This is a genomic window from Microbacterium sp. (assembly GCF_052099035.1).
Classification (GTDB): domain Bacteria; phylum Actinomycetota; class Actinomycetes; order Actinomycetales; family Microbacteriaceae; genus Microbacterium.
The window spans coordinates 1-57,472 of sequence record NZ_JBQDSX010000009.1; the positions used below are offsets into that span (position 1 = coordinate 1).

51 protein-coding genes and 1 pseudogene (1 of these 52 cut by a window edge) are annotated in these 57,472 nt (G+C 67.5%); 25 read left to right on the forward strand and 27 right to left on the reverse strand.

The window, feature by feature from the left end; all coding sequences use genetic code 11:
* From ACTIAO_RS04435 to metX, 3 genes are all read left to right on the forward strand, one after another.
* Positions 1-1,187, forward strand: a 1,187-nt coding sequence (locus ACTIAO_RS04435; protein ID WP_441905058.1) for a bifunctional o-acetylhomoserine/o-acetylserine sulfhydrylase, incomplete at its 5' end; no start/stop codon positions are given.
* A gap of 219 nt (positions 1,188-1,406) precedes the next feature.
* Positions 1,407-2,390: a hypothetical protein gene (locus ACTIAO_RS04440; protein ID WP_441905059.1), complete on the forward strand. Its 984-nt coding sequence runs from the start codon at positions 1,407-1,409 to the stop codon at positions 2,388-2,390.
* A 192-nt stretch (positions 2,391-2,582) separates the two neighbouring features.
* Positions 2,583-3,791 (forward strand): homoserine O-acetyltransferase MetX, encoded by a 1,209-nt coding sequence (gene metX, locus ACTIAO_RS04445; protein WP_441905060.1) that lies wholly within the window; start codon positions 2,583-2,585, stop codon positions 3,789-3,791.
* A gap of 94 nt (positions 3,792-3,885) precedes the next feature.
* Here metX and ACTIAO_RS04450 read toward each other — a convergent pair whose 3' ends face one another.
* The 4 genes from ACTIAO_RS04450 to ACTIAO_RS04465 are packed head-to-tail and all read right to left on the reverse strand — an operon-like array spanning position 3,886 to position 6,968.
* Complete coding sequence (locus ACTIAO_RS04450) at positions 3,886-4,542, reverse strand: NUDIX domain-containing protein (RefSeq protein ID WP_441905061.1); 657 nt, start codon at positions 4,540-4,542, stop codon at positions 3,886-3,888.
* Positions 4,539-4,865, reverse strand: a complete 327-nt coding sequence (locus ACTIAO_RS04455) for a thiamine-binding protein (protein ID WP_441905062.1) — start codon at positions 4,863-4,865, stop codon at positions 4,539-4,541. Before ACTIAO_RS04455 ends, ACTIAO_RS04450 begins: the two co-directional genes overlap by 4 nt.
* Before the next feature lie 22 nt (positions 4,866-4,887).
* On the reverse strand, positions 4,888-6,117 hold the full coding sequence (locus ACTIAO_RS04460) for a hypothetical protein (protein WP_441905063.1): 1,230 nt from the start codon (positions 6,115-6,117) through the stop codon (positions 4,888-4,890).
* Positions 6,114-6,968: an ADP-dependent NAD(P)H-hydrate dehydratase gene (locus tag ACTIAO_RS04465; RefSeq protein ID WP_441905064.1), complete on the reverse strand. Its 855-nt coding sequence runs from the start codon at positions 6,966-6,968 to the stop codon at positions 6,114-6,116. Before ACTIAO_RS04465 ends, ACTIAO_RS04460 begins: the two co-directional genes overlap by 4 nt.
* A 52-nt stretch (positions 6,969-7,020) precedes the next feature.
* On the opposite strand from ACTIAO_RS04465, the gene ACTIAO_RS04470 reads away from it, so the two are divergent.
* On the forward strand, positions 7,021-8,088 hold the full coding sequence (locus ACTIAO_RS04470; RefSeq protein ID WP_441905065.1) for an NADH:flavin oxidoreductase/NADH oxidase: 1,068 nt from the start codon (positions 7,021-7,023) through the stop codon (positions 8,086-8,088).
* 9 nt (positions 8,089-8,097) lie between these two features.
* Here ACTIAO_RS04470 and ACTIAO_RS04475 read toward each other — a convergent pair whose 3' ends face one another.
* The 4 genes from ACTIAO_RS04475 to ACTIAO_RS04490 all read right to left on the reverse strand — a co-directional run bounded on the left by ACTIAO_RS04475 (position 8,098) and on the right by ACTIAO_RS04490 (position 13,587).
* Positions 8,098-9,159, reverse strand: a complete 1,062-nt coding sequence (locus ACTIAO_RS04475; RefSeq protein WP_441905066.1) for a hemolysin family protein — start codon at positions 9,157-9,159, stop codon at positions 8,098-8,100.
* On the reverse strand, positions 9,156-10,475 hold the full coding sequence (locus ACTIAO_RS04480) for a hemolysin family protein (protein WP_441905067.1): 1,320 nt from the start codon (positions 10,473-10,475) through the stop codon (positions 9,156-9,158). Before ACTIAO_RS04480 ends, ACTIAO_RS04475 begins: the two co-directional genes overlap by 4 nt.
* A 380-nt stretch (positions 10,476-10,855) precedes the next feature.
* Positions 10,856-11,833: a hypothetical protein gene (locus ACTIAO_RS04485; protein ID WP_441905068.1), complete on the reverse strand. Its 978-nt coding sequence runs from the start codon at positions 11,831-11,833 to the stop codon at positions 10,856-10,858.
* Between the two features lie 299 nt (positions 11,834-12,132).
* On the reverse strand, positions 12,133-13,587 hold the full coding sequence (locus ACTIAO_RS04490; RefSeq protein WP_441905069.1) for a GuaB1 family IMP dehydrogenase-related protein: 1,455 nt from the start codon (positions 13,585-13,587) through the stop codon (positions 12,133-12,135).
* 156 nt (positions 13,588-13,743) lie between these two features.
* On the opposite strand from ACTIAO_RS04490, the gene ACTIAO_RS04495 reads away from it, so the two are divergent.
* Positions 13,744-17,430, forward strand: a complete 3,687-nt coding sequence (locus ACTIAO_RS04495; RefSeq protein WP_441905070.1) for a multifunctional oxoglutarate decarboxylase/oxoglutarate dehydrogenase thiamine pyrophosphate-binding subunit/dihydrolipoyllysine-residue succinyltransferase subunit — start codon at positions 13,744-13,746, stop codon at positions 17,428-17,430.
* Between the two features lie 16 nt (positions 17,431-17,446).
* Here the strand turns inward: ACTIAO_RS04495 and ACTIAO_RS04500 are convergent, their stop codons facing one another.
* Genes ACTIAO_RS04500 through ACTIAO_RS04510 form a run of 3 tightly spaced genes read right to left on the reverse strand, consistent with a single transcriptional unit; the run spans position 17,447 to position 19,687 of the window.
* Positions 17,447-18,739, reverse strand: coding sequence for a GNAT family N-acetyltransferase (locus ACTIAO_RS04500; protein WP_441905071.1), 1,293 nt, complete (start codon positions 18,737-18,739; stop codon positions 17,447-17,449).
* Between the two features lie 43 nt (positions 18,740-18,782).
* A complete protein-coding gene (locus tag ACTIAO_RS04505; RefSeq protein ID WP_441905072.1) occupies positions 18,783-19,028 on the reverse strand; it encodes a zf-HC2 domain-containing protein in 246 nt (81 codons plus the stop codon).
* Entirely contained in the window at positions 19,025-19,687 is a 663-nt protein-coding gene (locus tag ACTIAO_RS04510; RefSeq protein ID WP_441905073.1) for a sigma-70 family RNA polymerase sigma factor, read from the reverse strand. The genes ACTIAO_RS04505 and ACTIAO_RS04510 overlap by 4 nt, the downstream gene beginning before the upstream one ends.
* Before the next feature lie 50 nt (positions 19,688-19,737).
* On the opposite strand from ACTIAO_RS04510, the gene aroA reads away from it, so the two are divergent.
* Genes aroA through bcp form a run of 3 tightly spaced genes read left to right on the forward strand, consistent with a single transcriptional unit; the run spans position 19,738 to position 22,631 of the window.
* Positions 19,738-21,078: a 3-phosphoshikimate 1-carboxyvinyltransferase gene (gene aroA / locus ACTIAO_RS04515; protein ID WP_441905074.1), complete on the forward strand. Its 1,341-nt coding sequence runs from the start codon at positions 19,738-19,740 to the stop codon at positions 21,076-21,078.
* Positions 21,075-22,145 (forward strand): ribosome small subunit-dependent GTPase A, encoded by a 1,071-nt coding sequence (gene rsgA, locus ACTIAO_RS04520; protein WP_441905075.1) that lies wholly within the window; start codon positions 21,075-21,077, stop codon positions 22,143-22,145. Before aroA ends, rsgA begins: the two co-directional genes overlap by 4 nt.
* Positions 22,146-22,154: 9 nt before the next feature.
* Entirely contained in the window at positions 22,155-22,631 is a 477-nt protein-coding gene (bcp, locus tag ACTIAO_RS04525) for a thioredoxin-dependent thiol peroxidase (RefSeq protein WP_441905076.1), read from the forward strand.
* On the opposite strand, the gene ACTIAO_RS04530 is transcribed toward bcp, so the two are convergent.
* Positions 22,632-23,063 carry a hypothetical protein gene (locus ACTIAO_RS04530; RefSeq protein WP_441905077.1) on the reverse strand — a complete coding sequence of 144 codons (432 nt, stop codon included), beginning with the start codon at positions 23,061-23,063 and terminating at the stop codon, positions 22,632-22,634.
* Positions 23,064-23,271: 208 nt separating this feature from the next.
* On the opposite strand from ACTIAO_RS04530, the gene ACTIAO_RS04535 reads away from it, so the two are divergent.
* A complete protein-coding gene (locus ACTIAO_RS04535; protein ID WP_017203224.1) occupies positions 23,272-23,520 on the forward strand; it encodes a WhiB family transcriptional regulator in 249 nt (82 codons plus the stop codon).
* 54 nt (positions 23,521-23,574) lie between these two features.
* Here the strand turns inward: ACTIAO_RS04535 and ACTIAO_RS04540 are convergent, their stop codons facing one another.
* Both ACTIAO_RS04540 and ACTIAO_RS04545 read right to left on the reverse strand, forming a co-directional pair.
* Positions 23,575-25,059 carry a sensor histidine kinase gene (locus ACTIAO_RS04540; RefSeq protein ID WP_441905078.1) on the reverse strand — a complete coding sequence of 495 codons (1,485 nt, stop codon included), beginning with the start codon at positions 25,057-25,059 and terminating at the stop codon, positions 23,575-23,577.
* Between the two features lie 28 nt (positions 25,060-25,087).
* Positions 25,088-25,474, reverse strand: a complete 387-nt coding sequence (locus tag ACTIAO_RS04545) for an Rv3235 family protein (protein WP_441905079.1) — start codon at positions 25,472-25,474, stop codon at positions 25,088-25,090.
* 123 nt (positions 25,475-25,597) lie between these two features.
* On the opposite strand from ACTIAO_RS04545, the gene ACTIAO_RS04550 reads away from it, so the two are divergent.
* Positions 25,598-26,188: a hypothetical protein gene (locus ACTIAO_RS04550; RefSeq protein WP_441905080.1), complete on the forward strand. Its 591-nt coding sequence runs from the start codon at positions 25,598-25,600 to the stop codon at positions 26,186-26,188.
* Between the two features lie 33 nt (positions 26,189-26,221).
* Here the strand turns inward: ACTIAO_RS04550 and ACTIAO_RS04555 are convergent, their stop codons facing one another.
* Positions 26,222-26,494 (reverse strand): helix-turn-helix domain-containing protein, encoded by a 273-nt coding sequence (locus ACTIAO_RS04555; RefSeq protein ID WP_441905081.1) that lies wholly within the window; start codon positions 26,492-26,494, stop codon positions 26,222-26,224.
* 99 nt (positions 26,495-26,593) lie between these two features.
* On the opposite strand from ACTIAO_RS04555, the gene ACTIAO_RS04560 reads away from it, so the two are divergent.
* Both ACTIAO_RS04560 and ACTIAO_RS04565 read left to right on the forward strand, forming a co-directional pair.
* Positions 26,594-27,214 (forward strand): SAF domain-containing protein, encoded by a 621-nt coding sequence (locus ACTIAO_RS04560; protein ID WP_441905082.1) that lies wholly within the window; start codon positions 26,594-26,596, stop codon positions 27,212-27,214.
* Positions 27,211-28,500 carry an AAA family ATPase gene (locus ACTIAO_RS04565; protein ID WP_441905083.1) on the forward strand — a complete coding sequence of 430 codons (1,290 nt, stop codon included), beginning with the start codon at positions 27,211-27,213 and terminating at the stop codon, positions 28,498-28,500. Before ACTIAO_RS04560 ends, ACTIAO_RS04565 begins: the two co-directional genes overlap by 4 nt.
* On the opposite strand, the gene ACTIAO_RS04570 is transcribed toward ACTIAO_RS04565, so the two are convergent.
* The gene (locus tag ACTIAO_RS04570) at positions 28,391-29,617 is read right to left on the reverse strand and encodes a pyridoxal phosphate-dependent aminotransferase (protein WP_441905084.1); all 1,227 of its coding nucleotides are present in this window, start codon (positions 29,615-29,617) and stop codon (positions 28,391-28,393) included. The two genes, ACTIAO_RS04565 and ACTIAO_RS04570, sit on opposite strands and share 110 nt — an antisense overlap.
* 45 nt (positions 29,618-29,662) lie before the next feature.
* Positions 29,663-32,476, reverse strand: coding sequence for a preprotein translocase subunit SecA (gene secA / locus ACTIAO_RS04575; RefSeq protein WP_441905085.1), 2,814 nt, complete (start codon positions 32,474-32,476; stop codon positions 29,663-29,665).
* A gap of 165 nt (positions 32,477-32,641) precedes the next feature.
* On the opposite strand from secA, the gene ACTIAO_RS04580 reads away from it, so the two are divergent.
* Together ACTIAO_RS04580 and ACTIAO_RS04585 are read left to right on the forward strand one after the other, a co-directional pair.
* Positions 32,642-33,208: a PadR family transcriptional regulator gene (locus tag ACTIAO_RS04580; protein ID WP_441905086.1), complete on the forward strand. Its 567-nt coding sequence runs from the start codon at positions 32,642-32,644 to the stop codon at positions 33,206-33,208.
* A 41-nt stretch (positions 33,209-33,249) separates the two neighbouring features.
* Entirely contained in the window at positions 33,250-34,569 is a 1,320-nt protein-coding gene (locus tag ACTIAO_RS04585) for a hypothetical protein (RefSeq protein ID WP_441905087.1), read from the forward strand.
* Between the two features lie 196 nt (positions 34,570-34,765).
* Here ACTIAO_RS04585 and hpf read toward each other — a convergent pair whose 3' ends face one another.
* The 5 genes from hpf to mtrA form a co-directional block, all read right to left on the reverse strand.
* Positions 34,766-35,428, reverse strand: a complete 663-nt coding sequence (hpf, locus tag ACTIAO_RS04590; RefSeq protein WP_441905088.1) for a ribosome hibernation-promoting factor, HPF/YfiA family — start codon at positions 35,426-35,428, stop codon at positions 34,766-34,768.
* A gap of 114 nt (positions 35,429-35,542) precedes the next feature.
* On the reverse strand, positions 35,543-36,184 hold the full coding sequence (locus ACTIAO_RS04595; protein ID WP_441905089.1) for a ComF family protein: 642 nt from the start codon (positions 36,182-36,184) through the stop codon (positions 35,543-35,545).
* A gap of 87 nt (positions 36,185-36,271) precedes the next feature.
* Positions 36,272-37,984: a GerMN domain-containing protein gene (locus ACTIAO_RS04600; RefSeq protein ID WP_441905090.1), complete on the reverse strand. Its 1,713-nt coding sequence runs from the start codon at positions 37,982-37,984 to the stop codon at positions 36,272-36,274.
* Positions 37,981-39,684 carry an MtrAB system histidine kinase MtrB gene (mtrB, locus tag ACTIAO_RS04605; RefSeq protein ID WP_441905091.1) on the reverse strand — a complete coding sequence of 568 codons (1,704 nt, stop codon included), beginning with the start codon at positions 39,682-39,684 and terminating at the stop codon, positions 37,981-37,983. The genes ACTIAO_RS04600 and mtrB overlap by 4 nt, the downstream gene beginning before the upstream one ends.
* 26 nt (positions 39,685-39,710) lie before the next feature.
* Positions 39,711-40,391, reverse strand: a complete 681-nt coding sequence (gene mtrA, locus ACTIAO_RS04610) for an MtrAB system response regulator MtrA (protein ID WP_441905092.1) — start codon at positions 40,389-40,391, stop codon at positions 39,711-39,713.
* A 173-nt stretch (positions 40,392-40,564) separates the two neighbouring features.
* Between mtrA and ACTIAO_RS04615 the strand changes: the two genes are divergently transcribed.
* The 9 genes and pseudogenes from ACTIAO_RS04615 to aqpZ all read left to right on the forward strand — a co-directional run.
* Positions 40,565-41,881 (forward strand): glycerophosphoryl diester phosphodiesterase membrane domain-containing protein, encoded by a 1,317-nt coding sequence (locus ACTIAO_RS04615; protein WP_441905093.1) that lies wholly within the window; start codon positions 40,565-40,567, stop codon positions 41,879-41,881.
* The gene (locus tag ACTIAO_RS04620; protein WP_441905094.1) at positions 41,878-42,525 is read left to right on the forward strand and encodes a DUF4129 domain-containing protein; all 648 of its coding nucleotides are present in this window, start codon (positions 41,878-41,880) and stop codon (positions 42,523-42,525) included. The genes ACTIAO_RS04615 and ACTIAO_RS04620 overlap by 4 nt, the downstream gene beginning before the upstream one ends.
* Entirely contained in the window at positions 42,522-43,685 is a 1,164-nt protein-coding gene (locus ACTIAO_RS04625) for a DUF4350 domain-containing protein (RefSeq protein WP_441905095.1), read from the forward strand. Before ACTIAO_RS04620 ends, ACTIAO_RS04625 begins: the two co-directional genes overlap by 4 nt.
* Positions 43,686-43,768: 83 nt before the next feature.
* The gene (locus tag ACTIAO_RS04630) at positions 43,769-44,692 is read left to right on the forward strand and encodes an AAA family ATPase (protein WP_441905133.1); all 924 of its coding nucleotides are present in this window, start codon (positions 43,769-43,771) and stop codon (positions 44,690-44,692) included.
* A complete protein-coding gene (locus tag ACTIAO_RS04635) occupies positions 44,693-46,000 on the forward strand; it encodes a DUF58 domain-containing protein (protein WP_441905096.1) in 1,308 nt (435 codons plus the stop codon). It abuts the gene before it with no gap.
* A gap of 170 nt (positions 46,001-46,170) precedes the next feature.
* The gene (locus ACTIAO_RS04640) at positions 46,171-47,139 is read left to right on the forward strand and encodes a hypothetical protein (RefSeq protein ID WP_441905097.1); all 969 of its coding nucleotides are present in this window, start codon (positions 46,171-46,173) and stop codon (positions 47,137-47,139) included.
* A 131-nt stretch (positions 47,140-47,270) separates the two neighbouring features.
* Positions 47,271-47,699, forward strand: coding sequence for a Fur family transcriptional regulator (locus ACTIAO_RS04645; RefSeq protein WP_441905098.1), 429 nt, complete (start codon positions 47,271-47,273; stop codon positions 47,697-47,699).
* A 1-nt stretch (position 47,700) separates the two neighbouring features.
* Positions 47,701-49,200, forward strand: a complete 1,500-nt coding sequence (locus ACTIAO_RS04650; protein WP_441905099.1) for a catalase — start codon at positions 47,701-47,703, stop codon at positions 49,198-49,200.
* A 171-nt stretch (positions 49,201-49,371) separates the two neighbouring features.
* A pseudogene (gene aqpZ, locus ACTIAO_RS04655) lies at positions 49,372-50,103 on the forward strand (aquaporin Z); the annotation flags it as partial.
* Between the two features lie 27 nt (positions 50,104-50,130).
* Here the strand turns inward: aqpZ and ACTIAO_RS04660 are convergent.
* Positions 50,131-51,123, reverse strand: coding sequence for a stage II sporulation protein M (locus ACTIAO_RS04660; protein WP_441905134.1), 993 nt, complete (start codon positions 51,121-51,123; stop codon positions 50,131-50,133).
* Between the two features lie 16 nt (positions 51,124-51,139).
* Between ACTIAO_RS04660 and ACTIAO_RS04665 the strand changes: the two genes are divergently transcribed.
* On the forward strand, positions 51,140-51,949 hold the full coding sequence (locus ACTIAO_RS04665) for an RDD family protein (protein WP_441905100.1): 810 nt from the start codon (positions 51,140-51,142) through the stop codon (positions 51,947-51,949).
* Between the two features lie 45 nt (positions 51,950-51,994).
* Here the strand turns inward: ACTIAO_RS04665 and ACTIAO_RS04670 are convergent, their stop codons facing one another.
* The gene (locus tag ACTIAO_RS04670) at positions 51,995-52,201 is read right to left on the reverse strand and encodes a DUF3499 family protein (protein WP_441905101.1); all 207 of its coding nucleotides are present in this window, start codon (positions 52,199-52,201) and stop codon (positions 51,995-51,997) included.
* 67 nt (positions 52,202-52,268) lie between these two features.
* On the opposite strand from ACTIAO_RS04670, the gene ACTIAO_RS04675 reads away from it, so the two are divergent.
* Positions 52,269-52,697 (forward strand): hypothetical protein, encoded by a 429-nt coding sequence (locus ACTIAO_RS04675; RefSeq protein ID WP_441905102.1) that lies wholly within the window; start codon positions 52,269-52,271, stop codon positions 52,695-52,697.
* Here the strand turns inward: ACTIAO_RS04675 and ACTIAO_RS04680 are convergent.
* The 3 genes from ACTIAO_RS04680 to ACTIAO_RS04690 all read right to left on the reverse strand — a co-directional run.
* Positions 52,688-54,061, reverse strand: a complete 1,374-nt coding sequence (locus ACTIAO_RS04680; RefSeq protein ID WP_441905103.1) for a DUF5719 family protein — start codon at positions 54,059-54,061, stop codon at positions 52,688-52,690. The genes ACTIAO_RS04675 and ACTIAO_RS04680 overlap by 10 nt on opposite strands.
* Positions 54,058-57,063 (reverse strand): glycosyltransferase, encoded by a 3,006-nt coding sequence (locus ACTIAO_RS04685; RefSeq protein WP_441905104.1) that lies wholly within the window; start codon positions 57,061-57,063, stop codon positions 54,058-54,060. Before ACTIAO_RS04685 ends, ACTIAO_RS04680 begins: the two co-directional genes overlap by 4 nt.
* Before the next feature lie 101 nt (positions 57,064-57,164).
* Positions 57,165-57,472 carry the 3' portion of a WhiB family transcriptional regulator gene (locus ACTIAO_RS04690; protein WP_441905105.1) on the reverse strand. 13 nt of this gene lie beyond the right edge of the window, so the window shows 308 of its 321 coding nt (coding positions 14-321); the start codon falls outside the window, past its right edge; the stop codon is at positions 57,165-57,167.

The window sequence follows — 57,472 nt, forward strand, 5'->3', positions numbered from 1 at the left end:
CGAATCTGTTCGCGCTGGCCGAGTTCGGCAACATCTACACGCGCATCCAGAACCCGACGCAGGACGTGCTCGAGCAGCGCCTCGCGGCCCTCGAAGGCGGAACGGGCGCACTCGTGCTCGCCAGCGGCCAGGCCGCATCGACCTTCGCCGTGCTGAACATCGCACAGGCCGGCGATCACTTCGTCTCGTCGAGCTCGATCTACGGCGGCACGTACAACCTCTTCAAGTACACCCTCGCCAAGCTCGGCGTCGAGGTCACCTTCGTCGAGAACCAGGACGACATCGAGGAATGGCGCGCTGCCGTCCGCCCGAACACGAAGCTGTTCTTCGCCGAGACCATCGGCAATCCGAAGATCAACGTGCTCGACATCCGCGGCATCGCCGATGTCGCCCATGAGAACGGCATCCCGCTGATCGTCGACAACACGATCGCGACCCCGTACCTGATCCGTCCCTTCGAGCACGGTGCCGACATCATCGTGCACTCGGTCACGAAGTTCCTCGGTGGTCACGGCACCACCATCGGCGGCGCGATCATCGACGGCGGATCCTTCGCCTGGTCGGAGCACTCCGAGAAGTTCCCCGAACTCACAACTCCCGACCCGTCGTACCACGGCGCCGTGTACACCGACGCAGTCGGCGACGCGCTCGCGTACATCATCAAGGCACGTGTGCAGTTGCTGCGCGACCTCGGCTCGGCCATCGCCCCGCAGAGCGCCTGGAACCTCATCCAGGGCATCGAGACGCTGTCGCTGCGCATCGAGCGCCACGTGCAGAACGCTCAGGAGATCGCCGAGTGGCTGGAGAACCACTCCGACGTCGCCTCGGTGAACTACTCGGGACTCCCCTCCTCGCCGTGGTACGCCAAGGCCAACGAGTACGCGCCCAAGGGCGTCGGTGCGGTGCTGTCGTTCGAGCTGAAGGGCGGCGTGGAGGCCGGTCGCGAGTTCGTCAACAGCCTGTCGCTGTTCAGCCACCTCGCCAACATCGGTGACGTGCGCTCGCTCGTGATCCACCCGGCATCCACGACGCACTCGCAGCTCTCCCCTGAAGCGCAGCTGACCGCCGGTGTCACGCCGGGCCTGGTGCGCCTGTCGGTGGGTCTCGAGAATGTGGACGACCTCAAGGCCGACCTCGACGAGGCGCTCATCGCCGCTCGTCGCGTCTCCGAGGCCGCGCGCGCCTGAGCCGCGCGCGCCGCGCTCGCGCACGCGCCACTTTCGCCGAGGCCCCCTCTGGTCATCCGCGCCCCCTCTGAATCACGTATTTCAGCGGGGGCGCGGATGCTACGAGGGGGCCTCGACGTGTGTGCACTCGTCCTCCACAGGTATGGGGATCCCGGGAGTTGTCCACGGGGCGCGTGAATTGCGGAGGCGCGGACAGTGGCGGGACGCCAGACTGCGTGGATGCCGAAGACGATCGATCTCACCGCAGCGCGCCAGCTGCTGCTGACCCGTGACGACCTGACCGCCACAGGTCTCACCGACCGCGACATCACCGCACAGGTCACGGCCGGCACACTCCGTCGCGTGCGACGCGGCAGATACGTCGAATCCCCGCACTGGAAAGACCTCTGGAACGAGGGTCGCCATCTCATCCAAGTACTCGCCGTGCAGAGCAACTCCGCCACCCCAGGTCCCGTGTTCTGGGGGCCGTCGGCGGCTGTACTGCACGACCTGCCGCTGTGCAGGATTGCACCGGCGAATGTCCACACCGTGATTCTGGGTGAGCGGCATGGCCGCTCCCGCGCGAAGGTCGTCTGGCACAACGTCGAGATCTCCGACGCGGACATCGTCGAGATCGACGGCATCCGCTGCACGTCACTGGACCGAACCGTTCTGGACCTTGCCCGTTCCACTTCCCTGGCAACCGGGCTGTCTGCCGCGGATGCTGCGCTGCGACGCGAGGCGGTGCACGGCCACGAGCAGGATCCCGATCTCGCCGCCGAGTGGCACGCCCGGATGGAGCAGCGTGCCAATGGCGTCAGCACCCGCGGCATACGCAAGGCACGCGATCTCCTCGAGTTCGCGGATGGGCGTGCGCAGCTTCCCGGTGAGAGCGTGAGCCGGCTGCATCTGAGGGAACTGGGATTTCGCGATGTCATGCTGCAGACGCACGTGGTGGGACCGGACGGCGAGGACTACTGGCTCGACTTCGGCTTCCCCCGCTCGCGGGTGTTCGGCGAGTTCGACGGCCAGGGGAAATATCTCGATCCGGAGCTTCGCCGCGGCCGTGCGCTCGAAGAGACTCTGCTCGCCGAGAAGCAACGAGAGGATGCCGTCCGCGGTGTGACGGGATGGCGCACGGGCCGGTGGGGCTGGGAGCATCTCCACACGGCCGACACCCTCGCAGCGCGTCTGAGTGCCTTCGGCATCCGCCCGCCCGGGTGAGCCGCCCCGCCCTGGTGCCCCCGTAGGCGCTCCTCCCCAGCATCCGCGCCCCCTCGCAGCATCCATGCCCCCTCGCATTTGCGTATCTGCGGAGGGGCGTCGACGACCAGAGGGGGCCCCGGCGCCAGGTGGAGGGCGCAGCCCGCGCGTAACGTGCGAGCGCGGATGCGCCGGGCGGGTGAGAATGGACACATGGACTGGCAGAGCACCTCCGAAGACACCGTGCCCTCGGCGCGCGTGACCGAGGCGGATGCTCGTCTGCTCCGCGCTCGACCTCCAGCAACCGGCGCGTGGCGTGACGGCGACCCGGCCGGCGACCGCAAGTTCGCCTCGTTCGGAGCCTTCCGCACCGAGACCGGCGCCGAGCTCCCCGGCATCCGCATCGCTTACGAGTCCTGGGGCGAGCTGAACGACGCCCGCGACAACGCGATCCTCGTGCTGCACGCGCTGACCGGCGACAGCCATCTGCGTGGCGACGCCGGTCCCGGACATCCGACCGCCGGCTGGTGGGAGCGCATCGTCGGCCCCGGCGCCGCGCTCGACACCGACCGCTGGTTCGTGATCGCCCCCAACATGCTCGGCGGATGCCAGGGCTCCACCGGCCCGGCCAGCATCGCCCCCGACGGCTATGAGTGGGCGTCGCGCTTCCCGTATCTGACGGTGCGCGACCAGGTCGAAGCGCAGGTGCAGCTCGCCGATGCGCTGGGAATCGTGCGCTGGGCCGGCGTCGTCGGCGGCTCCATGGGCGGAATGCATGCACTGGAGTGGGCCGTCATGCACCCCGAGCGCGTCGAACGGCTCGCCGTGCTGTCCTCCCCCCCGGTGAACACCGCCGACCAGATCGCGCTGAACTCCGTGCAGCTCGAGGCGATCCGCATCGACCCCCGCTTCCAGGGCGGCGAATACTACGATCAGAGCATGGGCGAAGGCCCCCACCGCGGGCTCGCTCTCGCGCGACGCATGGCGCTGTTGAACTATCGGAGTCCGATCGAACTGAACCAGCGCTTCCAGCGTTCCTGGCAGTCCGATGTCTCCCCGCTCGGACACAACGGACGGTTCGCGGTCGAGTCGTACCTCGACTTCCACGGCAACAAGTTCACCCGTAGGTTCGACGCGAACAGCTACCTCACGCTCGTCGAGGCGATGAACTCGCACGACGTGGGACGCGGACGCGGCGGCGTCGAAGAGGCGTTGCACTCCGTCACAGCGAAGACACTCGTGCTCGGCATCGACACCGACCGGCTATTCCCCGTCGACGGGCAGCACCGGATCGCGCGCAGCATCCCGCACACGCTCGACGGGAACGAAGCCGTCGTACTCACGAGCGACTTCGGCCACGACGGCTTCCTCATCGAGACGGATGCTGTCGAGCTGCACCTGCGCCGCCTGCTCGAAGCCTGACGCCCGCGCTCAGCCGCGCACTCCCGCGCCCGCGCCGCGCTCAGTCGCGCGCACCCGCGCGCCCCGCACCCGCGCCGCGCGCGCTCACCCGCGCTCAGCCGCGCGTGTACCGCCACGGGAGCGCGCCGGTCTCCAACCGGTGCTGACCCGACCCGCCATCGGGATGCTCCGCATCACCGGGCCACACGAAGACGCCGCCACCGAGGATGTGCGTGACGTACACCTCAGGAATGGATGCCTCAGGAACGGATGCCTCAGGAACGGATGCCGACCTCAGCGCGTCCGCGACACTCCCACAACCGGCAAGAGCGGTGAGCGTGACCCAGGTCGGCGGGAACAGCATGAGCGCATCGTCGGCGTGGCGCCGCAGCGCCTCGGCGGGCGACAGCCACCGCGTCTCCACCACTTCGTCCGGAGCCGGTCGCAGCTCCCCCTCGGATGCTGCTGCGAGGAAGAACCACGTGCGCACGCGCTTGGGCGCCTCAGCAGGCGGCACCCAGCACGAGAACGCGTGCAGCTCGGCGGGACGAAGCCCCACCTCTTCTTCGCACTCGCGTGCGGCGGCCCGTGCGGCCGTCTGCTGTTCGTTCTCGCCCGCGACGACGTCGGCGTCCTCCACGACGCCGCCGGGAAACACCCATGCGCCGGCGAACGAACCGCGGTCGGGACGGCGAATCATCAGCGTCTCGAGCCCGTCAGGACCGTCGCGCAGCAGCACGACCGTTCCACCCGTGAGCATCGTCTCGGTCATTCTTCCTCGATCGCGCGCTCCAGGCGGTCGATCTTCGCATCCAGCTCACCCGAGTAGCCCGGTCGGATGTCGGCCTTCAGCACGAGGGACACCCGGGACCCGAAGGGCTGCACGGCCTCGACGGCGCGCTTTACGACGCCCATCACGGTGTCCCAGTCCGGGCCTTCGATCTCGGTGAACATGCTGGTGGTGCGGTGCGCCAGTCCGGACTCGCGGACGACTTTGACGGCGGCAGCGACGGCGTCGTGCACGGAGTCGTCGCCGCTTCCGGAGCGGCTCCGGGTGCCGGTTCCGCTGGGGGCGACGGAGAAAGCGATGAGCATGGCATTCCTTACTGTTGGGGGTTCAGGTTCTCTTCCGAGGAGCACGGCGGCCGACCGGTACGCGCACGAGGGCGCGCACTGCGACGATGAGCAGCACGATCACCAGGGCGTTGCGCGCGGTGAGCAGCAGCACAGGGAGCATCTCGGCGCGCAGCAGCCCGTCGTAGGTCAGCGGATACACCAGGCACGTCAGTCCGCCGAGCACCAGGACGATCCCGGCGGGCAGCGCGGAGCGCGTGCGGTCGAAGACGATCCACAGGATCACCGGTGCGATCAACCACGTCTGGAACTGCGGCGATCCCACCTTGTTGGTGACGATGAGAGTCGCCACAAGCGCGAGGGCGAGCGGCGGGAACAGCCGCGCGAAGGATGCTCCGCGACTCGCTTTGATCGCTCCGAGAGCAAGCACGGCGAGGGCAGCGAGCGCCATGATCGGGGTCAGCAGCATCGCGAGCACGTCGACGCCCGGCGCACCGATCTGGAATGTGAGGATCTCGAAGCTGTAATCGATGGATGCTGCGCCCGCCACGGCCATCCACATGAACGGCGTCGCGGCAACCGCCTCGATCTGCAGTCCGCGCCCCGTCTGCTCGGTGAGGAACCCGAACAGGTGCTGGTCGGCACCGAGGAGGAACAGCACCGCCACGATGCCGACACTGACGACGAGGAGCACGAGCAGGATGCGCACGCGGGAGCGCACCGCGACCACGGCGGCGACAAGGAGTGCGCCCGGCCAGATCTTGATCCATGCCGCAACCGTCAGCAGGAGCGCGGCGATCGCTGGCCTCTTCACGAGCCAGCATCCGCCGATCACGGCCAACGGCACGGTGACCGCGTCGATCCGGTACATTGCGATCGGCCCCAGCAACAAGAGCGCGGCCGTCCAGAACCAGCCGGCGCTCCGCCGTGCGGCGGACCCCGTGCGGCCGACCAGCGCCCCGAATCCGACAGCATCCAGCGCGGTGATCAACACGGCCCAGCCGATCAGGTAGGCACCAGTCGTGCCAGCGAGGGCAGTCAGCGGCCAGGCGATCAGCTGGGTGAGCAGCATCGGTAGCAGTGCCGGCTGCGGGTACACCCACGACTCGGTGATCCCCACGATCGCTTCACCGCTGAGTGCCGATGCCGACCACGGCTGGTAGACGAGGACGACATCGCCCATCGGCTGGCTCGGATACACCCAGCCCAGCCATGCGACGAGGACATGCACGGCGAGGAAAGCAGCCCACACGCCGACGCTGCGGAACTTCACGAAAGCAGATCCCCGATGGCGGCCGGAAGCGCCTCGGCCACGTCGAGCGCGACGATCGGATGCCCGGGACGCCCCTCGGTTGCGCCGGAGGCCCGCGTTGCCGCGAAGCCATGGAGCCAGGCACCGGATGCCGCGACTTCAGCCAGCGGAACCTCCGGGTTTGCGGCGATGAGCGCGCCCAGCATCCCGGCGAGAACGTCACCGGCCCCGGCCGTCGCCAGCCATGCGGGCGCGGATTCCACCGTCAGAACGGGTCCTGCGGGAGAGGCGCCCACGGTCGTAGCACCCTTCAGCAGCACGGTGCAGCCGAGCGTGCGGGCAGCCTGGACGGCATCCGCCACACGATCGCCCGTGCCCTCGGCGCTCAGCCCTGCGCTCTCGCGCAACCGTGCAAATTCCCCGGCGTGCGGGGTGAGAATCAGGGGCGCCGCGGCACCGGCCGCGGCACCGGAACCGGCGACAAGATCGAGCGCACCGGCATCGACGACGACCGGGGCTGTTCCGCCGAGAATCTGCCGCAACGCCCGCTCATCGTCTGCGGAGCGATGCGCAGCATCCGTTCCTGAGCCGATCACCCAGGCATCCACGCGGGTGCGCCCGATGTCGGCGGCCGCGACGGTCTCGGGTCTGCGGGCGACCACGGCATCGGCAGCCCGTCCCCCGCCGACGTAACGGACGAACCCGGCGCCCGTCCGCCAGGCCGCCTCGATGCCGAGGACCGCAGCCCCCGGATACGCATCAGATCCGGTGCGCAGGGCGACCACGCCACGGGAGTATTTGTCGTCCGCCGCGGTCGGCACCCGCAGCAGACGCACGGTGTCCGCACGGGACCATTCGCGGACATCGACCATGGGTTCCACGCTAGCGCGCCGCGCCCGCCCACGCCGGTACTACGGTCGAAGAGTGAGTCTTCTCTTCTCCCCGCTCAGCATCCGTTCTGTCACGTTCCCGAACCGCCTGTGGGTCTCGCCCATGTGCATGTACAGCGCCGTCGACGGCGTCGTGCAGGAGTGGCATCACACGCACCTCGCCCAGTTCGCGTCGGGCGGTGCGGGACTCATCGTCGCCGAGGCGAGCAGCGTCGTCCCCGAGGGGCGGATCTCCCCGCGCGACGCCGGCATCTGGAACGATGCGCAGCGGGACGCCTGGACACCGATCGTGCAGGCGATCCACGAGCGCGGTTCGCTCGCCGGCATCCAGCTCGCGCACGCCGGACGCAAGGCATCGACCTGGTGGCCGTGGGCGGATGAGCGGGGTTCTGTGCCGGAGGCGGACGGCGGCTGGCAGACGGTCGCGCCGTCTGCGGTCGCCTTCGAGGGTTTCGAATCGCCGGTGGCGATGGATGCCGCGGGCATCGAGCGCGTCGTCGACGGATTCCGCTCTGCCGCAGGGCGCGCGCTGGATGCCGGCTTCGACGTGCTGGAACTGCACGGTGCGCACGGATATCTGCTGCACCAGTTCCTCTCCCCGCTATCGAATCTGCGCACCGACGAGTACGGCGGCTCGCTCGAGAACCGCGCGCGTCTGCTGCTGCGCGTGATCGATGCGGTGCGCGAGGTCGCGGGCACAAACGTGCCGATCTTCGTGCGGATCTCGGCAACCGACCACGCCGAGGGCGGCTTCGCACCGGCGGACGCGGCCGTGGTCGCCGAGTGGGCGATCGAGCACGGCGCCGACCTGATCGATGTCTCCAGCGGAGGGCTCGTCGCGCATCAGAAGATCGACGTGCACCCGGGGTACCAGGTGCCGCTCGCCGCCGCCGTGCGGCAGAACGGCCGCGTCCCCGTTGCCGCAGTGGGCCTCATCACCGGGGCGGAGCAGGCCGAGCAGGTGCTCGCCGAGGGATCAGCGGATGCCGTCTTCGCGGGCCGCGAATGGTTGCGCGACCCGCACTTCGCGCTGCGCGCAGCGCACGAGCTGGGAGCGGAGACCGCCTGGCCGCCGCAGTACCTGCGCGCACGCTGGCGCTGACCGGCCCCGCTACCGCCCGTGCACGCGCCGGGTGGCGTCTTGCACTTCGCCGACCAGCTCCTCGATGATGTCCTCGAGGAACAGCACGGCGGTGGTCTCGCCGCGGGCATTTCGCACCTTGGCGAGGTGACGCCCGGCACGCCGCATCACGGCGAGCGCATCCTCGAGGTCGGTGTCCTCCTGCACGGGGACCATGTGATGGATGCGCTTGGGCGGGATCGGCTCCACGGTCATCCTGGCGGCATCCGCCCCCTCAGAGGCACGCAGGATGTCCTTGAGGTGCACGTAGCCGACCGGTGCGCCCTCGTCATCGACGATCACGTAGCGGGAGAATCCATAGCGCGCGACCGCACGCTCGATGTCATCGGGGGTGGTCGTCTGCGGCAGCGTCACGAGATCCCCCAGTGCCACCGCGACGGCACGGGCCTTCTTATCCGTGAACTCGACGGCCTTGGCGACGGCGCCCGAGGTGTCCGAGAGCACGCCTTCCCGCCGTGACTGGTCCACGATCGTGGCGACCTCGTCGATCGTGAACGTCGATGCGGCCTCGTTCTTCGGCTCCACGCGGAACAGGCGCAGCACGCTGTTGGCTGCCGCGTTGAGCACCCAGATCACGGGGTGGAACGCCTTCGAGATCACCACCAGAGGAGGCGCGAGGATGAGCACGGCCCGGTCGGGGATCGAGAATGCGAGGTTCTTCGGCACCATTTCGCCGAACACCACGTGCAGGTACGACACCAGCAGCAGCGCGACGACGAAGGCAGTAACGTCGACGACGGCATCCGCCCATCCGAACGCATGCATCGGGATGCCGAGGAGATGGTGGATCGCAGGCTCGGAGACGTTCAGGATCAGCAGCGAGCAGATCGTGATGCCGAGCTGCGAGGTCGCGAGCATGAGCGTCGCGTGCTCCATCGCGTACAGCGCGGTTTTCGCTGCGCGGGAGCCCTTCTCGGCGCGCGGCTCGATCTGCGAGCGTCGTGCCGAGATCACCGCGAATTCGGCGCCGACGAAGAAAGCGTTCGCGATCAGCAGGATCACGAGCCAGACGATTCCCATCCAGTCGTTCATCGCGTCACCTCCTCGGTCGCGGCATCCACCGGGACCGGCGTGTACCGGATGCGATCGACGCGACGGCCGTCCATGCGGACGACGTGGAGGATGCCGGAGTCCAGCGATACTTCGTCGCCGCCCACCGGCACGCGCTCGAGCACGCTCATGATGTAACCGCCCACGGTGTCGTACACGTCGCCTTCCGGCACGCGCACTCCCGTGCGGCTGTGCAGTTCATCGGGGCGCAGCTCGCCCGGGAATGTGATCGAGTCTGGTCCGCGGACGACGCCGGCACGGCTGCGGTCGTGCTCATCGGCCACCTCGCCGACGATTTCTTCGACGAGGTCTTCCAGGGTGACGATTCCTGCTGTGCCGCCGTACTCGTCGACGACGACGGCGAGCTGGTATCCCTTGGCTCGAAGCTCTGAGATCAGCACATCCAGGTGGACGGTCTCTGGCACGCGGAGCGGCTCGGTGGACAGCGCCCCGACCGGGACGTCGCCGCGACGATCGCGTGGGACGGAGACCGCAGCTTTCAGGTGAACGACGCCGGTGATGTCGTCGAGGTCATCGTCGTAGACGGGGAATCTGCTGTGGCCGGTGCGGCGTGCGAGCTGAATGACGTCCTCCGCGGAATCACCGGCGGAGATCGCGTGCATGCTCGGTCGCGGGGTCATCACGTCGTCGGCAGAGAGCCGGGAGAAGGTGAGGGTGCGATCGAGCAGAGATGCGGTATCTGCTTCGAGCACGCCGGCGCTGGCGGAGCGGCGGACGAGGGAGGAGAGCTCCTCCGCGGTGCGGGCGCCGGAGAGCTCTTCCTTCGGCTCGATGCCCACTGCGCGCAGCATCCCGTTGGCACTGCCGTTGAGCGCGAGGACTGCCGGCTTGAACACGGCGGTGAAAGCGACCTGGAACGGGATGACGAGCTTGGCCGTCGCACGCGGCAGCGCGAGGGCGAAGTTCTTGGGAACGAGCTCGCCGAGGATCATCGACAGCACCGTGGCGATGACGATGGCTACGACGGTGGCGATCGGCCGGACGGCTACGTGGGCGATCCCCATGCCCGTGAGTACGGGGCTGAGGAGGTTCGACAGTGCCGGCTCCATCGTGTAACCGGTCAGCAGCGTCGTCAGCGTGATGCCGAGCTGCGCGGAGGACAGATGGGTGGAAGTGTGCTTGAGCGCGCTGATCGTCAGCGCCAGTCGTGACTCTCCGCGGGCCTGACGTGCCTCGAGCTCAGCGCGATCGAGATTGACGAGCGCGAACTCGCTGGCGACGAACAGGCCTGTTCCCACCGTGAGCAGGAGCCCCACGCCCAACATGACGTAATCCATCAGACGCGCCCCTCCTTGAGGTGGCAGCGCGGGCAGTGGGGCGAGGTACTACAACTGGGAGGGTCGTCCATGGTGCATCAATTCTACCGACCCGTTCGGACATGCCTTCTCGATTTCGCTGTGAGTTCGCGCGCGGCGCCGTCGCGCTGTCATTCGCCGCGTCGCGCGGTCGTTCCCGCCGTCGCGCGGTCGTTCCCGCCGTCGCGCTGTCATTCCCGCCGTCGCGCTGTCGTTCCCGCCGTCGCGCTGTCATTCCCGCCGTCGCGCTGTCGTTCCCGCCGTCGCGCGGCTCAAATCTGTCCGCGCTGCAGAAGTTTCAGCCGCGTGGGCAGATAAGAGCAGCGCGACGGGCACGGCGAGTGCGGCGGGTGCGGAGCACGTCACGAAAGCAGACGCGGCGGCGGAAACCTGGACGGCAATCCATCCGCAGTCAGGATGCTGTAGAGCTGAGCGGGGTCGCGATGAGCAGGTGTACGCCACCGTGACAGGCCAGATACCTGTCGGCGCAGCGCGTCCGCGCGATCCTTCTCCTCGAGGAGCGCCTGCTCGGGCGTCCTGCCTTTGAGGATGTCCGGATCGAAGTACTTGCCGATACCGTCGAACTCACCGACGTGATCCTGGTCGGGAAAATAGAAGTCCGTCCGTACCTGCTTCGAGCCGGGGAGCAGGAACTCCTTCTGCAGCACCGGCTGCGGGAATCCGAGCCGATCGAGCAGGACGCGCGCTTCGCTCTCACGCACCGAATCTGCCAGTTCAGAGGCGAATCTCAGCACATCGGGGACACGCGCAAGCCCTCGCCGGTCGTTGTTCTCCATCACGCGGCGCAGGTCATCGCGTACGGCGAGCGGGCCGCCTCCCCGTCGGTTCCACAGCGCCTGGTCGACCGCGACCACTCCGGCTGTGAACGTGCTCTCGGATGCCAGATCGATCGCTGTCTGCGCGGGCGAGGTCACAAAATGCCCGCGCCACTCGATGAGTTCGGTGCCGTCGAATCCCAGTGCACGGCGCTTCACGGCTCCGGACGAGCGTCCTCCGCTCGATCGTTCGATGCGCACTTGCACGAGCTCGGGCCAGGCGCCGATGCGATCGATGCTGACTACCGCCGCAGCTGCGCTGTGCGTGAAGACGATAGGGCACCGAGCTCGATCGGCGACTTCGATGACGCGAACCAGATGCTTCTGCATCGGTCGCAACTGCGCCCACTCCGACTCTCGTACGTAGCTCCCGGCGACGACCCTGCGGAAGATCCCCGCATCGATCGAGCGGCGCATCTGACGATCATTGGCCGGTTCGCCATCACGTTCGCGACGGCGGTGCACGGCGATCGGACTCAGCAACGGCAGCAACATGCCGTCCACGGTCGCACGGCTGCGACAGCATCCGACCGTTTTCCACAGGCCGACGGCGCTTGTCTCACCTGTGGAGGACGAGTCATTCGCACCCGCCTCGCCCCGTTCCGCACCCCACCCCGCCCGTCGCGCTGCTCATATCCGCCGACGCGGCGGAAACTTCTGCAGCGCGGACAGATTTGAGCAGCGCGACACGGAGAACAGCAGCGCGACGCAGGGAACAGCAGCGCGAAGCGCACGGAACAGCAGCGCGGCCCAGAGAACAGCAGCGCGAAGCGCGAGAACAGCAGCGCGAAGCGCGGCGCGCGCTACCAGCTGACTGGGAGCGCCTTGCCCTCCTCGTACCCGGCGGCCGACTGCCGCCCCACGAGCGCGCGATCGTGGAACTCCGGCACAGACGAAGCGCCGGCATAGGTGAACGAGGAGCGCACACCCGAGGTGATCATGTCGAGCAGGTCCTCGAGCCCCGGCCGCAGCGGATCCAGATAGATCTTCGACGAGGAGATACCCTCGGCGAACAGCTCCTTGCGGGCCCGGTCGTACGCGTCGAGGCGTCCGAACCTGGCCTGGACGGCCTTGGTCGAAGCCATCCCCCACGATTCCTTGTACACGCGGCCGTCGGCATCTGCCTGCAGCCGCCCCGGCGCCTCGATCGTGCCGGCGAACCAGGAGCCGATCATGACGGATGCCGCCCCTGCGGCGAGCGCGAGCGCGACATCGCGCGGGTACCGGACTCCCCCATCGGCCCACACGTGCGCTCCGGCAGCGTGCGCGGCCTCGGCAGTCTCGAGGACTGCGGAGAACTGCGGGCGTCCCACCGCCGTCATCATCCGGGTCGTGCACATCGCGCCGGGCCCAACCCCGACCTTCAGGATCGTCGCACCGGCATCGACGAGGTCGTTCACGCCGTCGGCAGTAACGATGTTGCCCGCCACCAACGGGATGCCGAGATCCAGCGCCGCCACGGTCGCGAGAGCACGCAGCATCCCGTCCTGATGCCCGTGCGCGGTGTCGATCACCAGCACGTCCACACCTGCGGATGCCAGAGCGCGAGCCTTCGCCGCCACGTCGCCGTTGATGCCGACCGCAGCCCCCACGGCGAGACGCCCCTGCGCATCGACAGCCGGCGCATAGAGCGTCGAGCGCAGGGCACTGCGGGCGCTCAGCGTGCCGACGAGATCGCCGTGCTCGATGACGGTGACGAGGTCTGCTCCGGTCTCGGTGATGACGTCGAACGCCGCTCGGGCGTCGGTGACGTCCTCCGCGTCGAGCGACGGACTGCCGGAGTGCACGAGATCACCCAGGCGCGCATCCGGCAACGCCGTGGCCAATCGTGCCGCTGGCAGGATGCCGCGAACGGCGGATGCTTCGATCCGTCCGGTCCCCTCGGCGATGACAACACCGTGCCCGCTCACGGGCGGCATCAGCTGCAGCGCGTCTGCGACGGTGGCCCCCGGCGACAGCACAAGTGGCGTGTCCCACATCACCGGCTGCGCCTTGACCTCGCGGATCGCGGCATCCAGATCCTGCAGCGGCATGTCCTGCGGCAGGAAGCCGATCCCGCCGCGCCGGGCCAGCACGGCCGCGAGCCGTGGACCGGTGACGGAGTTCATGTTGGATGCCACCAGCGGAATCGTCGCCGGCGTACCGTCCTGCGGCGCGAGGTCGACCTCGAGGCGGCTCGTGATCGCTGATCGACGCGGAACGAGGAACACGTCCGAATAGGTGAGATCTACGGCGGGCTGCTCACTGACGAACTTCATACCTCCACGGTATCTTTTCGCAGCGTGCGTCGGTGCGCCACCTCACAGATCAGTGTGCTGGGACACGTTAGGCTAGAGGGCAGAGCGCGCAAACCCGGGGAGACCTCTGAGTCCGCGCGCGGACAGTTCTTCAGCGATGAAAGAGGGCGATAACGCGTGGCAGGCCAAGTAGCCGGCGTCGGGGGTTCGGACGACGGGGATTTCGGAGCCAATTCCTGGCTCGTCGACGAGCTGTACGAACAGTTCACGACTGACCGCAACTCCGTCGACAAGGAGTGGTGGCCGATCCTCGAGAAGTACACACCGGATGCGGTATCCGGCGCTCCCGCCTCCCCCACGGCGAGCGCCGCGAATGAGCAGCATCCTGTGACGGCGCCGATTCCGGTGCTCGGCTCGCAGCCGGTGGCGAAGACCACGGCCAAGCCCGCCAAGCAGGCTCCGATTCCGGCGCAGGCGCCGAAGGCTGAGCCCAAGGCGAAGCCCGCCGAGAAGGATGCCGGCGATGAGGACACCATCACTCCGATGCGCGGGCTCACCAAGACTCTCGCCACGAACATGGACAAGTCGCTGACGATTCCGACGGCGACCAGCGTCCGCACCATCCCTGCGAAGCTGATGATCGACAACCGCATCGTCATCAACAACAACCTCGCGCGCTCACGCGGCGGCAAGATCAGCTTCACGCACCTGATCGGCTGGGCTCTCATCCAGACGCTCAAGGAGTTCCCGAGCCAGAACGTGTCCTACGCCGAGGTCGACGGAAAGCCTTCCGTCGTCGCACCGGCGCACGTCAACCTCGGAATCGCCATCGATCTGCCCAAGCCCGACGGCACCCGCGCACTCATGGTGCCGAGCATCAAGCACGCCGACACTCTCACGTTCACGGAGTACCTCGCGGCTTACGAGGATCTCGTCACCCGTGCACGCAACAACAAGCTCACCGCGGCGGATCACGCCGGGGCGACGGTCTCCCTGACGAACCCGGGTGGAATCGGTACCGTCCATTCCGTGCCGCGTCTGATGACCGGTCAGGGCTGCATCATCGGCGCCGGCGCGCTCGAGTACCCGGCGGAGTTCCAGGGCTCCAGCCCCAAGACGCTGACAGAGCTCGGCATCGGCAAGACGATCACGCTCACCAGCACCTATGACCACCGCGTCATCCAGGGTGCTGGCTCCGGCGAGTTCCTCAAGAAGGTGCACGAGCTGCTGATCGGTCAGCGCGGCTTCTACGACGAGATCTTCGCCGCACTGCGCATCCCGTATGCGCCGATCCGCTGGAACCCGGACATCGCGGTCGACCTCGCCGAGCGCGTCGACAAGCAGTCCCGCGTGCAGGAGCTCATCAACTCCTACCGTGTCCGCGGTCACCTCATGGCCGATATCGACCCGCTCGAGTACGTGCAGCGCTCGCACCCCGACCTCGAGATCGAGAGCCACGGGCTGACGTTCTGGGACCTCGACCGCGAGTTCGTCACCGGCGGCTTCGGCGGCAAGCGCGTCATGAAGCTGCGCGACGTCCTCGGCGTGCTGCGCGACTCGTACTGCCGCACTCTCGGCATCGAGTACATGCACATCCAGAATCCTGATCAGCGCCGCTGGTTCCAGGAGAAGCTCGAGGTCAAGTACCAGAAGCCCGGCCATGACGAGCAGCTGCGGGTCCTCCGCAAGCTCAACGAGGCCGAGGCGTTCGAGACCTTCCTGCAGACGAAGTTCGTCGGCCAGAAGCGCTTCTCGCTCGAAGGCGGCGAGTCTCTGATCCCGCTGCTCGACGAGGTCCTGCAGGGTGCGGCCACGGCCGGGCTCGACGGAGCCGCGATCGGCATGGCCCACCGCGGTCGCCTGAACGTGCTCACCAACATCGCCGGCAAGACGTACGGCCAGGTGTTCCGTGAGTTCGAGGGAACCCAGACACCCGGGAACCAGCGCGGTTCGGGCGATGTGAAGTACCACCTCGGCACCAAGGGAACGTTCATCGCCGATGACCGCTCCGAGCTGCCGGTGTACCTTGCCGCGAACCCGTCGCACCTCGAGACCGTCGACGGCGTGCTCGAGGGCATCGTGCGCGCCAAGCAGGACCGCAAGCCCATCGGCACGTTCTCCTGGCTGCCCGTCCTCGTCCACGGCGATGCCGCATTCGCCGGTCAAGGCGTGGTCGTCGAGACGCTGCAGATGTCGCAGCTGCGCGGCTACCGCACCGGTGGCACGATCCACGTGGTCGTCAACAACCAGGTGGGCTTCACCACGACGCCGACGGATGCTCGCACCTCGGTCTATGCGACAGATGTCGCCAAGACCATTCAGGCGCCGATATTCCACGTGAACGGCGATGACCCCGAGTCGGTCATCCACGTCGCACGTCTCGCCTTCGAGTACCGTGAGCGCTTCCACTCGGATGTCGTCATCGATCTGGTCTGCTACCGCCGTCGCGGCCACAACGAGGGCGATGACCCGTCGATGACGCAGCCGCTGATGACCGACCTCATCCAGGCGAAGCGCTCGGTGCGCAAGCTCTACACCGAGGCGCTCGTCGGACGTGGCGACATCACCGAAGAAGAGTACGAGCAGGCCAAGGACGACTTCCAGAGCCGTCTGGAGGTCGCTTTCGCCGAGACGCACGCGGCCGAGACCGGCGCGACTCCGATCGCTCCTGATCTCGCCCCTGTCGACGAGGTCATCGGTGAGCCGGAAGTGACGGGCATCTCGAACGAGGTCGTCGCGCTCATCGGCGAAGCGTTTGCCAACAAGCCGGAGGGCTTCACCGTGCACCCGAAGATCCAGCAGCTGCTGGACAAGCGGGTCGAGATGACCAAGTCGGGTGGCATCGACTGGGGCTTCGGCGAGCTCCTCGCATTCGGCTCGATCCTCGCGGAGGGCACCACGGTGCGTCTGGCAGGACAGGACTCGCGTCGCGGCACCTTCGTGCAGCGCCACGCGGTCATGCACGACCGTGCGAATGGACAGGAATGGCTGCCGCTGGCCAATCTCTCCGAGAGCCAGGGTCGCTTCTTCGTGTACGACTCGCTGCTGAGTGAGTACGCCGCCATGGCGTACGAGTACGGCTACTCGGTTGAGGCGCCAGAGGCCCTCGTCCTCTGGGAGGCGCAGTTCGGCGACTTCGCGAACACCGCTCAGGCCGTCGTGGACGAGTACGTATCTGCCGCTGAGCAGAAGTGGGGCCAGCAGTCCGGCGTCACGTTGCTACTCCCCCATGGCTACGAGGGTCAGGGCCCTGACCACTCCTCGGCACGCATCGAGCGCTTCCTGCAGCTGTGCGCGCAGGAGAACATGATCGTCGCCCGTCCGTCGACGCCGGCATCGTACTTCCACCTGCTGCGCCGCCAGGCCTACGCGCGTCCTCGCAAGCCGCTGATCGTCTTCACCCCGAAGGCGATGCTGCGCCTGCGCGGTGCGACCAGCAGCGTCGAGGACTTCACGCAGGGACGCTTCGAGCCGATTCTGGACGACAGCCGCGACCTGACCCGCGATTCGGTCAAGCGCGTGCTGCTGCACTCCGGCAAGATCCACTGGGATCTGCGCAGCGAGCTCGACAAGAACCCGAACCCCGAGATCGCGCTCGTGCGTCTGGAGCAGCTCTACCCGACGCCGCTCGAGGCGTTGAAGAAGATCACCGACTCCTACCCCAATGCCGAGCTCGTCTGGGTGCAGGATGAGCCGGAGAACCAGGGCGCGTGGCCGTTCCTCGCACTCGAGTTCGACAAGGTCCGCGAGCGCGGGTTCCGCGTCATCTCCCGGACCGCGTCTGCATCTCCTGCGACCGGCTCCTCGAAGGTGCACGCACTCGAGCAGGCCGAACTGATCAAGCGCGCAGTCACGCTGGGCTGATCCGGCCGGCCCGCCCTCAGTACCAGATGCTGAGGGTGGGCGCCCGGACCGTCCGGAACGCGTCGTCGATGGATGCCGCGATCTCTGCCGTCGTCTCCAGCCGCCCAGCGGCGAGGAGCTGCGTGGCGCTGTAGCCCCCGGCATACAGTGCCGAGAGGGTGCCGATGTCGAGGGTCACGTCTGCGGTCTCAGCATCCGATGGCACGACCGTCGCGCGGCCGTCTGCAATCGACAACCGCCAGGAACCCGCGGTGAATCCCAACGGATCCTCGACGTGCAGCACCAGGTCCAGCGGCGCGCGATATGTGCGGGCGCCGAGAACTTCCGGCACGTTCAGGATCCGCAGCCAGCCGTGATCGTGCACGGTGACCTCGACACCACGACGATCCTTCACCAGCCACGGCAGCGGATCATCGATCGGGCGCAGGTCTGCGGTGATCTTGTCGACGAGGTCGTGCTGCAGTGCGAAGCCCCAGAGCGCAGTGAGAGCATCCGACGTCACCGCCGACAGCTTCGAGATCGACATCTCGAAGCGGAACGCCCCGGGAATCTCGTTGAGCGAATAAACTATGACGCCGCGGACGTTTCCGTGCTCATCGAGGTAGCGGATGCCGCGCACCTTCGCCGCGTTCGGGTTTCCCTGCGTGATGCCGGCCATGCGGCTCCAGCGCAGCTCCCATCCGCCGATCTGCCCGGCGCGCTGGGTGCGCTCCACATCGTGCACTTCGGCGAGGGCGGATTTCAGCGCATCCTTCTCGACGTACTCCAGTCGTCCGGCCGGTGCCTCCGCGGCCCATCCTGCCCGGCGGGTGTCGACGGTCATCTTCGCGACGGGGACGGCCGATGCGAATCCATAGCGACCGTAGATGGTCGCCTCCGACACAGTGAGGCCGGCGATGGGAACGCCGGCGGATGCCGCGGCGCGGAGTTCTCCCTCGAGCAGAGCACGAGCGATCCCGCGTCGTCGGTGCGTGCCGGAAACGGTCACGGAGCTGATCGCCCACATGTCGATCTCGCCACCGGGAACGGTGAGCGGAGACACCCACGAATTCACCGTTGCGACCGGCAGGTCGCCTTCTGCCGCATCCGACTCGAACACGCCCACGTTGCGGCGATCACGGATGCCGTCACGGTCGACGGCGATCGCCTCATCACCGGGGTCGGGGTCGAGGAAACCACGCGCATCCGCGCGGAGGAACGCCTTAGTATCGGCATCCGAATCGGTATCTATCAGGCGATACGTGAGCCCTCTGCCGGTCAGGCGCTCAGCGGATGCAGGGTCGACGGGAATGTTTCGTGCGTCGGTCATCCGTCCAGCCTATGGGAGGCCGCGGACACCGCGCCGAGAAAACTCAGTGCGCGGCGGCCTGCGCAGCGCGCAGCTTGGTGAGCACGATGTCGCGCAGCTCCTCGGGAGCCGTCTCCTTGCACGCCCGCGCCACGACCTCGGTCAGTGTGCTCGCGACGAGTGCCTCGCCCTGGCAGGACGCGCAGTTCTCGATGTGCTCGCGGATCTCGGTGTGCTCGGTCTTGCACACCTCGTTGCGGAGGTACTCCTCCAGGTCCTGACGGGCTTTGTCGCAGCCGCAATCGTTCATTTCTTGCTCCTCGTACCGGCCGCGACGATTCCTCGCTCCGCGGCGTAATCTGCCAAAAGCTCCCGAAGCATCCGTCTGCCACGGTGCAGACGGCTCATCACGGTGCCGATGGGAGTCTTCATGATGTCTGCGATCTCCTGGTACGCGAATCCCTCCACGTCTGCCAGGTACACCGCGAGGCGGAAGTCTTCGGGGACTTCCTGAAGCGCGTCTTTGACGACGGATGCCGGCATGCGGTCGATGGCTTCCGCCTCCGCGGATCGGCTGTGCGAAGCCGTCGTGGACTCCGCGCCGCCCATCTGCCAGTCCTCGAGCTCGTCGATCGTGCCCTGGAACGGCTCGCGCTGCTTCTTGCGATAGATGTTGATGTAGGTGTTCGTGAGGATGCGGTACAGCCACGCTTTCAGGTTCGTGCCCTGAGTGAACGAGGACCATGATGCGAAGGCCTTGACGAACGTCTCCTGCACGAGATCGGAGGCATCGGCAGGATTGCGCGTCATGCGCATGGCTGCGGCGTACAGCTGATCCATGAACGGGATCGCCTGTTCTTCGAACTCGCGCTGCGCAGTGCCGGCGCCTTCTGGGGTTGTCGTGTCATCCATCACCGGCCAGTCTAGGCCGACGACGTCTTCGAGACGACGTTCCAGGGTTGCAACCATCACCACTCCTTCCTCAGCGTTTGCGAGGTCATTCACTATGGTTGGAACCAATGAGCGACACAACGTATTCCCCTTCCTCCGCTGCAGGCGCCTATGACGCCCCTTCGGCTGCCGGCGCTGTGCACTCGACGTTGACCATTCCCGGGTCGAAGTCACTGACGAATAGGGAGTTGATGATCGCTGCGATCGCCGACGGCCCGGGCCGGCTGAGTGCGCCTCTGCACTCCGAAGACTCGACCCGCATGGTGGAGGCGCTCCGCGCTCTCGGCATCGGAATCGAAGAGGTCGAGGGCAACGGACAGTTCGGGCCGGATCTGATCGTCACACCGGCCCCGCTGCACGGTGACACCACCATCGACTGCGGCCAGGCCGGAACCGTCATGCGCTTCATCGCACCGCTGGCGGGCCTCGCCGCCGAGGACGTGCACCTGACCGCGCATCCAACGGCCCTGCACCGTCCGATGGGCGCCATGATCACGGCCCTCCGGGATCTCGGCGTCGACATCGACGACGAGGGAACGTGGTCGTTGCCGTTCACGATCCGCGGTCACGGCCGCATCCGCGGCGGGCGGGTCGAGATCGACGCCTCCTCCTCCAGCCAGTTCGTCTCAGGACTCCTCTTGGCCGCTCCGCGCTTCGACGTCGGCCTGCACCTCGTGCACACCGGCGAGCATCTGCCGAGCCTGCCGCACATCGATATGACCATCGAGTCGCTCAGCCGTCGCGGCATCCGCATCGAACGTCCGGCCCCGGGCGAGTGGCTCGTCGAGAACGGTGTGCCGCGCGCCAAGGAGATCGCGATCGAGCCGGACCTGTCCAATGCCGCGCCGTTCCTCGCCGCCGCGATGGTCACCGGAGGGGAAGTCTCCATCACCGGCTGGCCGCTGCACTCCACGCAGCCCGGAGCGCTGCTTCCCGACATCCTGCAGGCGATGGGCGCCCATGTGAGCCGGCACAGCGGAACGATGACGGTCCGAGCCGGTGACAGCATCCGAGGCCTCGACATCGACCTGTCTGCCGCGAGCGAGCTGTCCCCCACCATCGTTGGACTGGCCGCATTCGCCGACGCTCCCACGACGATCCGCGGGATCGGTCACATCCGCATGCACGAGACCGACCGCATCGCCGCCCTCATCGGCAACATCACGGCGCTCGGCGGCGAAGTCGAAGAGCTGCCGGATGGGCTGCGCCTGATCCCGCGTCCCCTGCACGGCGGCGAGTGGGCAGCTCATCACGACCACCGCCTCGCCACCACAGGGGCCCTGGTCGGATTGCGTGTGCCCGGCGTCGTCGTCGACGACATCGGCACCACCGCGAAGACCCTGCCCGAGTTCACGCAGCTGTGGGAACGCATGCTCGACGGTGATACCGCCGGAGGCAGCGGCGCGTGAGCTGGCTCCCCCCCGACGACGACCTCGATGGTGATTTCGAGGACTTCGACGAGAGCAGCATCCGCACCCGCCCCAACCCGAAGGCGAATCGTCCGCGCACCAAACGGCGTCCCGCGCACGAGGATGCCGAGATCGGCCGTGTGCTCGGAGTCGACCGCGGCCGGTACAGCGTCATGCTCGACGAGGGAGGTCCCGAGGAGCGTGTGATCACGACTACCCGCGCCCGGGAGCTCCGCCGCATGCCGATCGTGACGGGAGATCAGGCCCGCGTGGTCGGCGACACGTCGGGTGCGGAGGGAACCCTGGCACGGATTGTGGGGATCGTGGAGCGCTCCTCGCTGCTGCGCCGCAGCGCGGACGACACCGATCAGGTCGAGCGGGTGATCGTCGCGAACGCGGATCAGATGCTGATCGTGGTCGCCGCCGCAGATCCCGAGCCCCGCCCCCGACTGGTCGATCGTTATCTCGTCGCGGCTCTGGATGCCGGCATCCGCCCTCTTCTCGTCGTCACGAAGACCGACCTGACCGACCCCGCACAGTTTCTGGCGCACTTCGCCGGGCTGGATCTTCAGGTCTTCACCAGTGCGCAGGACGAGATGCCCCTCGATGAGGTGGGCGCGGCCCTCATCGGGCACTCGACCGTTTTCGTCGGCCACTCGGGCGTGGGAAAGTCCACGCTCGTGAACGCTCTCGTCCCCTCTGCCGGGCGCGCGACCGGGCATGTGAATCAGGTCACCGGCCGGGGGCGGCACACGTCCTCGTCCACTGTCTCGCTGCGCTACGAGAGCGGCGAGGGAACCGGCTGGGTGATCGACACTCCCGGTGTCCGCTCCTTCGGGCTCGGCCACGTGGACACCGCGAACATCCTCGCGTCGTTCACAGAACTCGCCGAGATTGCCGAGAGCTGTCCGCGCGGATGCACCCATCTCGCCGATGCTCCCGACTGCGCCCTGATCGAAGCCGCCGAGCGCGGTGCGCTCAACGACGCAGAGCTGTCGCGGCTGGATTCCCTGCAGCGTCTGCTGCAGACCTTCGCCGACAAGTCCGACAGCAGGGACGCCAAGTAGGCTGGGCTCGTGACTGATCTGCGACTCGCCCCCGGAACCCCCGCTCCCGATTTCTCTCTGCGCGACCAGGACGGCATGACCGTCAACCTGTCGGACCTGCGCGGCCAGAAGACGATCCTGTACTTCTATCCCGCCGCGATGACGCCGGGCTGCACCACTCAGGCCTGCGACTTCCGTGACAGCATCTCCTCGCTCCAGGGCGCCGGCTACCGCGTCATCGGAGTATCCCGCGACGAGCCCGCGAAGCTTGCCCAGTTCCGCGAGCGCGATGGACTGACCTTCACGCTTCTGAGCGACCCGGATCACGCCGTGCACACCGCATACGGCGTGTGGGGCGAGAAGATGAACTACGGCAAGAAGATCGAGGGCGTCATCCGCTCGACGTTCGTGCTCGACGAGCAGGGCATCATCACGCTCGCGCAGTACAACGTCAAAGCCACCGGGCACGTCGCTCGGCTGCGCAAGACGCTCGGTATCGACGCCTGATCAGCCTTCGCTCTCCGGCTCTGGCTGTGACTCTGGCTCTTCCTCGGGCCGCGCTTCCTTGCGCGATGACGCGATCAGCAGGATGAATCCGACGAGCCCGGGGATGCCGACGCCGAGGACGAACCCCCATGCTGCGGGCTGCACGGTGATCGCAGATAGCGCGAGCACGACGGCAAGGATCTGAAGGACGACACCGCCGGAGCGGGCCCACATGCGCCCACGACGAGTGCCCACCGCAAACGCGAACAGAGCGGCCGCGGCGATCAGGATCAGCACGATCAGTGCGATCGCCGTGGGCAATGACGCAGCCTCGCCGGCGCCGAGTCCGAAGAGGTCGATCAGCGCGAAGACGACGAGGACGACGCCCTCGAGAGCGAGCACTACTGCGGCCGCTGTCGCCAGACCGGGTGATCGCACGGTGTCCTCTGTCACGCTGCCTCCTGAGAATTCATCTTTACAGGCAGAAAACTCTTGATTTTACACCTGAGCTGTAACACAATATTAACAGTCATGTGCTCCCACAGCGGCGTGGGGCGAGCTTCTGCTCGCACTACAGATGAGCGATGAATCCCGATTTTGTCGCACGAACCGAGTCTTCGCATCGCGATCGCTCACAGATCACCCATACCGAGGAGCCCCCATGGATTGGCGCGACAAAGCCGCCTGCCTGACCGTCGACCCCGAGCTGTTCTTCCCTGTCGGGAACACCGGCCCGGCCGTAGACCAGATCGAAAAGGCGAAAACCGTCTGCGCCACCTGCACGGTGACCGAGATCTGCCTTCAATACGCTCTGGAGACCAGCCAGGACTCCGGTGTCTGGGGCGGGCTGTCCGAGGACGAGCGCCGCGCCCTCAAGCGTCGCGCCGCCCGCGCACGCCGCGCCTCCTGATTCACGACCGCCGCGCCGTCCGCATCTGCGGATTCGGCGCGGCGGTGCTTTTCCCTACTTGTTCATCCAGCGCGTAGGGATATCGATCGACACTTCGGTGCCCTCCCCTTCGGCGCCGTTCCACTCGATGCTGCCACCCAGCTCCCCCTGAATCAGGGTGCGGATGATCTGCGTCCCCAGCCCCTGGCCGACGCGCCCCTCGGGCAGTCCGTGGCCGGTGTCGCGGACGGACACGTGCAGGTTCTCGTCGGTGCGCACGGCATCGATGGTCACCGTGCCCTCTGTGCCGGCCAAGCCGTGCTCCACCGCGTTCGTGACGACTTCGGTCAGGGCGAGAGCGAGAGGCGTGGCGTATTCGCTGGGCAGGACGCCGAAACGTCCCGTCGAGTGCGTGCGTGCGCGGGTGTTGGGGGCGGCAGCGACCTCGGCGACGAGCTTGAGGACACGATGGAAGACCTCATCGAAGTCGACCTTCTGCGTGAGCCCCTGCGCGAGCGTGTCATGCACGACGGCGATCGCGTCGACGCGGCGCATGGCCTGAGTGAGAGCATCCCGTGCTTCATCCGAATGGGTGCGGCGGGCCTGGATCCGCAGCAGTGAGGCGACCGTCTGCAGGTTGTTCTTCACCCGGTGATGGATCTCACGGATCGTGGCGTCCTTGGTGATGAGCTCCTGCTCCTGGTGACGCAGCTCGCTGACGTCGCGGCAGAGGATGATCGCGCCGATGCGCGTGCCGTGGTCCTTCAGCGGTATCGCCCGCAGTGAGACGGTGACCCCGCGCGCCTCGATATCGGTGCGCCAGGGGGCACGCCCGGTGACGACAACGGGAAGGGATTCATCTACCTGTTGGGTCGCTGGCAGGATGCGGGTCGTCACCTCGGCGAGAGATTCTCCCTCGAGCTCGTCTTCGAAGCCCATCCTGTTGAACGCCGAGAGCGCGTTCGGACTCGCGAACGTGCTGATGCCGTCGACATCAATGCGGATGAGGCCGTCCGAGGCACGGGGAGCACCGCGGCGCGGAGAGGTGGGGGCGGAGAGATCCGGGAACTCTCCCGAGGTGATCATGCGGAAGAGATCGTTGGCGCACTCGTCGAACGTGATCTGCTGACGAGACGGCGTACGCGCCTCACCGAGGTTCGTGTGCCGGGTGACGACGCCGATCACCGGTGGTTCCTCACCGTCTTTGCGGTGCATCCGGATGATCGGCACGGCCCGCACACGAGTGGGCGTCTCTTCGAACCAGTCCGGTGACGACGAATCGACGATCTCGCGGGAGTCGAAAGCACCCTGCACCTGCGTGCGCCACTGCGGACGCACCCGCTCCCCCACGATGTCGCGGTAGAAGAGCGTGGCCGCACCGCTCGGACGCGTATGCGCGACAGCGACGAAGCTGCCATCGTTCGTGGCGACCCACATCACGATGTCGGCAGAAGCCAGGTCGGCGAGAAGCTGACCGTCTCCGGTCAGTCGGTGGAGCCATTCGACATCATCATCGGTCAGACAGCCCTGGGCATGGACGAGATCACTGAGGGTTGACACCCTTCAAGACTAGTCAGCCCCGCACTCCTCAGAGCACGGCGAACGACGTGGCGCGCCAGCGCCGGTCAAGCCCTTCCAACCGGATCGCCACGGCGCGGGTGCGCCCTGGACCGGAAACGATCACCACGGCCTCGACGATGCCGTCAGTGGGAACCGTCTCATGGATCGAGAGGACCTCGAACACGGGGCGGTCCGGCGTCGTTCCGCGTGCGCTGCGTGCACGCGCCGAGAGATTGGCGCGGGCACCGAGCTTCCGGAAGGCATCCTCGCTGAACCAGCGGGCGAGCTGATCGAGCTCGCGCACGCCGGCGAAGACCTCGAGCACCCCCTGAGTGAGACTTCGCAGCAGCGGCGTGGGGCTCGGCAAAGCGGATGCGGGCGTCGGCTGCGGTGCAAAATACTCTTGTAGCGTCATCGTCGTCACTCTCAGTATGGAACGCGAGCCAGTACAGCACGGGTCCGCTCCCTCGCGCTGAGCCTCGAGCGCAACATGTGGATAACTCGTATGCCGTGCGACCGGCTCCCGTACGCTCGTCGTGTGCATTGGGATCGTCTGTTCGAAGACCTCGAGGGTCAGCTCGCCGCCGAGTGGGAAGCCGAGCGCGCGGCGCTGGATGCCGAATCCGAGCGGCTGCGCATCTCTCGCCTGACCCTGCGCAACCGCCTGCGCGTCCTGCAGCAGACGGATGCGCCGGTCACCGTCCGCCTCGCCGACGGGGAACGGCAATCAGGGCGATTGCACGCCGTCGGAGCGGACTGGCTGGCGGCGCAGACCGTCGATGCGCCGAGCGCGCTCATCGTGCCGTTGCAGGCTGTTCTCGGCATCGAGACTCATCACGGTGCGATCCTCGACACGCTCGAGGACGGTGTCATCAGCGCGGACGGAGTGCGCGATCGCATGACACTCGGCTTTCTGCTGCGCGACTTCGCCCGGCGCCGGCTCCCGCTGCGCATCGCCCTGACCGACGGTGAGGTCCTGCACGGCACGATCGACCGTGCCGGCGAGGACCATCTCGATTTCGCCGTGCACGACACCGGCGATGCGCGGCATGCCCGTGCCGTGCGCTCGTTCCGACTCGTGCCGTTCACCGCCGTGCGCTGGGTGCGCGCATCCGGCGCAGCCTTCTGAGCCGCCCGCTAAGGACGCCGCCTCAGGCGCTCTCTAAGGACGCCGCTGCGTACCCCACACCTCGGGGAAGCTCGCCTCATCTGCCTGCCGCCACAGCGCCATCCGCCGGGATTCCTCGGTCTGCTCCTCGAGATAGTCGGCGATGCTCGACTCTTCCACCCGCCAGCGAGCAGGGGAACCGAGTTTGGCGCCGCGCAGGCGCCCGGTGACGACGAGCGCGACGACCTCATCGACCTCGATGGCAAGCAGCTCTGCGACCTGCGCGGGCGCGAGGAAGCGAGGAGCAGATGCGGGCGAATCGGCCATGCCACCTATTGTGGCCCTCCTGCGCCGTCCCGCAGTACTGCCCCACACCCCTGTGGATAACTTCGAACCCGAATTCTCCGATTCTGTGACGATATCTTCATGACGACGCATCCGCGTACCAAGCGCGCTTTCTGGGGCGATATTCGATTCTTCATCGGTATCGCGTTGGTCATCCTCTCGATCCTCGGAGTCTGGCTGATCGTGTCCTCGGCCCGCGAGACGACGCCTGTCCTGCAGGCGAATCGCACGATCGCACAGGGCGAGGCGCTCGCATCCGATGACTTCCGGGTCGTCGAGGTGAGCCTCGGAGCAGTCCTCGACGAGTATCTGGCGCCCCAAGATCTCGTGTCCGGAATGATCGCGTCACGCACGGTCGAAACCGGTGAGCTCCTCCCTGCTGTCGCAACCGCCGATGCACAGAGCGGGCGCACGACGAACATCGTGATCGAGAGCAGTGTCGGCCTCCCCGAGCACATCGGGGTCGGAACGCCGGTCGAACTCTGGTATTCACCGCCTCTCGACGACGCGGGTGAGTACGACGCTCCGCGCATCCTGGCCGCGGACGTCGTTGTCGCCTCGATCCCCGAATCGGATGGGATGCTGGCACAGCACAGCGCGGCCATCGAGCTCATCATCGACCGTGCCGACGTCGCCGATGTTCTTGCCGCCATCACCGGCGGTGCAGCACTGTCGGTTGTGCCGCTCGGGGCCGGATCATGACATCCGTGCTGATCGCGCTGCCCGAGCCCCGCGCATCCGAGATCGCCATGGGTCTGAAGAACGCCGGAATCGACGTCGTGGGGACCACCTCGCCCGATGCCGTGACTCCCGCGCTGCTCGCCGACGCCGATGCGATCATCCTTCCAGCCACCCGCACGGCGCTCAGCGGCGAGCTGGTGGGCACCTGCGACAGCGCCGGGGTGCGCATCGTCGTTCTGGGCGCATCCGAATCGCGTTTGCTGAGCAGATATGGGCTCCCCCAGGCGCTCCCCGAGGATGCTGATGCGTGGCAGATCGCCGATGCCCTGTCCGAGGAGACTCCGGTCGTCGCCGCTTCAGCGCCAGCATCCCCGCATCGCATCATCGCGGTCTGGGGGCCGCAGGGCGCTCCGGGCCGCTCGACGGTCGCCATCCAGCTCGCCACCGAGCTGTCGCGCACCGCTCGTCGATGCGCGCTGGTCGACGCCGATACCGTGGCGCCGTCGCTCGCGCTGCTGCTCGGGCTCGGTGACGACGCCCCCGGGCTCGCCGCCGCCTGCCGGCGCGCGGAATTCGGCGGTTTGGATGCTGCGGAGCTCGGCCGTCTCTCCGCGCCCGTGGAGACGAGCTCAGGCAGCGTCGAGGTGCTCGCGGGGCTCAATCGACCTTCCCGCTGGCCAGAGCTCTCAGCCGACCGCGTGAGCGCAACGCTGCGCGTGTGCCGCGACTGGGCCGATGCCACCGTGGTCGATGTCTCGGCAGCATTCGATGCCTACGAAGAGATCTCAGACGACCTCGCCGGTCCCCGCCGTCATGCTGCGACAACCGCCGTGCTGCGGGAAGCCGATGTCATCATCGCCGTCAGCGCCGCCGACCCGCTCTCGATCTCGCGCTTTCTGCGCGACCACGCCGAACTGCGGGCTCTGGTCGGACCGACCGCGCACATCTGTGTTGTCGTCAACCAGGTGCGCCCGGGACCGCTCGGCATCGATGCACGTGGCCAGATCCGCCGGGCACTCGAGCAGTTCGCCGGGATCACCGATATCGCCTTCCTCCCGTTGGATCAGCGTGCGGCCGACGCCGCGCTGCTGCATGCCCGGCCGATGGCCGATGTCACGCCGCGCTCCGCACTGGTCGCCGCCGTCCGACGCCTCGCGAATCATCTCGAGCCGTCTCCGATGCCAGCTCGGACACGGGCTACTGCCGGTAGCTCGCGAGAAAGTTCCCGAGCCGCTCGATGGCTTCGCCGAGTACGCGCGGTTCCGGAAGCGTCACGACGCGGAAGTGATCCGGAGTGGGCCAGTTGAACCCGGTGCCCTGCACGAGCAGGATCCGCTCGGCCACCAGCAGGTCGTAGACGAACTTCTCGTCGTCATGGATCTGATGCACCTCAGGATCGAGGCGTGGGAAGGCATACAGTGCCCCCTGCGGCTTCACGCATGAGACGCCGGGGATCGATTCGAGTCCTTCCCAGGCGATGTCGCGCTGTTCGTGCAGTCGTCCGGACGGTGCGATGAGCGAGCCGATGGACTGCACGCCGCCCAGCGCTGCCTGCACGGCATGCTGCGCGGGAACATTCGGACACAGTCGGGTGGAGGCGAGGAGGGTGATGCCCTCCAGGAAGCCCTTCGCGTGGCGCTGCGGACCGGTGATCACCACCCAACCGGAACGATAGCCCGCAACGCGATACGTCTTGGACAGCCCGTTGAACGTCAGGCAGAGCAGGTCGGGTGCGAGCGTCGCGGTGGGGATGTGTACAGCGTCGTCGAAGAGGATGCGGTCGTAGATCTCGTCGGAGAGGATCAGCAGCTGGTTCTCCCGCGCGATCCGCACCATGCCCTCGAGCACCTCGCGCGAGTACACGGCACCGGTGGGGTTGTTCGGGTTGATGATGACGATCGCTTTGGTGCTCGGGGTGATCTTCGAGCGGATGTCCTCGAGATCCGGCTCCCAGCCGTTCTGCTCATCGCACACGTAGTGCACGGGGGTGCCGCCGGCGAGGCTGGTCATCGCGGTCCACAGCGGATAGTCGGGGGCGGGAATGAGCACCTCATCGCCCTCGTCGAGAAGCGCCTGCATCGTCATCGTGATGAGTTCGGAGACGCCGTTTCCGAGGTAGACGTCATCGGGCCCGAACGGTGGGAAATCCTCGATCTGCTCGTAGCGGCTGACGACGGCGCGCCGCGCCGAGATGATGCCCTTGCTGTCGCTGTAGCCGTGCGCTGTGGGGAGCGCTGCCAGCATGTCGTGCACGATCTGGTGGGGAGCCTCGAATCCGAAGATCGCTGGATTCCCGGTGTGGAGCTTGAGGACGTTGTGGCCGTCGGCCTCCAGGCGCGCCGCCTCGACGAGCGCTTTACCGCGAATCTCGTACAGGACGTTCTTGAGCTTCGACGACTGGTCGAAGGTGCGCGTGGGAGTCATTGAAAAAGCCTACCGGCTCTGCCGGTAGGCCTTTTCACGTGGTGCTTACTTCTTCTTCTTGCCAGCGGCGCGGCGCTGCTCGCGGTTCTGCGGGGCCGCAGCCGGGGCCTCGGTCCGCTGGCCGAACGCGCCACGCGGGGCTTCCTGCTGAGGGGCCGGTGCCTCTGCGCCGGACGCAGCAGCGGCCTCGGCGGCCTTGCGCACCCGATCCGTGGCGGACTGCTGCACCTGGCCGCGTTCGTTGCGCACTTCGACGTCGCCCGAGTCGTTGGGCGCGGAGTACTCCAGCCGCTGCTCTCCCCCATCGGTCATGAGGCCCTTCGCCTCGACCTCGGGGCTCTGCGCATCGCCAGCGCTTCGCACCTCGACCTCGAGGTTGTAGAGGTAGCCGACGGACTCTTCCTTGATCTGGCCCATCATCGACTGGAACATCGCGAAGCCTTCGCGCTGATACTCGATCAGCGGATCGCGCTGCGCCATCGCTCGGAGGCCGATGCCGTCCTTGAGGTAGTCCATCTCGTAGAGGTGGTCGCGCCAGCGGCGGTCGAGCACCTGCAGCACGACACGACGCTCCAGCTCGCGCGCGGCGGCCTCACCGAGGGACTCCTCACGCGTCTCGTAGGCGATCTTCGCGTCGGAGAGCAGCTCACGGGTGAGCCCGTCGGGGGTGATGCCGCCCTTGCGGCCGCCGGCTTCTGCCACGACCTCGTCGATCGTGACGCTGACGGGATAGAGCGTCTTCAGCTCGGTCCACAGCGCGTCGAAGTCCCAGCTCTCGGCGTGTCCTGCGCCGGTGTGATCGGCGACGACAGCCGTGATGGCGTCTTCGATGAAGTGCTGCACGCGGCCCGCGATGTCATCGCCCTCGAGGATGTGACGGCGGTCGGCGTAGATCGCCTCGCGCTGACGGTTCAGAACATCGTCGTACTTCAAGACGTTCTTGCGCATCTCGGCGTTGCGCGATTCGACCTGCGACTGCGCGCTGCGAATGGCCCGCGAGACCAGACCCGACTCGATCGGGACATCATCGGGGAAATTCGTACGCGCCAGGATCGCCTCGGCCGCACCGGACTGGAACAGGCGCATGAGGTCGTCGGTGAGGCTCAGGTAGAACCGGCTCTCACCGGGGTCGCCCTGACGGCCGGAGCGACCGCGCAGCTGGTTGTCGATACGCCGGGATTCGTGGCGCTCGGTTCCGAGCACGTAGAGGCCACCGGCTTCGATGACCTTGGAGCTCTCTTCGGCGACGACTGCCTTCATCTGCTCGTAGGTCTCATCCCACGCGGACTCGTACTCCTCCGGCGTCTCTGCCGGATCGAGCCCCTTCGACTTGAGGTCCTGCACAGCGAGGAACTCCGCGTTGCCGCCGAGCATGATGTCCGTGCCTCGACCGGCCATGTTCGTCGCGACGGTGACGGCGCCCAGGCGCCCTGCTCGAGCGACGATCTCGGCCTCACGCGCGTGGTTCTTCGCGTTCAGGACCTCGTGCTTGATGCCCTTCTTCGCCAGCAGGCGGGAGAGGTACTCGCTCTTCTCGACGCTGACCGTGCCGACGAGGACCGGCTGGCCGGTTTCGTGGCGCTTCAGGATGTCCTCGACGACCTGTTCGAACTTCACCGTCTCGTTCTTGTACACGAGGTCGGGCTTGTCCTTGCGGACCATCGGCTTGTTCGTCGGAATCTGCACGACGCCGAGCTTGTACGTCGACATGAACTCAGCGGCCTCGGTCTCGGCCGTACCGGTCATGCCGGCGATCTTGTCGTAGAGACGGAAGTAGTTCTGCAGCGTGACGGTCGCGAGCGTCTGGTTCTCGGCTTTGACCGGAACAGCTTCCTTCGCCTCGATCGCCTGGTGGATGCCCTCGTTGTAGCGGCGTCCGACCAGGATGCGGCCGGTGTGCTCATCGACGATCATGACCTCGTCGTTCATCACGACGTAGTCGGTGTTCTTCTTGAACAGCGCGAGCGCCTTGATCGAGTTGTTCAGGAACGAGATGAGCGGCGTGTTGGCGGACTCGTAGAGGTTGTCGATGCCGAGGTAGTCCTCGACCTTCTCGATACCGGGCTCGAGCACGCCGATGGTGCGCTTCTTCTCGTCGACCTCGTAGTCTTCTCCGGCCTCGAGCGTCCTTGCGATCTTGGCGAACTCGGTGAACCACCGGTTGGCCTCACCGGACGAGGGGCCCGAGATGATCAGCGGCGTGCGGGCCTCGTCGATGAGGATCGAGTCGACCTCGTCGACGATGACGAAGAAGTGCTCGCGCTGGACGAGGTCTTCCTTGCGCCATGCCATGTTGTCGCGCAGGTAGTCGAATCCGAACTCGTTGTTCGTTCCGTATGTGATGTCGCACAGGTACTGCTGGCGCCGCACTGCCGGGGTCTGTCCGGAGACGATCGTGCCCGTGGTCATTCCGAGCGCGCGGTAGACACGCCCCATGAGCTCCGCCTGATAGCTGGCAAGGAAGTCGTTGACCGTGACCAGGTGGGCGCCCTTGCCCGCGATCGCGTTGAGATACATCGCGAGGACGGCCGTGAAGGTCTTGCCCTCACCGGTCTTCATCTCGGCGATGTTTCCCATGTGCAGGGCCGCACCACCCATGAGCTGTACGTCGTACGCACGCATGCCGAGGATGCGCTTGCCCGCTTCGCGCACGGCGGCGAAGGCCTCCGGCATCAGCTTGTCGAGCGTCTCGCCGTTCTCGTACCGCTCGCGCAGCACGGTGGTCTCGTTCTGAAGCTCTTCGTCGGTGAGCTTCTCGAAGTCCTCTTCGAGGGCATTCACGGCCTTGGCGACCTGGTTCAACCTGCGAAGGACTCGTCCCTCGCCTGCGCGCAGCAGCTTCTCAAGAGGATTCGCCACTTTTAGTCTCCCTGTGGGGTCAGATTCCCAGCCACCCAGATCGGGCTTCAACGCCGGGCATACCTCGCTATGTTACCGGCCGGTGACCTTTGCGTCGTCTGCATGCCGCATCGCTCCCACATTGCCTGGTATGTATATGCTGAGCAAGCACTTCAGGAGGTTCGCATGTCCGTCCGTCAGAGTCTGCTCGCGATCCTCGATCAGGGACCGTGCTACGGCTACCAGCTGCGTCACGAATTCGACCGGCGCACCGGCTCCACCTGGCCGCTCAATGTCGGCCAGATCTACAACACCCTCGAGCGCCTCGAGCGCGATGGATTCGTCGAGCGCGGCGAGACGGACTCCCAGGGTCACGTCTACTGGCAGATCACGGATGCCGGGAGCGCTGAAGTCGCGCACTGGCTCGCTTCGCCCGTCGTCCGCGGGCGGGCGACGCGCGATGAGATCGCGATCAAGATCGCCGTCGCCGTCACGCTGCCAGGAGCGGATGCCGGTGGAATCCTGCGCGCGCAGCGTGATGAGTCGCTGGCCCGACTAGAAGAGCTCCGCGGTTCGCTCTCGGACGACCTGGCAGCAACGGTGATTACGCAGTCCATGATCTTCGCGGCGGAAGCCGAGGTGCGCTGGCTCACGCACACCGAGCAGCTGATGGCGCAGCATCCGCAGCATGCCCTCTCATTGGAGCTGGCCACGGAACGTCCCAAGCGCGGGCGACCCGCCCGCATCATCTGATCCCCAGCCTCTCCATGGCCAACGGAAAGTAGGATCGGCTCATGGCCGGTTTCTGGGGTAAGCGTAAACGTGAGCAGCAGGCAGCACAGGCGGCCCAGGACGCAGATCTTGCCCGGCGGGCAGAACAGGCCCTTGTCGCGGCAGACGAACGCATCCGCACCGCCGGCGACGAGTTGGCCTTCGCCGAGGCAGAGCTCGGTGCGTCCCTCACGAAGGATCTGAGATCCGCGCTCAGCGCGGTGAAGACGCATCTGGGCGAAGCGTTCCAACTGCACCAGCTCAACCACGACGAGATCCCCGACACGGACGAAGAGCTGCGCACGCGCAATGCCCGCATCGTGCAGCTGTGCGACTGGGCCGAGGATCTGCTCGATGAGAAGACCGCGGTCATCGCGGAGTCCGTCTCGACGGTGCGCAACGCGCCCCAGGTTCGCGCGAAGGTACGTACAGATGCGGATGCTCTGGCGGAGCGTCTGCCCGCCACGCGCGACATCATCGAACGACTGTCATCGCGGTATGCCGACAGCGCGATGCACCAGATCGCCAACAGCGCTGGCGAGGCCGAGCAGCTCATCACCTTCGCCCGCCACGGTGCAGACGTCGCCGAGCGGCGGCGTGCCGCAAAGCAGAACGAAGAGGCCAATCTCGCCCTCGAGACGGCGAGCGAGGCCATCCGACGCGCTGGCGCGATCCTCGATGCCGTCGAGGATTTCGAGATCGAGGCGCTTCGCGCGGAATCGACCCTCGCCGAGGTCGTCGCCGATTCCCGCGGCGACATCATCGCCGCCCGCAACGCCCCGAACGTTCCTGCGGTGAGCATGGCGGTGAGCGAACTCGAGCGGGCACTCGACGCCCTCTCCCCCGCCGGCTCACGCAACGACCCCTTCGCCGAGCTCACGCAGCTGCGCACCGCGAACGCGGCGCTCGACGATGCCATCGCGAAGGCGCAGTACCGTGCGCAGCATCCGCTTCCGAGCATCGCTCAGGTGCGGCATTCACTCGATGACGCCGACAGGCAGCTCGGTGTCGCCCGCGGCCTGATCTCCGGCCACCGCGGATGGATCGGCGCCGACGCCCGCACCCGCTTTGCCGAGGCCGAGCGGCTGCGCATCGACATCCCCGAGATGATCGACGCGGAGGAGACGCGCGAGCAGGCGCTTGCAGCATCCCGCCGCGTCGCACAGCTCGCCGCCGAGGCGCTTCAGCTCGCCCAGCGCGACATCGACTCCGCCCGTCCGCAGCAGCAGGGCTGGGGCGGCGACAACTGGGGCGGTGGCCGCCGTGGCGGCGGCGGCGACGTCATGGGCGGCATCATGGGCGGCCTGGTCATCGGCAGCATCCTGGACGGCATCTTCGACTAGGCGGTGATCGTTTCGACTCGCTGGCGCTCGCTCAACGCGTTTCGTCTCGCTCCGCTCGCTCAACGACCGGACTAAGCTCAACGCGTTTCGACTCGCGAAGACCCGCACTGAGCGAGCGTAGCGAGTCGAAGTGTCGCTCAACGACCGGAACAAAAATGGCCTGCGTCACGAGGACGCAGGCCATTCTTGATTCAGGTCAGGATGCGAGCGCCTCCGCCTGCTCGGGGGCGGCCTGCGTGGTGAGCGAGATCACGCCGTAGTCCCAGCCCTTGCGGCGGTAGACGACGCTGGGGTGATCGCTTCGAGCATCGATGAACAGGAAGAAGTCGTGTCCGACGAGCTCCATCCGGTCGACGGCCTCCTCCACGGTCATCCACTCGGCATCGAAGTTCTTGGTACGGATGACGACGGGAGAGTAGTCCTCCTCCTCCGCCTCCGGAACCGGCACAGCACCGGTGGCGACAGCCCGAAGCACATCTGCAGAAGCAGGCTGCACGTCGATCCCCTCGAGCGAACCAGTGCCCTTCTCGAAGTGGGCACCGCGGGGATGCTGACGTCCATCGACGCGCTTCTCCTTGGCACGGCGCAGCTGCTCGGCCATCTTGTCGATCGCAAGGTCCAGCGCAACGAACTTGTCGCCGTCGACAGCTTCTGCACGTACGACCGGGCCCTTGCTCACGAGTGTGAGCTCGACGGTCTCGTCAGGAACACGCCCGCCTCGATAGGCACGATGCGTGACCTTGACCTCCAGCCGCTGCGCTTTCGCGGCGAACTGCTGGATACGGGCGATCTTCTCTTCGACAACGGTTCGGAAGCGATCGGTGATACCCACCCCGACGCCAACGATGCTTGTTTCCATTGCTGCCTCCTTGTCCCGGTCCTCCCGGCCAAGGGCGGACCGTGGTCGCCTTGTGTCCACCCACCGTAGCCCCCGGTCCCCCCGATTGTCACGAATCGTTCACGATGTATTTCCTCAGAGTCCACGATGTCTGGGCGTCGCAGCCAGAACGACCGCACCGCACACCCGGAATCCCGCATGTTCCAGCGCTCTCGCGCCTTCATCGAGGGTGGCTCCGGTGGTCACGACGTCGTCGAAGACGATGACGTCCCGTATGCCCCGGGCGTGTCGCACGCGCATGCTTCCGGCCACGTTCCGGCGCCGCTGCTCGAGATCGAGCTCTCGTTGATCCGCTGTGCGCCTGGCCGATGCGAGCAGTCGTGACGGGACCAGACCCGCGCGGCGCATGAGCAGCTCCGGAACGCGATATCCGCGACGCCGGAAGGCCGCACCGCTCGTCGGCACCGGCACGAGCAGCGACTGCGGATGCTCGTCGAGCGCGCTCGCGCTCACAGCGGCGAGCGCCGCGCCCAGCGGACGCGCGAGCAGCGTCTCACCCTCCTCCTTCACACGGCGGATGCAGCGCGCAGCCACGCCGTCGAACGCCAGGGCAGCGACAACCGGCATCCCGTCGGGCGTCATCGAGTGCACGGGGCGCGCGACGAGCTGATCACGGCAGTGGTCGCACAGCAGCGTCGCCGGGGCGTCGCACCCCGCACAGCTCGCTGACAGCACGAAGGCCGCGAGCTCGTCCGCCAGCATCGTCCAATCAGTCATCCTCCGAGAATGGCCGGGTCGCGCACTCGAGAACCGCGGGGCGACAGGATCTGTGGATGAGTCCCGCCTGTGCAGAACGCATGCGCGCTACTGGCCGGTATGCGAGCCGAGGACGAGCACGCCAGAGAGCCCCATCTGCCATGTGGTGCCGCGCTGGGCGAAGAGCACGCCCTGATTGTCGAGGATCCGCACCGCAGCCGAGGTGCGTCCGCCGGAGACCGCCACAGCATCCGCGGGGGCGGCGACATCCGTCCCCCCTCCGCCGACGTTCTGGGTCAGCACGATGCGCGAGGCATCCGATCCGACGAGCACGCCGAGAGCATCGTCACCGATCCACGACATCCCCAGTGCCGCCCCCTCGATCTGCGCCACCTGATGAGTCGGCCCGATCTCGATCGGCACCTGATTCTGGTCGCGCACGATCGCGGCGAGCGCCAGCCAGCGCTGACCGCCGACCGTGATGATCGCAGCGAGCCGGACGCCATCACCGGCGAAGCGGATCGCAGACACCGCCGAAGCCTCGGGGAACGCCTCCTGCAGCTCGATCGGGGTGACGTCTGACTGCCATGCTGTCAGCGCCTGAGGGGATCCCGCAGGCACCGACCAGGTGAAACCGTAGGGGTCGATCGAGGGCTTCACCAGCCCGGGCCTGTCATCGAGCTGGTCGACGCGTCCATTGGAGATCGTGTACACCGCGCCATCGTCGAGCTGCACAGCGGCCTGTGAATCGTCGGCTGCGACATCGACGGCGCGAACAGTGGGAGCGATCTCCACCACCTCGGAGCTGATGCCGTCGTACGGGACGATCTCTTCGCCGATGTAGGACCCGAACTGCGTCTCGGTGAGCACCACAGGGCTCGAGTCGGTCCTCCCGGTCTCGACAGCGGCTCTGCCGGCATCCAGATCACGGCCGTTGACCGTCAGTCGCACCTCCGTCACACCGGCAGGGCGCAGCGTGGCTTCCAGCTGAGTGCGCATGCGCGCGGTCTGCGTGCTGTCGAGCGCGCTGGCTGCAGCGGTGAGTTCGACGGTGGCGACCTTCTCCGGGGTGATGGGGACGGAGTCTCTCGCAAGTGCTACGTCGCCGGGGAATGCGCTGCGCACACCGGGTGCCAGCCATTCGCTCGGATCGTCGTCGAGAAGCGCGTTGGTGAGGGTGGTGGCGATCGTCTGCCGCCGTGGATACCAGCGCACATCGGGCACGAGATGGGTCCAGCTGTGATCGAAGTACTGCAGCGCGTAGCGCCGATACACCTGCGTGAATGCTTCTTCGTCGAGAAAGATGCCGTCGTCGGCGGCGTTGATGCGCCACTCGCCGTCCTCGTTGCGCTCGACCCCGAAGGAGGCGACGGAGGCATCACCGGTCAGCTCGGTGTATTCGCCGCTCTCGTCGACGCGCGCGACCTGATCCAGCACGACGCGGATGTCACCGGCGCGCGCCTCCTCTGTCCCGGCATCCAGATCCGCGGTGAATTCACGATCGGGAGCACCGGAATCGATCGACACGCCAGCGCTCGGGCGCCAGGTGGCGGCGAGCTGCGGGGTGAGGAACTCCCGGGCGATGGCCCAGCTGTTATCCGGCGTGAGCGCGGCGTCGAGGAACCCCTCGACGATCTGCTCGGGGCTTGCACCCTCCAGCGGCCGCGCCGCGATCTGGCTGATGTCGGGGTTGAAGTCCACGTCGTCGAGTGCGAGCCCGGCGTTGGCCTCACCCGATGTCGGCAGGCTCGTGCACGCGGTGAGCACCGCCACGAAGGCGGCGAGCGCCACGATGGCAAAAGAGCGACGTCTGCGAGTCATGACTGCTCCTCAGGGCTCAAATTCTCAGGGCTCGGGTCGAAATACATCTCGCGCAGTTCGGTGAGCTGAATCGGCTGGGTCATCCCGCCGACGTCGGCGACTGCCTCCTGCGGTTCGAGCGGTATCGGCGACGCCCCCTCCAGCACACGGGCGTTGCGCGGCACGGTGAGGACGAAGTTCGTGCCGATCGCAAGCTCTGACCACACCGCGAGCGTGCCGCCATGCAGCTTCGCATCCCCCAGAGCGATCGACAGCCCGAGTCCGGTGCCGCCGATCGTGCGCTGACGGGAAGGGTCAGCGCGCCAGAACCGGTCGAACACGCGTTCGGCGTCGGCGGGTTTCATCCCGAGTCCGAAGTCGCGCACGCCCACGGCGACGGCGTACTGGTTGCTGTCGACGGTCACGACGACCGGATGTCCCTCGCCATGCTCGATCGCATTGCCGACGAGGTTGCGCAGCACGCGCCGCACGCGGCGGGGATCCATGTCCACGGGCGAGTACCCGCCGGGGGCGACCAGGCGCAGCTCGGATCCGCGCTCGTCGGCGAGCGGACGCATCTGCTCGATGATGTCTTCGGCGAGGTCGGCGAGGCTGGTCGGTTCGAGCTCGAGCTGCACGGAGCCCGCGTCGTACCGGCTGATCTCGAGGAGGTCGCTGAGCAGCGTGTCAAAGCGCTGCACCTGCGTGTGCAGCAGCTCTGCGGTGCGGTTCATGGTCGGGTCGAACTGCTCGCGTTGATCGTTGAGCATGTCGGCGGCAAGGCGAATCGTCGTCAGCGGCGTGCGCAGCTCATGGGAGACATCGGAGACGAATCGCTGCTGCACGAGCGAGAGCTCGCCGAGCTCCTTGATCTGCGACTCGATGCTGTCTGCCATCGCGTTGAACGACTGGGCGAGGGTCGCGAGCTCGTCCTCGCCCTGAACAGGCAGGCGGACTCCCAGGTCGCCCGCCGCCAGACGCGCGCTGGTCTCGGCGGCCTCGATGATGGGCTTGGAAACCAGCCGGAGCACAATCCACGAGATGCCGGCGACGATCGCGATGAGGACGAGACCCGCGGCCCACAGGGTGCTCTGGACGAACTGGAGCGTGTACTGCGAATCGGCCAGGTCGTAGGCAATGTACACCTCGAACGCGCCGACCTCGGGAACGAACAGCTGCTGCCCGACGACGATGCCGGGCGCGATCGTGCCGTCTGCCATCGGCATGGCGACGGACTGCCAGGACTGCCGGTCGGGGAAGGAGACCACGCGCTCGCGCAGTCCGTCGCTGAGCAGGTCGGCGGGCAGATCGGTCCGGAACCCGCGCACGCCGCTGCCGACCGGTATGTCGTCGATCGGGTAGACCGCGACGTGCGTCGAAGAGGATGCTCGCGGGATCGTGTCCTGCACATCGCCCCACAGCGCACGCAGACCCTGTGGGTCGTCGGTGACCTCGGAGGAATCGAGCGTCCCCTGGGCCTCGGCCACCGCGCGCAGGGCATCGGCGAGAACGTCGTCGCGGCGGGACTCGAACAGATTGTTCTGAATGACCAGCGCCATGATCAGGCTCGTGATGAAGATGGCGAGCGAGGTCAGCAGCAGCGTGATCGTGATGGTGCGAAAGCGCAGTGAACGCCGCCAGAGGGATGCGATCGTCTCCGGCCACCCACGCGGGTCGCGCCACAGTGCGACGGTCGTGGAGGTCGCGCCGGTCGCGATCAACGCGCGCTCCTCATGGGTTCTGACTCCTAGCTGACGCTCCCGGCCCGGTAGCCGACGCCGCGGACCGTCATGACGATCTTCGGCGCGTCCGGGTCGAGCTCCACCTTGGCGCGCAGCCGCTGCACGTGCACGTTGACCAGTCGCGTGTCGGCCTTGTAGTGGTATCCCCACACCTGCTCGAGGAGCATCTCGCGTGAGAAGACCTGCTGCGGCTTGGATGCCAGGGCGACGAGCAGCTGGAACTCCAGCGGCGTGAGCGGGATCGGCGTCGATCCGCGCCGCACCTCGTGCGCGTCGACATCGACGACGAGGTCGCCGATGCGGAGGACTTCGCTGGTGGCCTGGGTGACCGGACGCAGACGCGTGCGGATGCGCGCGACGAGCTCTTTCGGGTTGAACGGCTTGACCATGTAGTCATCGGCGCCGACTTCGAGTCCGCGCACAACATCGGCCGTGTCGCTTCGTGCCGTCAGCATGATGATCGGGATGCCGGATTCTGCGCGGATCCGCGTGCAGATCTCGATGCCGTCCATTCCCGGAAGCATGAGGTCGAGCAGAACGAGATCGGGTTGCTGCGTCCGCCACTCTTCGACAGCCTTGGCGCCGTCAGCACAGAAGATGGGCTCGAAGCCCTCTGTGCGCAGCACGATACCGATCATCTCCGCGAGCGCGGTGTCGTCATCGACCACGAGGATCCGTGAGGTCATCTGATCCCAGCCCCATCTTTCTACGCAGCGCGCCGCCTCTCGAATGAGGACTGAACGCGGTCGTTCCCAGCGTACTTCATGACAACGTTCTGATCACGGTAGCGGTCCCAGAGGGTTCATGGGGGCGGGTAATGAATATGACACGATGGTTCTGCACCTTCGGAGGGAGCTCGATGAGCGCACAGAACTGGACACCAGCGGTGAAGGCAGGACTCGTTCCGCTGCACCCTCTCACGTTCGGTGCGTTGCTGGGGAGGCCGTTCGCGGCGCTCCGCCACAACCCCAAGGTGCTCTTCGGTTTCGCGATCGTCATTCAGCTCGTCGTCGCCGTCGTGACGCTCGTGGTGGTCGGCGGCGTCGCACTCGCGACTTTCTCCCGCCTCGAATCGCTCTCGCCGAGCAACCCCGACTTCTACCCGGTGATGTGGGGCACCGTCGCCATCAACGCGGCCGTCGTGCTGGCGATGAGCTTCGTCAGCCTCGCGTTCACCGCCATCATGCAGGGCGTGGTGGCCGCTGATATCGGATATGCCGCGCTGGGGAAGAAGGCGAAGCTCGGCACACTCTGGCAGCGGATGCGCCCGGTATTCTGGCGACTGGTGGGCTGGAGCGTGCTGCAGTCGCTGGCTGCGATCGTGCTCATGCTCGTGATCGGCGGAATCATCGCGCTCGGCGTGGTGGCCGGCGTCGGCGGGTCGGGTGAAGGCGTCGCGATCACGGTGGTCATCGGCATCCTCGCCGTGCTCGCGGCGATCCCCCTGTGGGTCTGGCTGAGCACGAAGCTGCTGCTCGTGCCCTCGGTCCTCGTCCTCGAGCACGCGCGTCTGCGCGAGGCAATCGTGCGCTCGTGGCGCCTGACGCGCGGACGGTTCTGGAACACGTTCGGTGTGATCTTCCTCATCAGCGCCATCATGAGCACGGCCGTCGGCCTCGTGAGCATGCCGCTGTCGCTGCTGGCCTCGCTGTTCATGCCGGTCATCGCCCCCACCGGCGGCAACGATGCATCCGAGATCGTAGCGATAATCATCGCCACCGTCGCACCCCAGCTGCTCGTGTACGTGCTGCAGGCGGTCGCGGTCGTCGTGCAGTGCGCTGCTGCGGCCTTCATCTATCTCGATTGCCGGATGCGTTACGAGGGCCTCGACCACAGCCTGATCAGCTACCGGGAACGCCAGGACCTGGGAGCCACGCCCGACGAGCTCGGCGACCCCTTCGCCGTGGACCCTGAGCGCGCCGTCAGCAGCACGCCGCCGCCGAAGCAGCAGCCCACGTATGCGGCCCCGCCTGCCGGCTGGGCGCAGTACCCGGGCCAGCAGGATCCGGCCCAGCAGTACCCGGCGCAGCAATATCCGCCTCAGCAGTACGCGGCACCGCAGGCGCCAGCTGCTCCTCCCCCTCCGCCCCCGTCCTCACGGCCGGCACCGCCCGCCGAGCCGGCACCGCCCGCCGAGCCGAACTCGTGGACTGCACCCGGATCCGACGGGGCATGAGCTTCTTCGATCTCGATCCCTATGCCCCGGACGGCGACGAAGCGCGTCGCTGGGCCGAGCAGGAGCTGCAGAACCAGCGCTACGCGGATGCCAAGCCGACGTGGTTCGACTACTTCGCCGAAGACGTCGCCGAGTTCATCTCCAATCTGTTCTCGCCCGATACCGGCCAGCAGGTCGGCAGCACCGCCCTCGTGATCGTCATCGTCGTCATCGTTGCAGCCCTCATCACGGTGCTCATCCTGTGGGGCCGACCCCGCGCATCGCGCAGTGTCCGGCGCCGCGGCGCAGAACTTCTCGGCGAACGCGATGATCGCTCGGCTACCCAACTGCGCGCAGACGCCGAACGCAGCGCACGGGACGGAGATTGGGATGCCGCGACGATCCTCCGCTTCCGCGCTCTCGCCCGAGGCCTGCTCGAACGCGACGTCATAGCTCCGGCCCCGGGTGCGACCGCGCAAGCGATCGCGCGCGAAGCCTCTGCCTCTCTGGGCGCGCACGATGCGGAGCTCGCGTCGGCTGCCGGTTCCTTCGACCAGGTGCGGTATCTGCGGCATCCGGCATCTGAGGAGAGTTATCGGCAGATGGCCGCCACCGACGACCTCGTCGCCCGAGCGGTCCAGGCGCCCCAGGCGGTGCCGGCATGACCGGCACCGCTGTGCGTGAGAAGGGCAGGCTCCGCTCGGCGCTGGGCTGGGTGGCGATCGCCGCCGCGGTGATCGTCTTCGCGCTGCTGATCGGCGCACTGAGCTTCGGCGCACCGGACTCGCGCGGCGGGCTGGACCCGGAGAGCGCGAAGGGCTCCGGCACCCTCGCCCTCGCGGAGCTGCTGCGGGACCAGGGCGTCGAGATCACGGTGACCCGCACGCGTGCAGACGCGGTCGCCGCGATCGACGACGACACCACGCTGGTCATGGCCGATCCGTACTCACTCTCGGATGACGCGGTGAGCGCCCTGATCGAACCAGCACGCAGCACCGTGTTCCTCTCCAGCGCCTCACGGCTGCTGCGGTTGCTCGATCTCGGCGAGAACGCTGCGCCGCCGGCATCCGGAGCCCTCTCCGTCGGGTGCGACGCACCCGAGCTCGCCAACGTCGGCACGGTGCAGCCGGACCGCTTTTTCTCGCCAGCCAGCGGTGTCGAAGGCTGCTTCACGGATGACGAGGCCGCAGGACTCCTCATCGCCGAGCGCGATGGCGTGCGCACGGCGCTCCTCGAGGGCAGCGGCCTGCTGAGCAATGAGCACCTCGCCGAGAACGGCAACGCGGCGCTCGGACTCGCCCTTCTCGGGCAGACCGACCACGTCGTCTGGTACGTGCCCTCCTTCTCCGACACCGACATCGAGGCGCAGTCGCCCGACACGCTCGCGACGCTGACACCGGAATGGGTGACCCCGGCGATCCTGCTCCTGCTGCTGGCCGGCATCCTCGCTGGCATCTCCCGCGGCCAGCGCTTCGGCCGGCTGGTCACCGAGACGCTGCCGGTGACGGTCCGCGCCTCGGAGACGATGCACGGACGGGCCCGGTTGACGGCGAGGGCCGGCGACTCCGCTCACGCCGCGGCGGCTCTGCGCGAAGGATCGCTGCGGCGCCTTGCGGCACGTCTGGGGCTCGCCGCGCGTTCGACGCCCGCGGAAGTCGCCGATTCGGCATCCGATCGCCTGCGCATCCCGCGCGGTGCGCTCCATCACCTCCTCGATGGACCTCTGCCGGAGAACGATTCCGAACTCGTCGACACCGCCCGCAGGCTTGCAGAACTCGAGACGGCGGTCGACACCGCCGTGCATGTGGAAAGGAACACACCGTGACAGAGAACACCTCTCCTCCCTCCGGCGAGGGTCAGTCCTCCGACGAAGGTCAGGCCTTCGACGAGGACGCCCTGCGCCAGGCCATGCACCGCGTGCGGACCGAGGTCGACAAGGCCGTGATCGGTCAGGCCGGAACCGTCACCGGACTCCTCGTGTGCCTGCTCTCGCGCGGCCACGTGCTGCTGGAGGGCGTCCCCGGTGTCGCCAAGACGCTGGTCGTGCGCTCCTTCGCACGCGCGCTGGGGCTGGACACCAAGCGCGTGCAGTTCACCCCCGACCTCATGCCGGGAGATGTGACCGGATCCCTCGTCTACGATGCGCGCACGGGTGAGTTCGAGTTTCGTCAGGGGCCGGTGTTCACGAACATCCTGCTCGCCGACGAGATCAACCGCACCCCGCCCAAGACGCAGGCGGCACTGCTTGAGGCGATGGAGGAGCGTCAGATCTCCGCCGACGGCGTCAGCCGCGATCTGCCCGATCCCTTCCTCGTCGCCGCGACTCAGAACCCGATCGAGCACGAGGGCACCTACTCGCTGCCGGAAGCGCAGCTGGACCGCTTCCTCATGAAACTCGTCGTGGGGATGCCGGAGCGCGACGCCGAGGTCACCGTGCTGCGTCTGCATGCGAGCGGGTTCTCGCCGCGCGAGCTGACCGGTGTGGCGCCCGCCGTGACGGCGGAGGAGATCCGGGCGGCTCAGGATGCGGCATCCCGTGTGGAGGTGACCGACGAGGTGCTCGGCTACGTCGTCGACCTCGCCCGCGCAACCCGGCAGTCGCCGTCCGTGCTGCTGGGTGCGAGCCCGCGCGCGTCGACCGCACTGCTGGCCGCGGCGAAGGCCTGGGCGTGGCTGAACGCGTCGTCCGCGGTGACCCCCGATCACGTGCAGACCATGCTCGTGCCGGCCTGGCGGCACCGCTTGCAGCTCCGACCGGATGCCGAGATGGAAGGCGTCTCGGCCGATGCCGTGCTCGCCTCGGTGATCCAGCAGACGCGGGTGCCGATCTAAGTGTTCATCTCGCCTCGCTTCGCCCTGATCACGGGCGTCGGCGTCATCCCGATCGTGGCACTCGCCATGGCGGGTGTGCCGGTGTGGGCGGCACTGGCCGGCTGGCTGGTGCTGTGCGCCGTGCTGCTCGCGGTCGATGTGTGGCGTGCGGCGAGCGCGCGCACGGTCACCGTGACCCGGCGCGTGCCCGCGCGTGCCCGGATCGATGAGCCGGTCGAGGCGAGCATCGCCCTGCACAATCACGGCCCGCGGATGCTGCATGCCCTGGTGCGCGACGCATGGCAGCCGACCGCCGGGGCGAGCGCTTCCCGAATCGCGCTGAGTGTGCCCTCGGGTGAACGCCGCCGGGCGACGGTGGCGCTGCTCCCCCGTCGCCGCGGCGAGCTGGTGAGCGAGTTCGTCTTCATCCGCTCGCGCGGGCCGCTCGGGCTCGGCGGGCGGCAGGCGCGCCACGACGTTCGCGGTGCGCTGCGCGTGCTGCCGGCGTTCGCGTCGCGCAAGCACCTGCCCTCGCGCATCGCCCGGCTGCGCGAGCTCGATGGGAACACCAGCGTTCAGGTGCGCGGTCAAGGAACCGAGTTCGACTCGCTGCGGGAGTACGTGCGCGGCGACGACGTGCGCTCGATCGACTGGCGTGCGACGGCCCGTGCCGGCACGACGATGCTGCGCACCTGGCGTCCGGAGCGCGACCGGCACGTCGTGATCCTCATCGACACCGGACGCACGGCGGCTGCACGCGTCGGCGACGGCACGCGATTGGATGCTGCGCTCGAGGCGTCACTCCTGCTCGCGGCCCTTGCCTCTCGGGCGGGTGACCACGTGCACCTGCTGATGTACGACCGCGTCGTGCGCGGACGGGTGACCGGCGTCGACGGTCCGGGTCTGCTGCAGGCGATCACCGAGGCGATGGCGCCGGTGCACGCACGCCTGGTGGACACGGACTGGGGAGGGGCGTTCGCCGCGATCCGCACACTGACGACGCGGCCCTCGCTGGTGGTCGTGCTCACCGCTCAGGATGCCGCGGAGTCCGCGCGCAGCTTCCTCGGGGCCTTTCCGAACGTGTCGCGGGCGACCGCGGTGCTCGTGGGCTCGGTCACGGATGATGACATCGGCGCGCTTGCGACGAAGCGCGGATCCCGCGAGGAGATCTACCTGGCGGCAGCCGCCGAGCGGACGCTCCGTGATGCCGAGAACGTCGCCGATGCGATCCGCCGCGCGGGTGGCGAGGCGATCACGGCCGACCCCGAGGCTCTGCCCCCGCGCATCGCCGACCGGTACCTGGAGCTCAAGGCCGCCGGCCGCCTGTAGGCGCGCGCGTCCGCGCGCCCCCGCGCACGCCCACCACCCCGGTGTTCAGGTCGCGATCCTTGTCGGTATGCCGGGCTCAGAGCGACGAGAATCGCGACCTGAACGGGGCGTTCCCGGGCGCCTGTGGATAACGCCGGCGCAGGAAACACGTTCGGTGGCACGGTGGGGCGATGAGAACGCCACGCCCCCTCCCCGCCCAGCTCGGCGGAGCGTTCACCGTGCAGGATGCTCAGGATGCCGACGTGCCGCCGAACCGGCTTCGCCGCGCAGATCTGGATGCTCCGTTCTTCGGCGTTCGCGCCAAGATCGTCGACACGGACTACACCGAACTCGATATCTTCGATCGCCAGGCTGCCGAGCGTCGCGCACAGGCACGCACGTACGCACCGCGGCTGCAGACGGCGCAGTTCCTCAGCCACGAGTCTGCAGTGGCGATCCTCGAGGGACCCCTCCCTCTCGTGACAGCGAAGGGCGAAGCCGTCGACGGCACCACGCTGCCGGTGCATGTGAGCACTCTCGGATCCGGGCCGCTGGTGCGCACGTCCGGCGTGACGGCGCACCGGGCCGACCCGAGAACGACGCGGATGGTGGAGATCCAGGGCTTCCTCGTCGCAGACCCCGCCACCGCGTGGGCGCAGCTGGGCTCGTGGAGCGTCCCCAGCCTCGTGGCGCTCGGTGACTACTTCTGCCGCGTGTGGCGGGAGGGACCAGGGCGCCCGCATGCGGGACGATCGCCGCTGGCGACAATCGCCGAGCTGCGCGATCGGATCACCGGGGTCCGCCGTCACGGCATCCGGCGTCTGCGCGAAGCAATCGAACTCGTCCGCGAGGACTCCTGGTCACCGCGCGAATCGAAGCTGCGGTGCCTCATCGTGCGGTCGGATCTTCCGGAGCCCCTCCTCAATCACGACATCTACGACGATTACGGCAGATTCCTCGGATGCTACGACCTGGTCTATCCCGACCAGAAGGTCGCCATCGAGTACAACGGCCTCGTGCACGCGACAAAGTATGCCGCCGACGTCGAGCGGATCGCAGCTCTCCGCGCCGCCGGCTGGATCGTCATCGAGGTCACGAGTGAACTCTTTGCACGCCCCGATGCTCTGCTCGCCCGCATCCGCCGCGCCCTCGGGCGCTGACCCCCCACGTTCAGGTCGCAAACTCGGTCGCTCTGAGCGCGTCATACCGACGAGAATCGCGACCTGAACACCGGCCTTGTTCCGAATCGTTCCTTTTTGCGAATAGGTCAGGATAACGGTACTGTGGGGGCATGCACACGATCGAAGCACCTGAGCGCCTGCGCGCTGCGGGACTTCGCGTCACCGTGCAGCGGGTCGCCGTCATCGACGCCCTCTCCGCCCGCCCGCATGCCTCAGCGGATGCCGTCTACTCCACATTGCGCGACACGCTCAGCGGCGTGGCGCTGCCGACAGTCCACGGCATCCTGGGCGACCTCACCGGTGCAGGCATCGTCCGCCGCGTGAGCCTGCCGGATGCCGCGAGCGCCCTCTACGAGGTGCAGCACGAGTTCGACAACCACCACCATCTGCAGTGCGTCCAGTGCGGCCGCGTCGAAGACGTCGCCTGCGCCGTGGGCGCCGCCCCCTGCCTGCATCCGTCCCACGACCACGGGATGCGGATCATCGAAGCCTCTGTGACCTACCGAGCCATCTGCTCCGATTGCGAAAGGAAGAAGTGAAATGACTGACAAGACTTTCACGACCACCCAGACCGGAACGCCCGTTGCCAGCGACGCTCACTCGCTGACCAACGGCGCTGACGGCACGACCGCGCTCCACGACCGCTACCTGGTCGAGAAGCTCGCCTCGTTCAACCGCGAGCGCGTGCCGGAGCGCAACCCGCACGCCAAGGGCGGCGGCGCGTTCGGCGAGTTCGTCGTCACCGAGGATGTCTCGCAGTACACGCGTGCGGCGGCCTTCCAGCCGGGCGCCAAGAGCGAGACGCTGATCCGTTTCTCCTCCGTCGCCGGTGAGCAGGGCTCCCCCGACACCTGGCGCGACGTCCGTGGCTTCTCGCTGCGTTTCTACACCACCGAGGGCAACCTCGACATCGTCGGCAACAACACCCCGACGTTCTTCCTGCGCGACGGCATCAAGTTCCCGGACTTCATCCACTCGCAGAAGCGCCTCACCGGCTCTGCCCTCCGCGACGCCGACATGCAGTGGGACTTCTGGACCCTCTCGCCCGAGTCGGCCCACCAGGTCAGCTACGTCATGGGTGACCGGGGACTCCCCCGCTCGTGGCGCCACATGAACGGCTACGGCTCGCACACCTACCAGTGGGTCAATGCCGAGGGCGAGCGCTTCTGGGTGCAGTACCACTTCATGACGAAGCAGGGCGTCGAGCCGATGTTCGCCGACGAGGCCGAGCGCATCGCCGGTGAGGATGCGGACTACTACCGCCGCGACCTCTACGAGGCGATCGAGCGCGAGGAGTTCCCGTCCTGGGACGTCTACGTGCAGGTCATGCCGTACGACGAGGCCAAGGACTACCGCTTCAACCCCTTCGACCTCACCAAGGTCTGGTCGAAGAAGGACTACCCGCGCATCAAGGTCGGCACGTTCACGCTGAACCGCAACCCGAAGAACTTCTTCGCCGAGATCGAGCAGGCCGCGTTCTCCCCGGGCAACCAGGTTCCCGGCACCGGCATCTCCCCGGACAAGATGCTCATGGCCCGCGTGTTCTCCTACCCCGACGCGCAGCGCTACCGCATCGGCACGAACTACAACCAGCTGCCGGTCAACCAGCCCCACGCTGCCCACACGAGCAACTACATGCACGAGGGCAACATGCAGTACCACTACAACACCGCCGAGCACCGCGTCTACACGCCGAACTCGTACGGTGCTGCCGGTGGTCCTGAGGCCGACCCCGCCCGCGGTGTCGAGGCGAGCTGGGAGTCGGACGGCACGCTCCTCCGCTCCGCTGCCACCCTGCACGCCGAGGACGACGACTTCGGTCAGGCCCGCACGCTGGTCACCGAGGTCTTCTCCGACGAAGAGCGTCAGCGCTTCATCGAGACCCTCGCCGGCCAGTACCAGGCACTGACCGTCCCCGCCATCCAGGAGCGCTTCTTCTGGTACTGGGGCCAGGTCGACCAGGCGACGGCCGACAAGGTCCGTGAGCTGGCGCTGAGCACGGCGGATGCCTCGGCTGATCCCGTCGGCGTCGGCGAGTAATCAGGTAATTCACAGATTCCTGCGCGGGGTCGGATGCTTCGGCAGCCCACCCCCCGATCAATTGCGGTGAATTAGATAGCATAGAAAGAACCCACGAGAGGGGAAACCCAGAGCGCGGAACTCGCTGAAGCAGCACCTCCGCAGCCGTCCACAGGGGCCAGACTCACCGCAGAGGCTCTCGGTACATTCCTGCTGGTGTTCGGCGGTGTCGGCACCGCCCTGTTCGCATCCAACCACTTCACCGACCCGGGTTCGGGCTCTGCGGTATACGTCGCCGTGGCCTTCGCGTTCGGCCTCACGGTCGTCGTGGGCGTCTACGCGTTCGGACCGATCTCGGGTGGACACTTCAACCCGGCCGTCAGCCTCGGCCTCGCTGCGGCAGGACGCCTCGCCTGGCGCGACGTTCCCGGCTACATCATCGCGCAGATCGTCGGCGGCGTGATCGCGAGCACCGCGCTCGTGCTCATCGGCCTGTTCGGCCCTGACGGCTGGCTCGCCGGAGCCCAGGATGCTGGATTCGCCAGCAACGGCTGGGGCGAGCATTCCCCCGGCGGCTTCGGCATGTGGTCCGCGATCATCATCGAGGTCATCCTGACCGCGATCTTCCTGTTCGTGATCCTCGGCACGACGCACAAGCTGCGCCCGACCCCGTTCGCGGGTCTGGCGATCGGCCTGACGCTGACGCTGATCCACCTCATCTCCATCCCGGTCGACAACACCTCGGTGAACCCGGCCCGCTCAATCGCTGCGGCCATCTACGGCGGACTCGGCCCGCTCTCGCAGCTGTGGGTGTTCCTCGTGTTCCCGATCGTGGGTGCGCTGATCGCCGGCTTCGCCTACAAGACGATGCTCGACGGCACGACACACCACCCGACCCTTCGACAGGCTCAGGGACCGAATTAAGAGCTCAGGGACCGAAATAAGAAACGATCAACCCGCGGTGAGCTGCGGGGTGCCTGCTTCGTATTCGAGCAGGTCCCCGCGCTCACCGCGTTCGTATGCGCGGCGTCCGACGAGGAGCATGTAGACCAGGAAGACGCCGAGGGCTGCGGCTCCGATGCCGATCTTGATCGGCCAGGGCAGCGACCATCCGGTCACGAATCCCTCCACGAGCCCGGACAGGAACAGCGCAAAGACGAGTCCGATCGCGACCGTGGCCAGGGCTCTGCCCTCCTGCGCGAGGGCTGCGCCGCGCGTGCGGTGCCCCGGTGCGACCCACGCCCAGAACACGTGGAGCCCGGCGGCTGCGGCGACGAAGATACTCGTCATCTCGAGCATCCCGTGCGGGAGGATGTACAGCACCATCACGTCGAGGCGGTCGTGCACGGCCATCACGGCCGCGGAGACGCCGAGTCCGAAGGCGTTCTGCACGATCATGTAGATCGGCCAGATGCCGGTCACGCCGAACAGCACGCACTGCGCGGCGATCCACGCGTTATTGGTCCAGACCATACCGGCGAAGACCGCCGCAGGATTCTCGGTGTAGTACTCCGTGAAGCTCTCCTCGGCATACTGCTCGAGGAAATCCGCAGGCCCCAGAGCTGCCACCAGCGCCGGATCACCGGATAGCCAGGCGCCGACGCCGACGACGATGGCGATGAACACCACCGCGACCACGAGCGTCGTCCAGCGCAGCCGGTACAGCGCCGCCGGAAGCTGAGAGGCGAAGAATCGACCGATCTGGGTGAGGATGCTGTCGGATGCGCCGGTAAGCCGCAACCGCGCCCGCGACAGGACGGAAGACACATACGCGCCCTGCGGCGAGTCGCCGACCGAGGTCTTCAGCTCGGCCAGATCAGCGGATGCTGCCCGATACCGGACGATCAGCTCGTCGACGCCCTGACCGTCCAGCCGCGCGCGGCTGAGTTCATCGAGTCGTTCCCACTCCGCACGGCGCGCATCGGCAAGAGCATCGGCATCCACCTGATTTACTGTACTCATGTCCACGCCGATCGACACCGCCGACGAGGTTCTCTCCGGAGAAGCGGTCGCCATCGATGTGCAGCCGCTGGGCTTCTTCATGCGCGCCCTCGGCGCTCTGATCGACATGATCATCGGCTGGGTCCTGTTCGCGCTGTTCATCTGGCTGCGAACGTGGATGCTGACGTCGGGGATCATCGATCCCTCGATCGACGGCATCCTCAATATCACCGCGATGGTGGTCTGCTTCGTCGTCGTTCCCATCGTCGTCGAGCTGGCGCTGCGCGGCCGGAGCGTCGGAAAGCTCGCGGTCGGCGGGCGGATCGTCCGCCTGGACGGAGGGTCGGCCGGCTTCCGGCACGCGTTCATCCGTGCGCTGATCGGCGTGCTCGAGATCTATATGACGTTCGGGGCGATCGCGATCCTCGCCGGAGCATTCACGGCCCGCTCGCAGCGCCTGGGCGACCTCGTGGCGGGCACCTACAGCCAACGGGTACGCACGCCGAAGCTCCTGCCTCTCGCACCTGTCATGCCGCCCGCCTTGGCCGGTTGGGCACAGATCGCCGATGTCGCCCGGATGCCGGATCGCCTGGCCCGACGGATCTCGCAGTTCCTGCAGCACGCCGAGCGGATGTCACCGTCGGCACGAGCACGGGTGGCGCAGGATCTCGTCACGGAGTCGTCCGAGTACATCTCGCCGCAGCCGGCGGCTCATCCCGAGCAGCTGCTCATCGCGATCACCGTGCTGCGCCGCGAGCGGGAACGGCGCGCTCTCACGATCGCGGATGCCCGGGCCGAGAAGCTCACCGGGCGGCGCGTCGGGGTGTAGCCCTTCGACAGGATCAGGGACCGACAGTCTCAGGGACCGACAGGCTCAGGCGCGGAGCGCCTCGTGGCGAACGACGACCCAGCCGCTGGGAACCGAGAGTCGGTCAGCGTGCTGGGCGCACAGGTCATGCGCGTGCGGATGGTCGGTGCCGCCGAGCGGGCCGAGCGCTGCCATCTGGTCGCCGTAGTCGAACGTCAGTGTGGCCACGGCCTCACGAGCGCAGGTCACCTTCGAGCAGAGTCTTCCGTTCATCTCCGTCAGACTATGCGCCCGACCCGATGAGGCTCGGATGCCGCGCGGGACAGCCTAGACTTTGGACATGCCCCGTCGCAGCGCAGATCCTGCCGCCGCTCCTCGCCGCGGTGCCAGGCACGGCCGCCATGGGCGTCTCGGACGCAGCGAGGTCGTGCGTCCGCCGCTGCCGCCACTGGACGGACGAGTGGACCGGTTCGACGCCACGATCGGCGCCGCCGTCGACTTCCTCCGCGGAACCTGGCCCGAGCTGCAGGACGTGCGCTTCGAGATCGGCGCACTGCCGATGCAGGCCGATGACGATGGCATCCCCCGGTGGCACCTCGACCGGGACGAGCGTCTGATCGTGCTGTTCCGGATTCCGATCGAGCGGCTCCTGCCCCCGGGCCACGATGACGGCATCCACCGTCGGATCGCGATCGAGAGCGCCGTCTTCCGCGCTGCCGCCGAGTACGTCGGACGCGACCCGTGGGAGTTCGGCCCCGATCAGGGGTAGACGGTGATCGGCTCCTGCGCGGCAGCTCCCGGCCACACCGGCCATCCCGCCAGCGCATCGGTTCCCGAGAGCATGACGGCGGCGTGGATGGGCTCATCGGATGCCAGTGAGTAGACGGTGTCCGGATCGACATCGACGACGACATCGCTGCCGGCGGGGACGGTGATTTCCTGAGCCTCTGCGTCGCCGGATGCCGGGGCGAGAGATACCGTCGCATCGGTGCCTGCGGAGTTCACGAGATGGATGCGCGGGGCGGGTCCTGCGGGAACGGCGATGAGCACTTCGCCGCGGATGTCCGGTGCGGGCGTCATCCAGGAGAAGTCGCTACCGCTGCCGGCGCGTGTCATCTGCCGGATCGCGCTGACCACGGGAGCATCGGCGTCGATATCGACGCTGTAGGTTCCGGGTTCCAGATCATCGAAACTCACCTCGGTCGGGGCGCCCGCCCCCAGCGGAACGGTCAGGGTCTGCACGACCTCGCCCTCGGAACGAACCAGGACGCGCGCCTGCGTCTCCTGATCGGTCGCCATCAGCCGCAGCACCGTGAGCGGGGTGTCCTTGCTCTGCGCGAGCACCTGGACGCCGGCGAACGCGAGATGCGTGTTCGGAGCGCCTGCACTGTCCTGCAGGTCGATCCCGGACGGGTCGAGGGTGCGGATGAGCGACGACTGCAGCGATGCACGCAACGGTGCGCCTGCGGCCGTGACGCGCACGACGGGATCCTCAGCGCCGATGGCGACCGAGGACAGCGGGACGCTCAGCTGCGTTCCCGCGGGAACCAGAGACGTGGTCGAAGTCTCTGCGAGCCCGAACACGGTCAGCGTCGCCGTGGCTGTCACATCTCCGGGGTTCGCGAGGATGATGAGGTCATTCGTTCCGGTCTCCACCGATCCGCCGACCAGCCAGGATTCGGTGCGGGCCTCACGGCAGGCGGCCCCGGCGAGTCCAGAGATGTCCTCTGACGTGAACGCGATCGACTCCGCTGCGGCCACGAGCGCTGCTCCGCCCTGCTCCGCACTGCCGACGAAGCGCTGAGGTCCGTCCGTGTCGCTGAGCTCGGGGGCTGCGAGCACCGAGTCCTCGCGGGATCCGTTGCTGTCCACAGTCAGGTCCGGCGTGCCAGCGGGCATCTGCTGCGCAGCATCCAAGGAGTTGCGACCGACGGCGCGGAAGTCGCCCGTGCACACGAGCGTGGTGTCGCCGGCGGTGGGGGTGACGTCGACCTGTGCCGGTTCGCTAGCAGCGCCCGGCCACGGCAGCGCGACGGCCGCGATGACACCGGCGACACAGGCGACCGCGATCACGGTACCGGCGAGGAGGCGGGCGCTGGTCGCGACGACGCGGATCGCACGTTTCTGAATCATCGCTCCTCCTCCGGACCTGCGGGTGCTTCGGGCTCGGCAACGTCAGGCTCGGAAACTTCGGGCTCAGGATCTTCCGGCTCCGCAGGAACGTCCTCCGGCTCAGGCACTTCCTCCGGTTCCGCAAGCACTTCCTCCGGCTCCGCCATCTCCTCGCCGTAGAGGAACTCGTCCTCACGACGCCGCGGCAGCACCAGCGGCTCCTGCGCGGAACGTCCGACGATGCGGGACTGCGCGCGCGCGGCGCGGCGCGATGCGCGGGTGGGGACGGCGAGCAGAAGCGCAGCGAACAGCACGATGAGCTGGATCGCGGTGACCGTGCTCGCGGTGCCGGCCTGGGTTCTGGTGAGATCCGCGTGGGCCGCCGGCTCCGCATCGAGGCGCCACAGCACGCCCTTGTCGGTCTCGCCCACCTTCACGAAGCCGGTCCGCTGATCGAGCGCGGTGACGGCCTCGACCCGGAAGGCACGTGCGGCGTCGGATTCGCTTCCGTCGACCTGGTCGAGAAGGACGAAGGCGATACCGTGCTGAGCGAGTTCCTCGGGGGCATCGAATGTGCGCGAGGAGAGCAGGTCGACGGACAGGGCGCTGAGATCGGCGCCCTGCGGCTCTGTCGCCGTGTTCAGGATGGTGGTCTGCGCGCCGAGCGTGGCGCTCGGTCCCCAGACAACATCCACGGCGAGGCCGCCGTCGTTCAGCGGGGTGAGGACGAGCGTTGAGAGGTCCTGATCGCCGCGAGCTTCGGCAGCGACATACGCCGGAAGAGTGCTCTCGGGTCCATTGGTCAGGACGGAGCGATCCATGTGCAGGGCGGTCAGGGCCGGTACCGCGCAGATCGCCAGCGCGACTCCGGCGACCGTGACAGCCGCCACGCGGACCCGAGGCATCGTGATGGCGGTATCGAGAGTGACGAGAGCGCCGCCGACGAGACCGACCCACGCAAGGCTCAGCCCGGTGCCCGGCCAGATCTCGACCGGGATGCCGTGGGCGAACGTGACCGTGACTCCGACAGCCAGGAACGCCGTGGCAAGACCGGTCATGGTCACGCCCAGCAGGGTGATGCCGGCGCCCCAGCGCGGTGCGATGGCCCCGGCGAGGGCAAGGAGGGCGAGAGGCGCGATCAGCAGCGGAGCCCATGCGGCGATGGCCGGGTCGAGGATATCCGCCCAGCCGGCGAGATCCGTCGTCGGGAATCCGGTCGCCAGCAGCAATCGGCCCGCGCCGTCGGCTGCGACCTGTGGTCCTGCCCAGGCGAGACCGGGGTCGGCGAACACGGCCCACAGGTTGCCGCGCTGCGCCTGCCAGATGATCAGGGGCACGAACAGCGCCGCTGTCGGCGCCAGCATCCAAAGCAGACGAACGGCGCCGTGGAACCATGCGCGGGTCAGGACGATGATGATCGCCAGCAGCCAGAGCACCGCGAGCGCGGGCGCGAGCGACGGTGCGCAGGCGAGCGTCGCGGCCAGAATGATGGATGCTGCGCCCGCAGCACCCCACGAACGGTGAGCGACGACGGCGGAGTGGAAGAGCCACGGCAGCAGCAGATGCACGAGGACTGCGGCGGGGCGTCCCTCGACAAGTGCGGTGAGGAAGGTCGGCGCGAGAGCCCAGGCGACTCCGCCGAAGATGCGCAGGCCGGCGCGATCGGTGATGCGCGTAGCGGCGAACCAGCCGCCGAGAACGGCGAGTGGGAGTGCTGCGAGCCACAGCAGCACCATCGCGAACGAGGGGGCACCGGCCCAGAGTGTGCCGATCACGGCGAGCACGCCGGCGAACGGGTCGGCAGGGCCGACGAGTCCTACCCCGATTCCGCGCTGGCCCCATGCAGCGTCCTGCCACAGACTCGTGACGGTGTCGCGCAGCGGCAGCAGCGCTCCCCCGCCGAGGGCGGGCCAGGCGAGCAGGGAGGTGAACGCGGCGATACTGACCACGAGGGCGCCGAGCACCGTCCAGGCGCCACCGCCGGAGAAAAAGTTGAGTTCGCTGACCACGCCGCCTTCGCTGCCGTGGCCGTCGTCGAGTCTGCGACGGAACTCTCCACGCGTCATCCGGAGCGCTGCGATGCTCATCCATGATGCGGAGCGGAACGCACGGATGTTGCGGCGCGACCGCGCGACGGCGCCGAAGCGGAACATCTCGGTGATCGCGGCTCCCCACTCAGGGAAGACGGATGCCGGACGTTTGCCGATCAGGTGTGCGATCGTCCGCCAGAGGGCGAGCGGGAGCAGGCTCAGCCAGTGCAGCGGAACAGCGGCGGCGGGAGCGTAGGCGAGGCGACGGTGCAGCTGTGCGACGCGGGTGGCGTAGGCTCGTCGCCCGGCTCGCTGCGGGAGTGCTGCGGGTCCGTCGGGGCTGACGGAGATGCGTGCGGTGGGGGCGAGGACGAGGCGTCCGCCACCCAGGCGTGCGCGCACGCCGAGGTCGAGTCCCTCGTCGGCTCCGTCGAGAGCAGGATCGATCTCGAGGTGCTCGCGCACCTCGCTCCGGATGAGCATGCCGCGGATGTCGGCGCCGAGAGCGTCGTCGCGTCCGTCGTACTGGTTCTGGTCAAGTTCACCGGCAGCGAGCTCGACCGTGCGGCCGAGTTTGGTCATGGTGACGCCGAGGCTCACCAGTTCGCGGTCGTCATCGACGTCGACGAGCTTGGGCGCTGCGATCGCGGCGGACGGGGAGCGCTCGAGGGCTCCGGCGAGCTGCGCGAGTGCCTGCGGGTGCGGTGCGGTGTCGTGGGCGAGCAGCCAGACCGATGATCCGGTGGGAACGCGCGTGTACCCCAGCTGTACGGCTTCGGCGAAGGAGGTGCTGGCGCGGGCCTCGATAATGCTCTCGACGATGCGACCGACCTCGTCGCTTTCGCGCGCTGCGGTGCCGTCGCCGCAGACGACGAGCGTCACGGCTTCGGGGCGTCGCGTCTGCAGAGTCAGTGCATCGAGGGTGCGCAGAAGCTGTGCACGAGAGGACGGACCGGGACGCGCAACGATGATGGCATGGACTCGGGTTGGCATGGCCTCGTCAGCCTATGCGCTGAGCCCGGGCGATTCGCTCATCGCGCGCGGCGTGGTCGCGAAGCTATGACCGAGTCGCGAAGCTATCACCGACGTGCGGATCAGCCAGCGGCTTGGCGCTTGAGCTTGCGGCGCTCGCGTTCGCTGAGGCCGCCCCAGATGCCGAACCGCTCATCATTGCCCAGTGCGTATTCGAGGCATTCGCCTCGAACGTCGCACGACGAGCAGATGCGCTTGGCATCACGAGTCGATCCGCCCTTTTCGGGGAAGAACGCCTCCGGGTCGGTCTGCGAACACAGTGCGTCGGTCTGCCATGCCAGTGCGGTGTCATCGTCCGGCTCTGGACGTCTGACCCCGGGAACCCCGAGATTGACTGGATCGACAAACCAATTCTCGGGAACGTCGGAAC

Coding starts and splice junctions, on each gene's coding strand:
- ACTIAO_RS04440 (WP_441905059.1), top strand. CDS start 1,407: ATGCCGAAGACGATCGATCTCACCGCAGCGCGCCAGCTGCTGCTGACC.
- metX (WP_441905060.1), top strand. CDS start 2,583: ATGGACTGGCAGAGCACCTCCGAAGACACCGTGCCCTCGGCGCGCGTG.
- ACTIAO_RS04450 (WP_441905061.1), bottom strand. CDS start 4,542: ATGACCGAGACGATGCTCACGGGTGGAACGGTCGTGCTGCTGCGCGAC.
- ACTIAO_RS04455 (WP_441905062.1), bottom strand. CDS start 4,865: ATGCTCATCGCTTTCTCCGTCGCCCCCAGCGGAACCGGCACCCGGAGC.
- ACTIAO_RS04465 (WP_441905064.1), bottom strand. CDS start 6,968: ATGGTCGATGTCCGCGAATGGTCCCGTGCGGACACCGTGCGTCTGCTG.
- ACTIAO_RS04475 (WP_441905066.1), bottom strand. CDS start 9,159: ATGAACGACTGGATGGGAATCGTCTGGCTCGTGATCCTGCTGATCGCG.
- ACTIAO_RS04480 (WP_441905067.1), bottom strand. CDS start 10,475: ATGGATTACGTCATGTTGGGCGTGGGGCTCCTGCTCACGGTGGGAACA.
- ACTIAO_RS04490 (WP_441905069.1), bottom strand. CDS start 13,587: ATGAAGTTCGTCAGTGAGCAGCCCGCCGTAGATCTCACCTATTCGGAC.
- ACTIAO_RS04500 (WP_441905071.1), bottom strand. CDS start 18,739: ATGACCGACGCACGAAACATTCCCGTCGACCCTGCATCCGCTGAGCGC.
- ACTIAO_RS04505 (WP_441905072.1), bottom strand. CDS start 19,028: ATGAACGATTGCGGCTGCGACAAAGCCCGTCAGGACCTGGAGGAGTAC.
- ACTIAO_RS04510 (WP_441905073.1), bottom strand. CDS start 19,687: ATGGTTGCAACCCTGGAACGTCGTCTCGAAGACGTCGTCGGCCTAGAC.
- aroA (WP_441905074.1), top strand. CDS start 19,738: ATGAGCGACACAACGTATTCCCCTTCCTCCGCTGCAGGCGCCTATGAC.
- ACTIAO_RS04535 (WP_017203224.1), top strand. CDS start 23,272: ATGGATTGGCGCGACAAAGCCGCCTGCCTGACCGTCGACCCCGAGCTG.
- ACTIAO_RS04545 (WP_441905079.1), bottom strand. CDS start 25,474: ATGACGCTACAAGAGTATTTTGCACCGCAGCCGACGCCCGCATCCGCT.
- ACTIAO_RS04555 (WP_441905081.1), bottom strand. CDS start 26,494: ATGGCCGATTCGCCCGCATCTGCTCCTCGCTTCCTCGCGCCCGCGCAG.
- ACTIAO_RS04560 (WP_441905082.1), top strand. CDS start 26,594: ATGACGACGCATCCGCGTACCAAGCGCGCTTTCTGGGGCGATATTCGA.
- ACTIAO_RS04565 (WP_441905083.1), top strand. CDS start 27,211: ATGACATCCGTGCTGATCGCGCTGCCCGAGCCCCGCGCATCCGAGATC.
- ACTIAO_RS04570 (WP_441905084.1), bottom strand. CDS start 29,617: ATGACTCCCACGCGCACCTTCGACCAGTCGTCGAAGCTCAAGAACGTC.
- ACTIAO_RS04580 (WP_441905086.1), top strand. CDS start 32,642: ATGTCCGTCCGTCAGAGTCTGCTCGCGATCCTCGATCAGGGACCGTGC.
- ACTIAO_RS04585 (WP_441905087.1), top strand. CDS start 33,250: ATGGCCGGTTTCTGGGGTAAGCGTAAACGTGAGCAGCAGGCAGCACAG.
- hpf (WP_441905088.1), bottom strand. CDS start 35,428: ATGGAAACAAGCATCGTTGGCGTCGGGGTGGGTATCACCGATCGCTTC.
- ACTIAO_RS04595 (WP_441905089.1), bottom strand. CDS start 36,184: ATGACTGATTGGACGATGCTGGCGGACGAGCTCGCGGCCTTCGTGCTG.
- ACTIAO_RS04600 (WP_441905090.1), bottom strand. CDS start 37,984: ATGACTCGCAGACGTCGCTCTTTTGCCATCGTGGCGCTCGCCGCCTTC.
- mtrA (WP_441905092.1), bottom strand. CDS start 40,391: ATGACCTCACGGATCCTCGTGGTCGATGACGACACCGCGCTCGCGGAG.
- ACTIAO_RS04615 (WP_441905093.1), top strand. CDS start 40,565: ATGAGCGCACAGAACTGGACACCAGCGGTGAAGGCAGGACTCGTTCCG.
- ACTIAO_RS04620 (WP_441905094.1), top strand. CDS start 41,878: ATGAGCTTCTTCGATCTCGATCCCTATGCCCCGGACGGCGACGAAGCG.
- ACTIAO_RS04625 (WP_441905095.1), top strand. CDS start 42,522: ATGACCGGCACCGCTGTGCGTGAGAAGGGCAGGCTCCGCTCGGCGCTG.
- ACTIAO_RS04630 (WP_441905133.1), top strand. CDS start 43,769: ATGCACCGCGTGCGGACCGAGGTCGACAAGGCCGTGATCGGTCAGGCC.
- ACTIAO_RS04640 (WP_441905097.1), top strand. CDS start 46,171: ATGAGAACGCCACGCCCCCTCCCCGCCCAGCTCGGCGGAGCGTTCACC.
- ACTIAO_RS04645 (WP_441905098.1), top strand. CDS start 47,271: ATGCACACGATCGAAGCACCTGAGCGCCTGCGCGCTGCGGGACTTCGC.
- ACTIAO_RS04650 (WP_441905099.1), top strand. CDS start 47,701: ATGACTGACAAGACTTTCACGACCACCCAGACCGGAACGCCCGTTGCC.
- ACTIAO_RS04665 (WP_441905100.1), top strand. CDS start 51,140: ATGTCCACGCCGATCGACACCGCCGACGAGGTTCTCTCCGGAGAAGCG.
- ACTIAO_RS04670 (WP_441905101.1), bottom strand. CDS start 52,201: ATGAACGGAAGACTCTGCTCGAAGGTGACCTGCGCTCGTGAGGCCGTG.
- ACTIAO_RS04675 (WP_441905102.1), top strand. CDS start 52,269: ATGCCCCGTCGCAGCGCAGATCCTGCCGCCGCTCCTCGCCGCGGTGCC.
- ACTIAO_RS04680 (WP_441905103.1), bottom strand. CDS start 54,061: ATGATTCAGAAACGTGCGATCCGCGTCGTCGCGACCAGCGCCCGCCTC.
- ACTIAO_RS04685 (WP_441905104.1), bottom strand. CDS start 57,063: ATGCCAACCCGAGTCCATGCCATCATCGTTGCGCGTCCCGGTCCGTCC.